This window comes from Agrobacterium salinitolerans (assembly GCF_002008225.1).
Classification (GTDB): Bacteria; Pseudomonadota; Alphaproteobacteria; order Rhizobiales; family Rhizobiaceae; genus Agrobacterium; species Agrobacterium salinitolerans.
The window spans coordinates 286438-342018 of sequence record NZ_MRDH01000037.1; the positions used below are offsets into that span (position 1 = coordinate 286438).

Sequence of the window (55581 nt, forward strand, 5' to 3'; positions counted from 1 at the left end):
GATTTTCATGTCCTCGACGCTGTCGATCGCCACCCCCGCCTTGCCGACATCGCCCTCCACGCGCGGATGATCGCTGTCATAACCGCGATGGGTGGCGAGATCGAAGGCGACGGAAACGCCCTGCTGACCAGCGGCCAGCGCCTTGCGGTAAAAGGCGTTCGAGGCTTCCGCCGTGGAGAAACCGGCATATTGGCGGATGGTCCAGGGCCGCCCGGCATACATGGTGGCGCGCGGGCCGCGCGTGAAGGGCGCAAAGCCGGGCAGGCTGTCGAGATGGGAAATCTTCTGCAGATCGTCAGCCGTATAGAGCGGCTTGACCTCAATGCCCTCCGGCGTGTGCCAGACGAGTGTGTCCGGTGAGCGCTTCAGCTCCTTTTCGGCAAGCTGCAGCCAATCCCGCACCGTTTTTTCACCCGACATGCATCTCTCCCCTTCTGCATTTCATTTTAGCACTGTGGCGGCTGATCGTGACGAAAATCGAACGGCCGCCCGCAGGCCCGCCCCCTTAAACCACTCCGATCCGCATCCGTTCCGCAAAAACGGCCAAAGGTCGTCACTCGAATTCGAGGATGACTTCATCCACCGCGAGGCTGTCGCCCGGTTTTGCCGCCACCCTGGCAACGCGACCGCGTTTTTCCGCACGCAGGATGTTTTCCATTTTCATGGCCTCCACGGTCGCCAGCGCCTGCCCGGCCTCCACCTCTTCGCCCTCACCCACGGAAATACCGGTAATGACGCCCGGCATGGGGCAGAGCAGCAGTTTGGATGTATCCGGCGGCAGTTTTTCCGGCATCAGCAGCGCCAGTTCCGCCACGCGCGGGCTGCGCACGCGGGCGAGAACATCCATGCCGCACCAGCGCAAGCGAACCGCTGCGCCTGCAAGATCGACCTTGGCGGCGATGACCTCGCCCGCCACTGTGAACAGCCCAAGGCTTTGGCCGGGACGCCAGCCGGTATCGATGGTCAGCGCCATCCCATCCTCAAAACGGACCGCCGTACCATCCGCACCGGTTTCGACGCTGACCCCGTGGCGGAGCGCGCCAAACGAAACCACCCAGTCACTACCGACAATGCGGCGGTGATTGCCAATGGTGCCGGAAATTTCAACCGCGCGGTTCTGCAGGCGCTGATTGATGATGGCCGCAATGGCGGAAAGCTTGCGCGCGGCGGCCTCATCCGGCTCGACGCCGGAAAAGCCTTCCGGAAACTCTTCCGCAATAAAGCCCGTCGTCAGGTGGCCGGCGCGGAAACGCTCATGCTGCATGACGGCCGACAGGAACGGTAGATTGTGGCCGATGCCTTCAACCTCGAAACGATCCAATGCCTCTCCCATGGCATCGATGGCAGTCGTCCGATCCTTGCCCCAGCTGCACAGCTTGGCGATCATCGGATCGTAATACATCGAGATTTCGCCGCCTTCGAAAACGCCGGTATCGTTACGGATGACCGTTCTGTTTTCCTGTTCGCCTTCCTGCGGCGGGCGATAACGCGTCAGCCGGCCAATAGAGGGCAGGAAGTTGCGGTAGGGGTCTTCAGCATAAAGCCGGCTTTCAATCGCCCAGCCGTTCAGCTTCACATCCGCCTGCCCGAAGGAGAGCTTTTCACCTGACGCCACGCGAATCATCTGTTCGACCAGATCGATGCCGGTAACCAGTTCCGTCACCGGATGCTCCACCTGCAGGCGGGTATTCATTTCAAGGAAATAGAAGTTGCGGTCACCATCGACGATGAATTCCACCGTGCCGGCCGAATGGTAACCGACCGCTCTCGCCAGCGCCACGGCCTGCTCGCCCATGGCCTTGCGGGTCGCTTCGTCCAGAAAGGGTGACGGCGCTTCCTCGATGACCTTCTGGTTCCGCCGCTGGATCGAGCATTCGCGTTCGCCGAGATAAAGGATATTGCCGTGCTTGTCGCCCAGCACCTGAATTTCGATATGGCGCGGCTGGGTGACGAATTTTTCGATGAAGATGCGGTCATCGCCAAAAGACGACTTCGCCTCGTTTTTGGAGGACTGAAAACCCTCGCGCGCTTCGGCATCGTTGAAGGCGATGCGCATGCCTTTGCCGCCACCGCCGGCCGACGCCTTGATCATGACTGGATAACCGATCTGCGAAGCGATCCTGACCGCCTCATCCGCATCCTCGATCAGCCCCATATGGCCGGGGACGGTGGAAACGCCCGCTTTCGCGGCCAGTTTCTTGGAGGTGATCTTGTCACCCATGGCCTCGATGGCGCCAACAGGCGGGCCGATGAAGACGACGCCCGCCTGTTTCAGCGCTTCTGCGAAGACAGCATTTTCCGACAGGAAGCCGTAGCCGGGATGGACCGCATCCGCCCCGGTCTTATTGATGGCCTCCAGAATTTTGTCGATGACGATATAGGACTGCGACGAGGGGGCCGGGCCGATATGAACGGCCTCATCCGCTTGTCTCACATGCAGCGCATTGGCATCCGCATCCGAATAGACCGCGACAGTGGCGATGCCCATCTTCCTGGCCGTCTTGATCACCCGGCAGGCGATCTCGCCGCGATTGGCGATGAGGATTTTCTTGATCATGCGGTTGTTGCCCCTCTTCCCTCAGCGCAAACCCGTGAGTAGTCGTCAAATTTCGAAGAAATTCTCGAAGGATTCCGGGAAATTCTGCCGTGCGACACGCTCATCGATAACAAGCATCGCCTGATAGGAAAGCGGATCGAAGTTCTTTTCCGCCGGCACCACCTCGCGGCCGAAGAGGAGGTTGAGGCGGGCGGCGTCGAGATTGCCACGCTCGAAGGGCTCAGGCCCGAAATGGTGCCAGAGCGAGTGCAGGAAGGCGGCATCGATGCGATGCTCCTTGGTGTCGTTGCGAGCCCTTCGGGGTATCATCTTGATAGGTGTTACCCCTTTGGGGTTGGCGCGGCGGATGGTGAACTGGACGCCCGTGCTCGGCATGCCGGAGGGAAATCCCTTGTGTTTGGTCATTTCGGGCAGGTTCGCCATCTTTTGTCCTTCCAGAACATTTCCAGTAAAAGCTGCCTTGCTTTTACGTCCGGAAATGCGTCAATTCAAATAGTTAGAGCGCTTTTGGCGCTCTAATCCTTCCTTACGCCTTGCCGATCTTGTCTTGCGTCTTCGTCTCGAAGTCGGAGGCGTCGTGGCGCTCATGCAACTGTTCGGACGGATCGCCCGAAGTCTTGTTGACGATCACGCCGCGTTTGACCGCCGGGCGTTCGCCGATTTCGAGCGTCCAGCGCATGACGTTCTTGTAACCGTCCGCCTCAAGGAACGCACCGGCATCGCCATAGGCCTGACCGAGCGCGATCTTGCCATACCACGGCCAGACGGCCATGTCGGCGATGGTATATTCCGAACCCGCCAGATAGCGGTTTTCAGCCAGGTGCCGGTCCAGCACGTCGAGCTGGCGTTTGACCTCCATCGCGTAACGGTCGATGGCGTATTTGATCTTGATCGGCGCATAGGCGTAGAAATGGCCGAAACCGCCGCCGAGGAAGGGTGCGGAGCCCATCTGCCAGAACAGCCAGTTCAGTGCCTGCGTGCGGGCATTGCCCTCTTTCGGCAGGAAAGCGCCGAATTTTTCCGCGAGATAAACGAGGATCGAGCCGCTTTCGAAAACGCGGGTCGGCTCAGCCGTCGAGTGATCCATCAGCGCCGGGATCTTGGAATTCGGATTGACGCCGACGAAACCGGAGCCGAACTGGTCGCCCTCGCCGATCTTGATCAGCCAGGCATCATAGTCTGCGTCCTTGTGGCCGGCGGCCAGCAATTCTTCCAGCATGATGGTGACCTTCTGGCCGTTCGGCGTCGCCAGCGAATAAAGCTGCAGCGGGTGCTTGCCGACAGGCAGTTCCTTTTCATGGGTGGGACCGGCGATAGGGCGGTTGATATTGGCGAACTGGCCGCCATTGCCCTTTTCCCAGGTCCAGACCTTGGGCACTTCATATCCTGCGGGTAAATTATCTGCGGAGGAATTTTCGGCCATGAAAATGTGTCCTTTTGCTTTTCGGGAGGACATCCGGACATCCGGGCGCCTGAACATCCATATAGTAAGGTGGCCGAAGCATTTTTCCAGCCCTGCGGCGGATCAGAGCGGAATAGTGTCGTGTTTCTTCCAGCGGGTTTCCACGCTCTTGTTGCGCAGCGACGCAAACGCGCGAGCGATGCGGCGGCGTGAGGAATGCGGCATGATGACCTCATCGATGAAACCGCGCTCCGCAGCGACGAAGGGATTGGCGAAACGCTCCTCATATTCCTTCGTGCGCGCAGCGATCTTTTCCGGATCGGAGAGCTCGGAACGATAGAGAATTTCCGCCGCCCCCTTTGCGCCCATCACGGCGATTTCCGCCGTCGGCCAGGCATAATTCACATCCGCGCCGATATGTTTGGAGGCCATCACGTCATAAGCGCCGCCATAGGCCTTGCGGGTGATCAGCGTCACCATCGGCACCGTCGCCTCGGAATAGGCGAACAGAAGTTTCGCGCCGTGCTTGATGACGCCGCCATATTCCTGCGCCGTTCCGGGCAGGAAACCCGGCACATCCACCAGCGTCAGAAGCGGAATGTTGAAGGCGTCGCAGAAGCGCACGAAACGCGCCGCCTTGCGCGAGGCATCAATATCGAGGCAGCCGGCCAGCACCATCGGCTGGTTGGCGACGACGCCCACCGTCTGGCCTTCGAGACGGATAAAGCCGGTGATGATGTTGCGGGCGAAAGCTTCCTGCAACTCGAAGAAATCGCCTTCGTCGGCCAGCGCGTGGATCAGTTCCTTCATGTCATAGGGCTTGCTGGAACTATCAGGGATCAGCGTATCGAGACGTGCTTCCAGCCGCGCCGGATCGTCGTGGAACGGGCGCGCCGGCGGCTTTTCGCGGTTGTTGAGCGGCAGAAAATCGAACAGCAGCCGCACATGCTCCAGCGTCTCGATGTCGTTTTCATAAGCGCCGTCGGCGACGGAGGATTTTTTCGTGTGGGTGGAGGCTCCGCCCAATTCTTCCGCCGTAACGATCTCGTTGGTCACGGTTTTGACCACATCCGGCCCGGTCACGAACATGTAGGAGGTATCGCGCACCATGAAGATGAAATCGGTCATGGCCGGCGAATAGACGGCGCCGCCCGCACAGGGGCCCATGATGACCGATATCTGCGGCACGACGCCAGAGGCGACGACATTGCGCTTGAACACATCGGCATAACCGCCGAGCGAGGCCACGCCTTCCTGAATTCTGGCCCCGCCGGAATCGTTGAGGCCGATCACCGGCGCGCCGTTGCGCACCGCCATATCCATGATCTTGCAGATTTTCTGCGCATGGGTTTCCGACAGCGAACCGCCGAGCACGGTGAAATCCTGCGAAAACACATAGACCTGTCGGCCATTGATGGTGCCCCAGCCGGTGACGACGCCGTCGCCGGCCACCTTCTGCTCCGCCATGCCGAAATCCACCGCCCGGTGGGTCACGTACATGTCGTATTCTTCGAAGGAACCTTCATCCAGCAGCACATCGATGCGCTCGCGCGCCGTCAGCTTGCCTTTGGCGTGCTGCGCCTCGATGCGCTTGACGCCGCCGCCGAGCCGCGCCTCGGCGCGCCGCGTTTCCAATTGCTCCAGAATGCCGGGCATGTTTCCTCCATGCGTTTCCTCAAAATCAATAGCTTAGAAAACATTCGCCTAGAAGCCTTGATCGTGCGCGTATGCGTGCCATAAATATTTGCAATGTTTAATTTTGCAAAGTTGCAACATGGCGACGGAAAAACTCTTCATCGGCCGCAAGGTTCGCGGCCTTCGCGAAAACGCCCGCGCCACGCAGGCGCAATTTGCCGAGCGGCTTGGTATCTCCGCGAGTTATCTGAACCAGATCGAAAACAACCAGCGACCCGTTTCGGCCAGCGTTCTGGTGACGCTGGTGGAAAAATTCCAGCTCGACATGGCGGAGCTGGCGACCGGTGAAAGCGACCGGCTGGTTTCCGCCGTGCGCGAGGCGCTGAAAGACCCGCTATTCCTGAATTACGAGCCTGGGCTCCAGGAATTGAAGTTGATCGCCCAGAACGCGCCGGGTTTTGCCCATGCGCTGCTGCGCGCCCATCAAGCCTATCGCCAGAACAGCGAGCAGCTGGTGCAGCTGGATGACCGGCTGGGTCGCGGCACCGCGCAGGTGGAAAGAACCCCTTACGAGGAGGTGCGCGACTTCTTCCACTTCGTCGACAACTACGTCGCCGAGATCGATCTTCTGGCCGAGGAACTGGCGGAGGAACTGGAGATCGAAGGCGGCGAGACCTACGGCATTCTGGCGTCGCATCTGCGCAACCGTTATGGCATTCATATCACCCGAACCGAGGCGGCGGACGGCCTGATCCGGCATTTCGATCCCACAGGCAAGACGCTTGCCCTCAGCTCCTACATGGCCGCGCCGACACGCTGTTTTCAGCTGGCATTGCAGATCGCCCAGCTTCATGCCGGCGCGACGGTGGACAGGGTGCTTTCCGGTGCAGGTTTCCGCAATGCGGAAGCGGCGGAAATCTGTCGTATCGGACTACATAACTATTTCGCCGCCGCCCTCATCCTTCCCTATGGCCAATTTCATCGGGCGGCGCAGGAGCTGCGCCACGATCTCGAACTTCTCGCCGTGCGGTACGGTGCGAGCCTCGAACAGGTGGCGCATAGGCTGAGCACGCTGCAACGGCCGGGCATGAAGGGCGTGCCGATCTTTTTCGCCAAGATCGACCGCGCCGGCAACATCACCAAACGCCACAGCGCCACGCGGCTGCAATTTGCCCGTTTCGGCGCGGCCTGTCCGCTGTGGAATATCCATCAGGCCTTCGAAAGCTCCGACAGGATCGTGCGGCAGCTGGCGGAAACGCCTGACGGCGTACGCTATCTTTCCATTGCCACGCAGATCGAGAAAGCCGGCGCGGGTTTCAACACGGATAGACCGCGCTATGCCATCGCGCTCGGCTGCGAAATTTCCCACGCGCAGAATTTCGTTTATGCCGATACGCTCGATCTCGGCAATGCGGCCTCCTTCAAACCGATCGGCATATCCTGCCGGGTCTGCGAGAGGGTGGATTGCGTACAGCGCGCGGTGCCGCCGCTGAAACGCAAGCTGCATTTCGATCATCTGTCGCGCGGGGCCCTACCCTACAGTATCGCCGATTTTTGACCACACTCAGGGCAGCGGCGCCATGGCGCGCCGCATGATGTTGGCATAATAACCCCAGAAAAGCCGGGCGGCCACGGAGCGCCACGGCGACCAGAGCGCCGCCCGCTCCGCCAGCCATTTCGCTTCCGGCCTCACTTCCATATCGAGTGCATGCGCCACCGCCGATCTCAGCGCCACATCACCGACCGGAAAAATATCCGGATGCCCGCCGCAGAACATCAGATAAACCTCCGCCGTCCACGGGCCTATACCGCGAAGCGCCACCAGTTCGGAAAGGGCCGCAAGTCCCTCCTTGCGCACCACGCCGTCAAGGTCGATCTGCCCTTGCGTGACGGCGCGCGCCAGTCCCTCCAGTGTCGTCGCCTTGGCCCGGGAAAGGCCGAAGGTGGCGCGCAATTCCTCCGGCACACCCAGATAATTCTCCGCCGTGACCGCGCCGCCGGTGCCGGCAAGGATACGCGCCCATATGGCATTGGCGCTGGCGCGCGACACCATCTGCGAGACGACGATATGGGCAAGGCCGGCAAAGCCGGGCTCGTGGATGCGCAGTTCCAGCGGACCGGCTATTTCAATGACGGGGCCAAGCGCAGGATCGAGAAGAGTGAGATGTTCCAGCCCTTCGCTGATGTCATCCATCCCGGTAATGATTTTCATATCCGTCATTCCATATGCCGCCAGCCGGCTGGTTTGGCTCTTTAAAACATGGCAGAAGAAACCATGCCTTCGCAGTTCCGTCAAAAACCGGTTTACCGTTTTGCACCAAGCCCCAATGGCCTGCTGCATCTCGGCCATGCGCTTTCCGCCTTCCTGAACCAAGATATGGCGCGAGACAATGGCGGCCGCTTCCTGTTGCGCATCGAGGATATCGACCAGACGCGCTGCACCCCGGAGCTGGAACAGGCAATCTATGACGATCTTGGCTGGCTGGGTCTCGACTGGGAGAAACCTGCGCGGCGGCAATCGGAGCATTTCGATGAGTACCGCATGGCGCTGGACAGGCTTATCGAGGCAGGCCTTGCCTATCCTGCCTTTCTTAGCCGCGGAGAAACCAAGGCGATCGTCAGAGCCTTCGAAACGGTGGGAGGGTTGTGGCCGCGCGATCCCGATGGCGCGCCGCTTTACCCGACCATAGACCGGGAGAGGCCAAAGGCGGAACGGACAGCGCTGTTCGCTTCCGGCCGGCCGCACGCCTGGCGGCTCGACATGGAAAAGGCGATCCGCGCCGCCGGCATCCCCCTGTTCTGGCAGGAGAGCGGCGATGGCGAGACGGGGAAAATCGAGGCCCAGCCCGCCCTTTGGGGCGATGTGGTGCTGTCGCGCTCAGACGCGCCTTCGAGCTATCATCTTTCCGTCGTGGTGGATGATGCGCTGCAGGGTATCACCCATGTGGTGCGCGGCATGGATCTCTATCACGCAACCGCCATCCACCGGCTTTTGCAACACCTGCTGGACCTGTCGCAACCGGCCTATCACCATCACCGGCTGATCTTGGGCGCAGACGGGCGCAAGCTTTCGAAAAGCGAAGGCAGTACCGGGCTCTCCGCCCTTCGTGCAGAAGGAGCGACGCCCTCAGATATCCGCCGGCTTGTCGGTCTCCTCTAGCGCCCGCTCCCGGCGCGCGCCGCTGCCGCCGATATTGCGGCGGATGATCTGCCGCACCTTGTATTTCATCAGCGCCGCATTCACCTCCGCACCGAGCATGAAGATGACGCCGACCATATAAAGAAACACCAAAACCACCATAACCGAGGCGAGACCGGCATAGGTGGCTGCATAATTGGCGAAGGTGGAGAGGTAATAGGCGAAGATCGCCGCACCGATGACCCAGAATATCATCGTCAGGAGAATGCCGGGCCAGACATCCCAGATGCGGCGTTTGCCGGCCGGAAGCCACAGATGCGCCGCCACCAGCCCCGCCGTCAGCACAACGATGGTACCGTAAAGACCAAGACTGGAGACCGTATTCAGCACGTCTGTCAACCAGGGGAACCGTTGCTCGGCAAAAGAGGTGGCGACCGGCACGGCGACGAGGACGATGCTGATGCCGGCAAAGACCACAACCGCAATCAGCACGTAAAGCAGGCTGAGCAGACGGGTGATATACCACCAGCGCGTCTCCGTGACACGATAGGCGCGGTTGAGCGAAATTCTCAGCGCCTCGACGCCGTTGGAGGCAAAATAGGCAGCTGCCAGCACCGAAATCGTCAGCAGCCCGCCGCGCGGAATGGTCAGCACCTGCTGCACCTGCGCCGCCAGCGGCCCGGCAATCGCTTCCGGCCATGTATCGAAAATCAGATGCACCGCCGTTTCGGAAAACTGGTCGGCCCCGAGAAAACCGGCCAGCGCCGTGCCGAAGATCAGGAAGGGGAACAGCGCCAGCAGGATGGACAGCGCCATATGGCTCGCCATCGCCCAGCCGTCATCCTCGGCGAAATGGGAATAGGCATCAAAGGCAACCTTGCCTGCCAGGCGCACTGCGGCAACCATGTCACCTCCATTCATCGGCATTTCATTTGTAACTTCGCCCCGAATATGGGAAATCAGCTTCGCTTTGTACAGCGCGCAAACCCGGCTTTCGGTTCCATTTCCGAAAAGGATTTTGCGCAATTTAATTTTGGGAATCTGAGCGCCCCTTGGCGCAAAGTCCATTGGCGGGGCAGAACATGTCTGAAAAACCGGTCATCATCATCACCGGCTGTTCCTCTGGCATCGGCGCTCATTGCGCCGGCGCGCTGCACAGGGATGGCTGGCGGGTTTTTGCCACCGTGCGGCGTATCGTTGACATGGCAGCGCTCGAAAATCAGGGCATCGAAACCCTGATCATGGATTACACCAAGCCCGAAACCATCGCAGCACTGGTGGATACGGTTGCCGCCCGCACCGGCGGCCGCATTGACGCGCTTTTCAACAATGGCGCTTATGGCCAGCCGGGCGCGGTGGAAGACCTGCCTGTCGAAGCGCTGCGGGCACAGTTCGAAACCAATGTCTTCGGCTGGCACGATCTGACGCGGCGGGTCATTCCCTTCATGCGCAAGCGTGGTTCGGGCCGCATCGTGCATTGCTCCTCCATTCTCGGTCTCGTTCCCTATCGCTATCGCGGCGCTTACACCGCTTCGAAATTTGCGCTTGAGGGGCTGGGCGTCACGCTGCGCATGGAGCTTCAGGGCAGCGGCATCCATGTGAGCCTGATCGAACCGGGTCCGATCACCTCCAAATTCACCGCCACCGCGCTTGCCCATATCAACGAGCACATCGATCTCGAAAATTCAGCCCATGCGGCGGAATATAAACGCCAGTTGGCGCGCATGGATGGTTCCGGCCCCGTCAACCGCCACAAGCTTGGTCCGGACGCCGTTTATACCGTGTTGAAACACGCCCTGACGGCGGCAAAACCGAAGCCGCATTATCCCGTTACCGTGCCGGCCAAACAGGGGCTTATCCTGAAACGGCTCTTGCCTGCCGGACTTTTCTATCGTCTGCTGCGCAGATTCGATTGAGGAGGAGTAATACCGCATGTCCGGCTTCACCACCGTTCTGGCCCTTATCGTTATGGGCCTCGTCGTCATCGTGCTGATACGCGGCCTCTTTAACATGCTGAAGGGACAGGACGCCAACCGTTCCAACAAGCTGATGCAGCTTCGCCTGCTTTTGCAGGCCGTGGCGATTGTGCTGATCATGTTCACCCTCTGGCTCACCGGCGGTGGCCGCTGACATGGTGAAGCTGAACAAGATCTACACCCGTACCGGCGACAAGGGCACGACGGCGCTGGTTTCCGGCCCGCGTCGCCTCAAGCACGACCTTCGCGTTGAAGCCTACGGCACGGTGGACGAAACCAATTCGGCGATCGGTGTCGCGCGGCTTTATACGGGCGGGATTGAAAAGCTGGATGCCATGCTGTTCCGGATCCAGAACGATCTTTTCGACCTCGGCGCCGATCTCGCCACGCCTGATAATGGCGAGCCGCTTTCTTACGAGCCGCTGCGCATCGTCGAAAGCCAGGTCACGCGGCTGGAAAACGAAATCGACGATCTCAATGTCGCGCTTGAACCGCTGACCTCTTTCGTGCTGCCGGGCGGCAGCGCGGCAGCGGCCAATCTGCACATGGCGCGCACCGTCTGCCGGCGGGCGGAGAGACTGATGGTGGAACTGTCCGTCGCTGAGAACGAGATCGTCAGCCCGGCGGCGCTTAAATACGCCAACCGCCTGTCCGATTTCCTGTTCGTCGCCGCCCGCTTCGCCAATGAGGCCGGCAAGGCCGACATATTGTGGGTTCCCGGCAAGAACCGCTAAAGCGTTTCAACGACGCAACCAAAGGGCGTTCGATGTTCATACCGCTGCACGATGCGAATTCCCTCAAACATATCCGTCTGCAATATGTGACGATCGGTCTGATCGTGGTCAATGTGCTGGTCTGGCTGTTCACCTGCGTCCTTGCCAGCGACGTGCAGGCCAATGCAGCAGCGCTCGGCCTCGGTTTCATTCCGGCAGTGGTGTTCGACTACGCCTATCTGGAACCCGCCCTGCAGGTCGTTCCCGATGACCTGACCGTGGTCACCTATGCTTTCCTGCATCTCGATTTCTGGCATCTGGCCGGCAACATGCTGTTTCTCTGGGTCTTCGGCGACAATGTCGAGGATGCGCTCGGCCATTTCCGTTTCCTGATCTTCTATATCATCTGCGCGATTGCCGGCGCCCTGTTTCACGGTTTCGTCGCCCCCACCTCGGAAGGGCCGCTGATCGGCGCTTCGGGTGCGGTTTCGGGCGTCGTCGCGGCCTATTTCCTTCTGCATCCCAGGGTTCGCGTCTGGGTGCTGGTTCTCATGCGCATTCCGCTTCCCTTGCCCGCCTTCGTTCCGCTGGCGCTGTGGATCGGCCAGCAGTTCCTGATGCTGGCACTCGGGCTTGAGGAAAACGTCTCCTGGGGCGCACATGTCGGCGGCATCATGGCTGGCGCGATCATGGTGATTTTCATGCGCAGGCGGGGCGTTCCCCTTTTTGACCGCACGATTGTTCCGCCAAGGGCGGCGCAGTTCAAGAATCCGTCGCAAACGGCGGGGTTGTCGCAAATCGAACGGGGCTATGACGGGAGCAGATGAGCTCTTGCAAAAGAGATAGAGTATTTACGTGAACGTCAACGTAAGATATGCCTTACGCGCATGCGATAATGAAGATTGCTCCGTTGTAATTGCGGGAAAAATGCTTATCCATGTCGCCAACCTGTTTTTGGAGGTCCGCGCGGTCAACTGGCCAAAGCGGACAGGAGTTTGAGGAAAGCCGCCGATGAAGATCCTTGTCCCCGTCAAACGAGTCGTCGATTACAACGTGAAGATCCGCGTAAAATCGGATGGTTCAGGTGTTGAGCTTGCCAATGTGAAGATGTCGATGAATCCGTTCGACGAAATCTCGGTGGAAGAGGCCCTTCGTCTGAAGGAAGCCGGCAAGGCCGAAGAGGTCGTGGTCGTCTCCATCGGCCCGGCCAAGGCGGAAGAAACGCTGCGCACCGCGCTTGCGATGGGCGCTGACCGCGCCATCCTGATCGAAACCGACGAGACGGTCGAGCCGCTCGCCGTCGCCAAGCTTTTGAAGGCTGTGGCCGAGGCCGAGCAGCCCGGTCTCGTCATCGTCGGCAAGCAGGCGATCGATGACGATTCGAACCAGACCGGCCAGATGCTGGCAGCCCTTCTCGGCTGGGGCCAGGGCACCTTTGCCTCCAAGGTCGTACCGTCCGACGGCAAGGTCGCGGTTACCCGTGAAGTCGATGGCGGTTTGCAGACGGTTGAACTGAAACTTCCCGCCGTCGTCACCACCGATCTTCGCCTCAACGAACCGCGCTATGCATCGTTGCCGAACATCATGAAGGCGAAGAAGAAGCCGCTCGACAAAAAGTCGCCGGCCGATTTCGGCGTCGACGTTTCGCCGCGCCTGAAGGTGCTGAAGACCGAGGAGCCCGCGGGCCGCAAGGCTGGCATCAAGGTTGGCTCGGTTGCCGAACTGGTCGAAAAGCTCAAAGCCGACGGCGTCCTCTAAGGTTTCGGAAAAGGGAGATATTCTTATGGCCATTCTTCTTCTGGCAGAACACGACAACGCAACCCTTTCCGACCTGACGGCAAAGACGCTGACGGCGGCAACGCAGATCGGCGGCGACGTCCACGTGCTGGTCGCTGGCTCTGGCGCGAAAGCGGCGGCCGACGCGGCCGCGAAGCTGACGGGCGTTTCCAAGGTGCTGCTCGCCGACGACGCCTCCTATGCCAATGCGCTCGCCGAGCCGCTGGCGGCACTGATCGTTTCGCTCAGCCCCTCTTATGATGTCATCATCGCCCCAGCGACGGCATCCGCCAAGAACGTAGCGCCCCGCGTTGCGGCCCTTCTCGACGTGGCGCAGGTCTCGGAAATCATCGAGGTCGTCAGCCCTGATACCTTCAAGCGACCGATCTATGCCGGCAACGCCATCCAGACAGTGCAGGCGACCGACGCGAAGAAGGTCATCACCGTGCGTCCGACCGCCTTTGCGGCAGCGGCAGAAGGTGGTTCGGCGGCAGTCGAAACCATTGCAGCCGCTGAAAACCCCGGTGTCTCCAGCTTCGTTTCCGACGCGCTGGCCTCGTCAGATCGTCCGGAACTGACCTCCGCGAAGATCATCATCTCCGGCGGCCGTGCGCTTGGCTCTTCGGAAAAATTCAAGGAAGTCATCCTTCCCGTCGCTGACAAGCTGGGCGCCGCCGTTGGCGCGTCGCGCGCTGCCGTCGATGCCGGTTACGCGCCGAACGACTGGCAGGTGGGGCAGACAGGCAAGGTGGTCGCGCCGCAGCTTTACATCGCGGCCGGTATTTCCGGTGCCATCCAGCATCTGGCCGGCATGAAGGATTCGAAGGTCATCGTCGCCATCAACAAGGATGAAGAAGCGCCGATTTTCCAAGTTGCCGATTACGGTCTCGTCGCAGACTTGTTCGAGGCGCTGCCGGAACTGCAAAAAGCCCTTTGATTTTAAATACATGATGAAGGCGGCGCGTTTTTTGAACGCGCCGCCTTCTCTTTTTCGGCGATATGCGTAACATCGCCAGCGAATTACTATATGCAGCACATGGGAGAACAGCATATGACCGCCCCCTTTAAGAATATCGGTGTCATCGGAGCCGGTCAGATGGGGTGTGGCATAGCGCATGTTTCCGCCATTGCCGGATACAGGGTCCACATCTACGATCTTTCGAAGGAAGGCATTGAGGCCGGCCTTGCCACGATCAACGGCAATCTCGCCCGCCAGGTCACCAACGGCAAGCTTTCCGACGAGGCCCGCAAGCAGGCGCTGACGCTCATCAGCGGATCGACCGACGTCAATGATCTGGCGCCGATGGATCTTGTCATCGAGGCTGCTACGGAAAACGAAGAGATCAAGCGCAAGATCTACACGCAGGTCTGCCCGGTTCTGAAGCCGGAAGCGCTTCTCGCCACCAACACCTCGTCACTTTCCATCACTAGGCTTGCATCGGCCACCGACCGTCCCGAACAGTTCATGGGCATCCACTTCATGAACCCGGTCCCCGTCATGAAGCTGGTGGAACTGGTGCGCGGCATCGCCACCAATGAAAAGACCTTCGACGCGGCCAAGGATTATGTGCGGACGCTCGAAAAGGCGATCACCGTCGCCGAGGATTTCCCGGCCTTCATCGTCAATCGCATCCTGCTGCCGATGATCAACGAGGCGATCTATACGCTTTACGAGGGCGTCGGCTCCGTGGAAGCCATCGATACCGCCATGCGTCTCGGCGCAAACCACCCGATGGGTCCGCTGCAGCTTGCCGATTTCATCGGTCTCGATACCTGTTTGTCGATCATGCAGGTGCTGCATGACGGTCTCTCCGACAGCAAATACCGCCCCTGCCCGCTGCTCGTCAAATATGTCGAGGCTGGCTGGCTCGGCCGCAAATCCGGCCGCGGCTTCTACGATTATCGGGGTGAGACGCCGGTTCCGACGCGCTGAGCCCGGACCAATATCGTCTCTGCCTTCGGCTGAACCCTCAGGCAATCAGCAAATAGGTGACCGCTCCGACACCCGCGGCAAAGATGGATGCGGCCGTAAGCAATCCGCAATAAACGAGCGTTCCGGAAACGGCGGCGACGAATACGCGTCCTGCCGCGTTGGCGGCGAGAGCGGCGAGGATTGCGCTGGCCAAAATGTCCGGCGAAATGCTCTGCGCGCTGGTTCGCAACGCACTGAGAACCGCGACATCGGCATCGAATATGGCGGACAGAGCCGTGAGCGCGATGAAGCCGCCGGCGCCGATCCAGACAAGAAGAACGGCATTCAGCGTTCGCGTTGCGGCAAAAAGCGCGGCGAAGATGGCAAGGGGCGCCAAGTCGAACGGGTTTTTTGCATTGAGTTCTTGCCCGGTCTGCGTGTCCTGCAGCCTTATCAGGCCGGCGCCGCTCAATCCGAGAACCAGTGCCGCAGTCAGCGTCGCCGGTGCGATAAGCGAAAACGTTGTCAGCGAGAGGGCGAGAACGATAACGAGAATCCGGAGCAACGATACAGCCGCGGCCAGCACCGCCACACCGGCCAGAGGCCACGCGTTTTCACCGCTTTTCGCCTTCTGCCCAAAGCTGGCGGTTACAGCGGTCGATGAAACAAGGGCGCCCGCCAGCCCGGTCACCAGCAGCCCGCGAGTTGAGCCGAGGAGGCGCACGGCAATATAGCCGCAATAGGAGATCGCGGCGCTGAGCACGGTGAACAGCCATATTTCCCACGGGTTGAAGCCGCCCCACGGATCGATCGCCCGGTTCGGAAGGATCGACAGGCCAACGGCGGTCATCACGGCAAGCACCAGCGCGGAGCGGAGCTCGACCCAAGTCAGCCGTTTCAGCAGGCGGTGGAGAACTTCCCTGCCGGCAAGCAATGCCGCAAGGGCAGCAGCACCAGCCGCCGCCGCCTGATATTGCGCCGTTACCGCAAGCCCGCCGAGGGCAAAGACGCAGAGAGCCGCAACCACGCCGGTGACACTGAAATCATTGTCATGACGCGCTTCGCGCAGCTTGAACCATGAAAAACTGAATGCGAACCCCAGAAAACCCGCCGCAAAAGCGAAAACGCTATTCTGCTCTGCGGCCAACACGCCGAAGACGCCACCCAGCAGACCGGTAATGCCATAGGTCCGGATCCCGGCGGTACGGCTGCCCGCCGGCGCATCGCGCTCCCGCCAGCCGCGCTCAAGGCCGACGAGCAGGCCGATGGCGAGAGCAAGACCAAGCCGGGGAATTAGCAACTCCATATCGGCACCCATTCATGGCGGAAGCCAGTATCATTATACGAGGCGGGTACGGGCTTGTCTGCACCGGCCCGTCCGCTGGAAAGCCGGGCGTTGACGGCGGTTGCGGCTCATAGTGCCCATTATTCCGGCCACCGCATCATTTTCCAGTAGCCGCGGTCACCAGCGCCTCGGCGTCTTCACTGTCCCACGCCGCCGGGCCGTTCATGGCCGCGAGCAGACAACCGTTTTCATCCAGCAGCAGGGTTGCCGGCAGGCCGAAAGCAAGACCTTCCTTTTTCAGAACGTTGAAGACGCCCATGGAGCTGTCGCGGTAGTGCTTCAGAGCATCGATCTTGTATTCATCCATAAAAGCTTTCGGTTTTTCATCCGCGCCAGTATCGATGTTGACGGCAACGACCTCGAAATTCTCGCCGCCCTTTTCCTTCTCCAGCGCGTTCAGCGCCGGCATCTCTTCGCGGCAGGGCACACACCACGTGGCCCAGAGATTGAGAAGAACCGCCTTGCCCTTGAGATCGGCAAGCGTCATGTCTTGTGACTGCGGCCCCTTGAAGGACAGCGGAATGATGCGCGGCCTGTCCGCCGCCGACATGGCCGCGACCTGCCCTTTCAGAAACGGTTTCAGCGAGGCGATGCGGTTTGCCGCACCCTCACATAAACCGCCGTCTGCCACCGCTGCCCCTTGAACCGGGCTCTCAGACCCAATATGCCTGAACCAGACCGCGCCAGCACCGGCGAGCACACCGGCCACGGCAGCAATTGCAACCAATTTGGCGGAAGGAAGCCTGAACGGCGTTTTTTCTGTCATCGAATACTCCAGGGCACTTAACATGGCTGACGGCACAGATCAGAAATCCTCCAACCAGATGTGGGGCGGGCGTTTCGCTTCCGGGCCATCTGCCATCATGGAAGAGATAAATGCCTCCATCGGCTTCGACAAGAAGCTTTACGCCCAGGATATCCGCGGCTCTATGGCGCATGCCACCATGCTGGCATCTAAAGGCATTATTTCGCCTGAAGATAAAGACAAGATCATCGAGGGTCTGAACACGATCCTGTCAGAGATCGAAGCCGGCACCTTCGAATTTTCGCGCAAACTCGAAGATATTCACATGAATATCGAAGCGCGCCTTGCGACCCTCATCGGCACAGCGGCTGGTCGCCTGCACACCGCCCGCTCGCGCAACGACCAGGTGGCGCTCGATTTCCGCCTGTGGGTCAAGGAAGAACTGCAGAAGACGGAAGGGATGCTGACCGCCCTCATCGCCGCCTTCCTCGACCGCGCCGAAGAAAATGCCGATACCGTGATGCCGGGCTTCACACATCTGCAGACGGCGCAGCCGGTGACCTTCGGCCATCATTGCATGGCCTATGTGGAAATGTTCGGCCGTGACCGCGCCCGCGTGCGCCACGCCATCGAGCATCTGGACGAAAGCCCGATCGGCGCAGCCGCCCTTGCCGGCACCGGCTATCCCATCGACCGCCACATGACGGCAAGGGCTCTTGGTTTCCGCGAACCGACCCGCAACTCAATCGACACCGTCTCCGATCGCGATTTCGCGCTGGAATTCCTGTCCATCGCTTCTATCTGTGCCACGCACCTGTCGCGTCTCGCCGAAGAGATCGTCATCTGGTCGACGCCGCAATTCGGCTTCATCCGCCTGTCGGACGCCTTTTCCACCGGCTCGTCGATCATGCCGCAGAAGAAAAACCCCGACGCCGCCGAACTGGTGCGCGCCAAGACCGGCCGCATCAACGGCTCGCTGATCGCCCTTCTGACAGTGATGAAGGGCCTGCCGCTCGCCTATTCCAAGGACATGCAGGAAGACAAGGAACAGGTTTTCGATGCCGCCGAAAGCCTGGAACTGGCGATTGCCGCCATGACCGGCATGATCCGCGACCTTGAAGTGCGCAAGGATCGTATGCGTGCCGCCGCCGGTTCGGGTTATTCCACCGCCACCGATCTTGCCGACTGGCTGGTGCGCGAAGCGGGCCTGCCCTTCCGCGATGCCCACCATGTGACCGGCAATGCCGTGGCACTGGCGGAGAAAAAGGGCTGCGATCTCGCCGATCTTTCGCTGGAAGAATTGCAGGCCATCCACCCCGGCATCACCAAGGGTGTTTTCGACGTTCTGTCCGTAGAAGCATCGGTCGCCAGCCGCACGAGTTTCGGCGGCACGGCCCCTTCGGAGGTGCGCAAGCAGATCGCCTGGTGGCGTGAACGCAACTGATAAATTCGCGTTACAATGCGATCACAAGAAACAGGGTGCACAAGCGCCCTGTTTTTCGTTATCAGAGAGGCACATATTTCCTTTGGACAGGCCCATGCTTTCAAAAACCGCGCGCAAACTCATCGTTCCCATCGGCATGACGCTCGCCGTCAGCCTTGCTCTTTCCGCCTGCGGGCGTAAGGGCGATATCGATCCGCCGAGCACGCCGGTCGAAATGCGCAACAAACGCGCCGCCGATGGAAGCGAACCGAAGCCGGCGACGGCTGAGCGTCCGTTCATTCTCGACAAGCTTCTCTGACGGGTAAAAAGCCGTGAACCATTTTGGCTATATCGACGGCGTGCTGCACGCCGAAAACGTGCCCGTGTCCGAGATCGCCAAGGCGGTCGGCACGCCCTTCTACGTCTATTCCACGGCAACGCTGGAACGCCACTACAAGGTGTTCGCAGGCGCTTTCGCGGATGTGGACGCCATGGTTTGTTACGCCATGAAGGCCAATTCCAATCAGGCGGTGCTGAAAACGCTTGCAAAGCTCGGCGCCGGCATCGACGTCGTCTCCGGCGGCGAATTGCGCCGCGCACTTGCAGCCGGCGTGCCGGCAAGCCGCATCATGTTCTCCGGCGTCGGCAAGACGGTGGCGGAAATGGATTATGCGCTGGAAGCCGGCATCTATTGCTTCAACATCGAATCCGAGCCGGAACTGGAAGTCCTCAACCTGCGCGCCGTCAAGGCCGGCAAACGGGCGCATGTCTCCTTCCGTATCAATCCGGATGTGGATGCCCGCACCCACGCCAAGATTTCCACCGGCAAGAAGGAAAACAAGTTCGGCATTTCCTATGAACGCGCCCGCGCGGTTTATGCCCATGCCGCCACCCTGCCCGGCATCGAAGTGACCGGCATCGACATGCATATCGGCAGCCAGATCACCGAATTGCAGCCTTTCGAGGACGCCTTCCGGCTGCTGCGCGAACTCGTCGAGGCGCTGCGCGGCGATGGCCACACGATCAGCCATGTCGATATTGGCGGCGGTCTCGGCATTCCCTATCGCGATGACAACAACCCGCCGCCACTGCCGGATGCCTATGCGCATATCGTCAAGAATGAGCTGAAGAGCCTCAACTGCAAGATCGTGACCGAGCCGGGCCGCCTGATCGTCGGCAATGCCGGCATTCTGGTGACGGAAGTGATCTATGTGAAGGACGGCGGCGAAAAGACCTTCGTGATCGTTGACGGCGCCATGAACGACCTTATCCGCCCGACGCTCTACGAGGCATATCACGGCATCCGCCCGGTGGTGCAGCCGGCCGAAAACACACCGCGCATCAAGGCCGATATTGTCGGCCCGGTCTGCGAGACCGGCGATTATCTGGCGCTCGACCGCGAGATGGCGGCACCGCAGCCGGGTGATCTGATTGCCGTCAGCTCCGCCGGCGCTTATGGCGCGGTGCAGGCCGGCACCTATAATTCCCGCCTGCTGGTGCCGGAAGTGCTGGTGAAGGACGACAAATTCCACGTGATCCGTCCGCGCGGCACCTATGAAGAGTTGATCGCGCTCGATTCCGTACCCGCCTGGCTCGATTGAGCTCGCCCGTATCACCGGTTTGCCGATCACAATCAAGCGAAGCTGCCTAAAAAATGGGGGCGAGGGCTTGGGCGCCCTCGTCTTCGCCACAAAGAATGTTATCCTTGCCCCCGTGATACAAACAGCTCGCCGTTCCGGGAATGGCGTTCGACGTGGCCAGAACCGGGAGAACGGATTGATGACCACAGCCGGAGAGGACAAGACTGGCGGAAAGCGCGCGACTGGTGCGTTTGCGCAGCGGCCGGACCTTGCCCGCCGGGTCGTCGCCAAGCGCTTCTTCGCAAAAATCGTGCTGCTCTCGGAGAAAATTGCGCCGAAAACGCTGTGGCCACTTTCCATCGCCGCCGTGTTTCTAGCCCTTGCCTGGTTCGGCCTCTACCGGCATATGCCGGATTTCCTGCGGCTCGGCGTCGTTTTCGTGCTGGTTTTCAGTTTCATCGCCACGCTTTTACCGATCCTTCGGCTGAAATGGCCGACGGATCATGAAGCCTCGCGCCTGCTTGAAGACCGCAACGGTCTCGCGCACCAGCCGGTTGGCGTGCAGGAGGACGAGCCCGCCTTCGATACGCCCTTTTCCCGAACGCTGTGGAAAGAACACCAGATCCGCATGGCGGAGCGCATTGCCGCTCTGAATGCCGGCCTGCCGAAACCCGATATCGCCCGTTATGACCGTCTGGCGCTGCGCGCCATTCCCGCCCTTCTTCTGGCCGCCGCCTTCGGTTTTTCCTATTCCAACGGCGCGGGCACGATTGCGGATGCCTTCCGTAGCCGACCGGCCGTCGGTCCGCTCAATCCCGATATTCGTCTCGACGCGTGGGTCACGCCGCCATCCTATACCGGTCGCGCGCCGATTTTCCTGACAGGACGTGACGCAACCAACCGTGACGCGGTTTCCGTGCCGCAATCCTCCAAGCTGACGATCCGCATGACCGGCGGCGATGGCGGCGAGGAAGTGACTTTCGAGCCTGAAATGGCAGGCGCGCTGCAAAAGCTTGCGCCGGAAACGGCGCGTGTCGACAGCGCAAGCGGCGATATCGCCGTTCAGACGCCGGTTCGTTCGGCGGATCAGCCCGTCGCGCCGCGCACCTTCACCATGGATGTTACCGAAAGCGGCATGATCACCGCCAATGGCGAACAATGGGTGTTCAACGTCATCGCCGACCAGCCGCCCAGCATCGCCTTCGACAACATGCCGCGCCGGGCCGTTAACGGCGCGCTGGAAGTGGGCTTTACCGCCAAGGACGATTATGGGCTGAAGGAAGCCCACGCCATCATCGAACCTGTGGGCGTTGCGGAAGGTGCAAGCGCGCTTTACCCGCCGCCGGAATTCAAGCTCGATCTGCCGCGGCAGAACAATCGCGAGATCAAGGGCCTGACCAGCCGCAACCTGACCGAACATCCGATGGCGGGAAAGCGCGTGCGCATCACACTGGTGGCGACGGACGGTGCCGGCCAGACGGGTCGTAGCCCCGCGCATGAAATGGTGCTGCCGGGCCGCAATTTCTCCGAACCGCTGGCCGCTTCCATTGCCGAGCAGCGGCAGATATTCTCGCTCGATACGCGCCAGATGCCGAAAGCTATCGCCTATAACGAGGCGGTGGGCCTGCGCCCGGAAGAGACCATTCCCAACACCACCCATTATCTCCTGCTGCAATCGGCCCAGACCCGCATGCGGCTCGCCTATAATGAGGAGATGCTGAAGGACACGGCCGATTATCTCTGGGAAATCGCGCTCGGTATCGAGGACGGCGATCTTTCGCAAGCCGAAAGACGCCTGCGCGATGCGCAGAATGCGCTTTCCGAAGCGCTTCAGCGCAATGCTTCCGACGAGGAAATCGCCAGGTTGATGCAGGAACTGCGCGAGGCGATGCAGCAGTTCATGAGCGAGCTTGCCCAGCGCATGCAGAATGCGCCGCAGGCCAACATGAACAGCCAAGCGCAGAATGTGCTGCGCCAGCGCGATCTGGAAAACATGATGAACCAGATCGAGAACCTCGCCCGTTCCGGCAACCGCGACGCGGCGCAGGAAATGCTCTCGCAGCTGCAGCGCATGATGAACAATCTGCAGGCGGGCCGCCCGCAGCGTCAGGGCCAGCAGGGGCAGCAGCAGAGCAGCAAGATGCGCCAGCAGATCGACAAGCTGGGCGAAATCCTGCAGCAGCAGCAGAAATTGATGGACGAGACCTTCAAGCTGGATCAGGCGCTGCGCGACCGCATGCAGCGCGGCGACCCGCAACAGGGCGGCGAAGGCGAAAACGACCAGCAGATGGGCGAAAACGGCCAGCAGCCGCAGCAGGGTCAGCAAGGCGAACAGGGTCAAAATGGTCAGCAGGGCGGACAACAGCCGAGCGACCAGATGACCGCTGAACAGCTACGCGAGGCGCTGAAAAACCTGCGGGCGCAGCAGGATGCGCTCGGCAAGCAGCTCGGCGAATTGCAGCAGGGGCTGCGCGATCTCGGTATGGAACCGGGCGAGAACTTCGGCAAGGCGCAGCAGGAAATGCAAGGCGCCGGCGAGGCGCTGGGCAAGGGCCAGGGCGAACAAGCTGTCGAAGGTCAGGGCAATGCGCTGAATGCGCTGCGCCAGGGCGCACAGGACATGATGGGCCAGATCATGCAGGCCATGCGCCAGCAGGGCCAGCAGCCGGGGCAAGGTCAGGAGGGCATGGCAGGCCAGGGCGGTCAGAACGGCCGCGACCCGCTCGGCCGCCCGCGCAGCACCACCGGCCCGGATTTCGGCGACCAGGTGAAGGTGCCGGACGAAATCGACGTGCAGCGCGCCCGCGAAATCCTCGAGGCGATCCGCGAAAAACTCGGCAACAACCCGCCCGGTGAAATCGAGCGGCGGTATCTGGAGCGGTTGCTGGATATACGGTGAGGATCAGAAGCCATTCACGGCGATCCAGCCCGCCACTTTAATTTCGTGACTTTCCGGAAAAGCAGGCCGCGGCGAAAGCTACTAGGCGGGTCGCGAAACACTTTGACGTCATCCTCGGCCTTGTGCCGAGGATCTGTCAACCTCCCACGAAACCGATACGTAGCAGATGCTCGGGACAGGCCCGAGCATGACGAGGAGAGAGTTGACAACTCCGCAACAAAAAAGGCGACCCATGGGGCCGCCTTCCTCAAATCTGTATGATCTTATCACTCACGCCGCAAGCGCCCGCGCCACGGCCTTGCGAATATCCGGAAGCGCGAAGGGTTTGGAAACCACATCCACAATCTTCGTCGCCAGATCATCAGCCCGTTCACGCTGCTCGGCATAACCCGTCATCAGCAAAATGCGCATGGCCGGGAAGCTTTCGGCGGCGCGGTGCGCCAGCTCGATGCCATCCATGACCGGCATGCGGATATCCGAAAGAAGAAGATCGAAACTGGTTTCCTGGAGCTTCTCCAGCCCCTGCTCGCCATCCGCCGCCTCATAGGTCTCGTGACCGTCGAGACGCAGCGCGCGAGCGACGAAAGCCCGCAGTGCATCCTCGTCTTCGGTAATCAGAATCTTCGCCATTATTCATTGCTCCTGGGCATCATTTCCAGCCGTGAGCAACATCGCAGGCTCCTCTTTTCAAGAGGTAAACACCCAGCCCTTGGCTGGGTGAATGGTTAATGAGGCGTCTCCGTGCTGTGCCGTTCCGGCACGACGAAGTACTCAGGCGTCGCCGGTCACGACGCCGACGAAGGGCAATTCGCGGAAGGCATAAGCCACGTCCATGCCGTAACCCACGACGAAATAATCAGGACATTCGAAACCGACATAATCGGCCTCCAGATCTTCCTTGCGTTTCACTTTCTTGTCGAGAAGCACCGCGATGGTGACATTGCGCGCACCGCGCTCGTAAAGCAGTTCCTTGGCGAAACGCAGCGTGCGGCCGGATTCGAGAATATCGTCGATCAGGAGCACATCACGGTCCTTCACGTCGCTGTCGATATCCTTGACGATCCTGACCCCTTGCGACACCGTGCCGGCGCCATAGCTCGACAGCGTGATGAACTCGACCTCAGGAGCGAGGCCGCTGTCATGCAGTGCGCGGATAAGATCGGCCGCGAAAATGAATGATCCCTTGAGCACGGCAATGACCAGTAAATCCTTGGTCGGGCCGCTGGCGATGTGCTTGGCCATGTCGCGATTGCGCTCGGCGATCTGCTCGGCGCTATAAAGCGGCTCGATGTTTTTTCCACGGACGACGGGCATTCTTACTCCTGTGCTGCGCCTTGCCGATTTTACCTTTCAGTAAAAATAGAAGACACGCGTTAGCACAGTCAGCGTTCAGACGCACCCGCCTCGACGAAGGAAAGCTTGATCTCAGGCGTTTTTCCACCGGGATGGCGCAACTTTGCCGAAAAACCGTGGCTGAAACCGGGCTGCATTTCCTTGACCGGCGGCTCGATGACCATGCTGGCTACCAGCTGCCCCTTGGCGGCGAAGAGATCGGCGCGCAGGGCAGGCACCTCTTCCAGATTGCCGCCATTGTTTTCCACGATGCCGTTGATGAGCAGGATATCCATGCCACCCGCTTCCTGCGGGGTTACGGTGACATGGGAAATGGCGAGAGGATTGACCGAGGCCGCGACAGCCGTCTTTTCCGGTACCACGACCGAGAGGCCGCCCGAACATACGAAGACAAAAATGGCGAGGCCGGCCACCAGTGCCGAATAGGCATCCGCCGACAGGCGAGACAATCTGCGATCCACCCAGCCGATGAAAGCGAGGCAAAGAATGGCGAGGGTAACGGGCGTTTTTTTCACCTGCCGGCGCGCTGCGCCTCGATTGTCGTTTCCGGGTTGCCGCGAACGGTTTTCCTTGATGGTGACAAATTCCGCGTCTACCACATCGCGGTCGGGATTTGCCGCCCGCGCCGTGCGGCGTACCGGCGTTTCCGGCATCAGGAGGTCGAAATCGAATGCCGCTTGCCGGCGAGATGAACGGAACATAGCCATAGAATTCCTTGGGTGAGGTTTTCCGGCCCGCAAAACTGGGCATTGCAACGAATCCTGCCAAGTTTTAAATTTAATTGGTTAATGCTTCGCAAAAGCGGCTCGCACAGGCTGCCGGATCCGGGTTAAACCCCGACATCCGAACCCCACGAGCCAGCGGCTTGCGAACCACCACGAAACGAAGAGACTGGAAGTCCGTTGATCCATTTCGAAAATGTCGGGTTGCGTTACGGCATGGGACCCGAGATCCTGAGGGACATGACCTTCGATATCCCCAAGGGTTCGTTCCAGTTTCTGACCGGCCCTTCGGGTGCCGGCAAGACCACGCTGCTCCGCCTGCTTTTGATGTCGCTGCAGCCTACGCGCGGGCATATCCGCATGTTCAACCGTGACGTTTCGCGCATTCCACGTAGCGAGTTGCCGATGCTGCGCCGTCGCGTCGGTATAGTGTTTCAGGATTTTCGGCTGCTCGACCATCTGACGACCTATGAAAACGTCGCCCTGCCGCTGCGCGTGCGCGGTAAGGAAGAAAGCGCCTATCGCAACGACGTGATAGAGCTTCTGAAATGGGTCGGCCTTGGCGAGCGCATCAACGTGCTGCCGGCCATTCTTTCCGGCGGGGAAAAGCAGCGTGCCGCCATCGCCCGCGCACTCATGGACCAGCCGGAAATATTGCTGGCCGACGAGCCGACCGGCAACGTCGATCCACCGATGGCCAAGCGCCTTCTCAACCTTTTCCTGGAACTCAACCGGCTGGGCACGGCCGTTGTCATCGCCACCCATGATTTTGGCCTGATGGACCAGATCGATGCGCGCCGGATGATCCTCACTGAAGGGCGGCTCGATATCTATGAATGAGATCAACCGCAAGCCGTTGAAGCCGGAAGCGGCGCAGCCCAAGCGCCCGCCCATGCGCATCCGCCCGATGGCGCCGATCCTGCCGCCTTCCAACATTCAGGGCAATGCGCTGATGGTGGTGATCGCCATCATGGCCTTTCTCGCCTGCCTCACCCTTGGTGCCGTCTCCATGGTGCGCGCAACCGCCGCCACCTGGCAGAGCCAGATTTCCCGCGAGATCACCATCCAGATCAAGCCCGAGGACGGGCTGGACATGAATGCGGCGCTAAACAAGGCGCGCAATCTGGCGCTTACCTTCGTGGGCACGCGGGATGGCACCATCCTCGACGATGCGGCAACGTCGCGCCTTTTGGAGCCGTGGCTCGGCAGCGGTCTCGATCTTTCGGAACTGCCGGTGCCGCGTCTCGTCGTCATCACCATCGACGAAAACAATCCACCCGATTTCCAGGCGATGCGGGATATGCTGAAGGCCGAAATTCCGCAGGCATTTCTGGACGACCACCGCACCTGGGTCGACAGGCTGGTCTCCATGGCCAGAACCACTGTCATGATCGGCGTCGGTGTTCTTATCCTCGTGTTCACCGCCATGGTGCTGACGGTGGTGTTTGCGACGCGCGGCGCGCTTTCCGGCAACCGGCATATCGTCGAGGTTCTGCATTTTGTCGGCGCCGAAAGCAGCTTTGTGGCGCGTGAATTCCAGAAGCACTTCCTGAAGATCAGCCTCAAGGGGGCGGCGGCGGGCAGCGCACTGGCCGCCGGCGTATTCCTTGTCGCCGGTTTCTGGCAATCGAGCACTGTCGCCACGCCGCAGAGCGATCAGGCAAGCGCGCTTTTCGGCTCGTTTTCGGTGGGTCTCGGCGGGTATCTCGGCATCGCCATGACGATGATCGTCATTGCGCTTTTGACCACCCTCACGGCTCGCATAACCGTCATCCGCACCATCGACGATATCGACCGCGTCCGCTCCGATCCTTCGAAGAGCGATGGGCTTGCATCGTGAGGTTATCCCCGATAACTCCGCGGGAAAACTGAAACCGTCACAAGCCGGATGTAACCTGCAGACGGTGGACAAAAATGCCTGTTCCTTGCCTTAATCGGCGAGTATTCAGGAGGAATGTTTGTGAGTCGGATGGACCAGGATCAGACGACGGCGCGGCCGGCCAGAAAAGGCCTGTTGTCGCGGCGCGGTCCTTTGCGCCGTTTTATTCGCGTCCTCATCCTGCTTTGCGTCATTGCGCTCGGCGCATTTTCCGGCGGTTTCCTGTGGTTTGCCGATTCCGTCGCCTCCATGCGTCCGCCGGAGGGGGCGAGAGGCGATGCCATCATCGTTCTTACGGGCGGTTATCAGCGCATCGAACAGGCCGTTGGCCTGCTCAGAGACGGCGTGGGCAAGCGGCTTCTGATTTCCGGCGTCAACCCGGCCACCACTCGCTCGCAAATCCGCAAGATGACGCAAGGGTCATCCGACATGTTTTCCTGCTGCGTGGACATGGGCTACAAGGCGATCGATACGATCGGCAACGCCAGTGAGGCCGCAAGCTGGATACGCGACCACAATTATTCCTCCATCGTCGTCGTCACGAATAATTACCACATGCATCGCAGCCTGCATGAATTGCGCAGCGCCAGCCCGCAGACGCAATTCATCGCCTATCCCGTCATCAGCGCAGATCTTGTCCGCACCAACTGGTTCGTGGAGCCGGATGTGGTGAGAACCATGCTTTACGAATATCTGAAGTTCGTGGCGGCGGCGGGACGCGACCTCACCGGTTTCGGCAAGGGCGACGGTCTGCGCAAGGCCGCCGCCGATTATTCCCGGATAAAGACGACAAGCGCTTCGTCCTGACCGGCGAGAACGTGCTTGCTGCGGCCCCTTGTTTTCGTGTAGGCGTCTGGCATCGGCATCCGGTATCGAGGCATATGCACGGCTTCGGAACGGCTGCGCTCCGGGAAGGCTGTTGATGCTCAAGCTGCGCTCTTTTCTTTTCAATACGCTGTTTTATCTCAACCTGATTGTCCGCATGATCGTGCTGACGCCGATCTATTTCATCCTGCCGCGCAAGATCGCCTACGAAATTCCCAAGAATTGGGCGCGATCCAACCACTGGCTGATGAAAACCATCGTCGGCACCACCTTCGAGATCGAAGGGCTGGAAAACATTCCCGAAACCGGCTGCATCTTCGCGCCCAAGCACCAGTCCTTCTGGGATACCTACGCGCTGCTGCCCAATCTTCCCGATCCGGTCTATATTCTGAAACGCGAGCTTTTGTGGATTCCGCTGTTCGGCTGGTACGCCATGAAACAGCGCATGATCCCGGTAAACCGCGCCGCCCGCGGCAAAGTGATGCTGAAGGTGATGGAGCGGGCGAAAGAGGAAATGGCCGCCGGCCGCGAACTCATCATCTATCCCGAAGGCACACGCCGCCCGCCGGGTGCGGAGCCTGAATATCGTTATGGCATCGCAAGGCTTTACCGGGACCTTCAGGTGCCGGTCATTCCCGTCGCCATGCATCCCGGCCTGTTCTGGCCGCGCCGGTCCACCATGCGTTATCCCGGCCATTTCAAGGTGCGTATCCTGCCGGCCATCGAGCCGGGGCTGGACCCCGACGTGTTCTTCAAGCGCCTGATCGATGTGACGGAAAAGGCGAGCGACGAGCTGCTGCTGGAAACCGTGCGCAACAACCCGCATTTGCCGCTGCCGCCGACCGCCGTGAAGCGGATCGCCGAACTTCAGGGCAAGGAAACCGCCGCCGGCTGAGCAACGAGCGCGCCGACATTTTTGGCGATGCTCTCCAGCAGGGAATCGCGAATGCCCATCTCCTGCAGATGCTGCACGGTGTTGAAGACATAATCCGTATTCGGCCCGGAGCGGCCCGATGCGGCTGCAACGATGGTCGCCGACTCGGCAACGCCGAGACCGCCGATATATTGCTTATGCGCGGGATCGGCCACATAGGTTACGGCGCTGCTGCGCCTGCCATCGGAAAGCGCGATGGAAACCAGCCGCTCCTTATAGACATTCGTCACCAGTTCGCGCTCGCGCAAATAGACCATGACCGGCTCCCGGTCCTCTCCACGCACGCGGAAAGCGACGCCAAGGCAGGAACCGCCGCGCTCCAGACCGAGAACGAGACCGGGCTTTTCTTCGGTGCCCCTATAAAAATTGGAACTGATGCAGAGTGAGCGCCGATACCCGTAAAGCCGCGCCTGCTGCCGCTCTTCAAAGGCGAAGCCGGGGTTCCACATCAACGAACCGTAGCCAAAGACCCAAAAATCGTCCATATCGCAAGCCAAATCGAAATTGTCTGAAGTCTGTTCATCGGAGATCAATATGGCAGCGTCAAGCCAATCCGGCACCGCCAAAAAATTCCTCTGGCTCGCCATCGCCATCCTCGTGGTCATCGGACTTTATACCGCCGGGTGGTTTTATGCCGCCGATAGGCTGAAACAGACGGTTCTGAACGTCATCGCCCCCTCGCAGGCCCGCAACGTCAGCGGTGAATGCGGCGATATCGCCTTCAAGGGTTATCCCTTCCGCATCGGCCTCTTCTGCTCCAGGGTGACGGTGGATGACAAGGAGAACGGCGTTTCCGCTTCCTTCGGCGAACTTCGCTCGGCGGCGCAGGTCTATAATCCCGGCCACATCGTCTGGGAACTCGATTCGCCGGCGGAAATCCGTTCCGCCCATGGCCTGACGATCTCAGCCGCCTGGCAGAACATGCAGTCCAGCATCGTCACCAAGCTGAAGGGCATCGACCGCAGCTCGCTCGTCATCGACGGGCTGAAGGCGCAGGCGATTTCTTCCGTCACCGGGCAGACCATCGACTTCGACGCGGTCAAAACGGAAATGCATCTGCGCCAGAACGGCGCCGATCTCGATGGCGCGATCACGCTCACCGATTCGGCAACCGTCATCAAGGATTGGCCGCAGGTTCTTCCGCGCCTCGACGCCATCTTGGACGTGACGCTGGCGGGCAAGGCAGGCATGGTGGATGGCAGCGACAAATCCGGCCTTTATGGCGCGAGCGGCGAGCTTCGCCGGCTGGTGGCCGATATTGGCGAGGGCCGCACCATGCGCATCAGCGGCCCCTTCTCATTTGACAATGAGGGTTATCTCTCCGGAAAGTTCAAGCTGGAAATCGAAAAGCTGGGGTCGTGGTCCGACAATGCCAAACAGGCGTTTCCGCAGCTGCAATCAACCATCGATACTGCCCGCAAACTGCTCGGCGCGCTCGCCGGCGGCGGTGACCGGGCATCCGTCGATCTCGTGGTAGATCGTGGCCGCGCCACGGTCAGCGGCTTTATTCCGCTTGGGAAAATCCCGCCGATTTGAGCAGTTGATTTATACCCTCTGTCATCCTCGGGCTTGACCCGAGGATGACAGAGGGAGACTAAATGCGCCCTACTTCTTCTGATCCAGCGCGTGACGCCCAAAGTCCGGCGCGTCAACATCCTGACCGGCCTGGACGATCGAGCGTCGGATAGCGCGGGTGCGGGAAAACAGTTCGAACAGCTTGTCGCCTTCTCCCCAGCGGATCGCCCTTTGCAGCGAAGCGAGGTCTTCGGAAAACCGCGCCAGCATCTCAAGGATCGCATCCTTGTTATGCAGGCAGACATCCCGCCACATGGTGGGATCGGAGGCGGCAAGACGGGTGAAATCGCGGAAACCGGAGGCGGAATATTTGATGACTTCCGATTCGGTCACCGTCTCCAGATCGTCCGCCGTGCCGACGATATTGTAAGCGATGATGTGCGGCAGATGCGACACAATCGCCAGAACCTTGTCGTGGTGTTCGGCATCCATTTCATCCACGCGCGACCCGAGCGCTCGCCAGAAATCCTTCAGCCTTTCCAGCGCCGCGGCATCCGTGCCCGGCAGCGGCGTGAAGATGCACCAGCGCTCGCGGAAGAGACCGGCAAAACCGGCATCCGGGCCGGATTTTTCCGTACCCGCCAGCGGATGGCCGGGAATGAAATGCACGTTGTCAGGAATATGCGGTGCCATCTGCGCGATAACAGAAGCCTTGGTGGAGCCGACATCGGTGACGATGGCGCCCGGCTTCAGATGCGGCGCGATCTGCTGCGCCACACTTTCCGAAGCACCGACCGGCACCGAGACGATGACGAGATCGGCATCCTTGACCGCTTCAGCCGCCGAAACGGTGTAATCCGTACCAAGCGCCAGTTCCTCCGCCCGTGTCAGCGTCTCTTCACTGCGGGTGGAAATGGTCACATGGCGGGCAAGCCCCAATTCCCTGACATCGCGGGCAATCGACGAGCCGATCAGGCCGATGCCGATCAGCGCGATGCGTTCGAACATGATCTCAGCCATCACGCCTGCCCCATGAACGCGGTGAGGGCCGCGATGACGCCGAGATTGGCCTCTTCAGAACCGACGGTCATTCTCAGCGCGTTCGGGAAACCATACCCCCGCACCGCACGCAGAATATAACCGCGGCGGCTCAGGAACTCGTCCGCATCCGCCGCCCGCTTGCCGTCCCGATCCGGGAAATGGATGAGGATGAAGTTGGTGACCGAAGGCGTGACGGTAAGGCCAAGGCCGGCAAAAGCATTCACCAGCTTTTCCATCCACAGGGCGTTATGCGCCACCGCCTTTTGAACGAATGCCTGATCGCGGATGGCCGCAGCGCCCGCCGCGATAGCCGGCGCGCTCATATTGAACGGCCCGCGCACGCGGTTCAGCGCGTCGATAATATCGACAGGGGCATACATCCAGCCGACGCGCAGCGCGGCCAGACCGTAAACCTTGGAGAAGGTGCGGGTCATCACCACGTTGCGGTTGCCAGAGACCAGTTCGAGACCCGCCTCGTAATCGTTCTTGCGCACGTATTCCGCATAGGCGGCATCCAGCACCAGCACGACATGTTTCGGCAGGCCTGCCTGCAGGCGGCGGATTTCCGCGACGGGAACATAGGTGCCGGTGGGATTGCCGGGGTTGGCCACGAAAACCATCTTGGTCTTCGGCGTCACGGCGGCGAGGATCGCATCCACATCAACAGCGCAATCCTTTTCCTTCACCGTCACCGGGGTTGCCCCCGCGCCCATGATCTGGATCTTGTAGACGAGGAAACCATGTTCGGTGATGATCGCTTCATCGCCGGCACCCAGATAGACGTGGCAAAGCAGGCCGAGAAGCTCGTCCGAACCATTGCCGCACAGGATGTTTGCAATGTTGAGGCCATGCACGTCGGCAATCGCCTGACGCAACGCGATCGCCTGACCGTCCGGATAGATTTCCAGATGGCTGGCGGCAGCGCTGAAAGCCTCGATCGCCTTCGGGCTCGGCCCAAGCGGCGTTTCATTGGAGGAGAGCTTATAAACCTTCGCGACGCCGTCCACATGTTCCTTGCCCGGAACATAAGCGGCGATATCCAGAATACCCGGACGCGGAACAGGTTGGCTAAGCTCTGCACTCATTTGATCGACCTTTGGAAAAACGCCGGAGAACCCGGCAAAAGCAATGCCGGAGGCATTAGACCGGAATGGGCACTTTGTCGAGGGTCAGCGCGGCTTTCTCTGGCTTGCCGCGGTGCGGGTGGTGGGCACGCCCTGTGGGGCCAGCACGGGCACGAAAACCCGGCGCGAGGCGCGCTGGGTGACTGGCAGCCCTTGATAGAGACGCTTTTGCGCTTCCACCACGATGACACCGGAAAACAGCGGCCACAGCCTGCGGCCCGTATGTTCCAGATAACGGCGGAATTTCAGTATTGGCCGGCTTGTGGTGGGCGGAAAGAACAGCGCCTCGGCGGAGGCGCCCGGTGTGAAATTGGTTTCGCGCAAAAGCGCCGTCAGCTGTCCACGTGAATAGGGTCTTCCGGAACCGAAAGGTGTATGTTCCATGCGCGCCCAGACGCCGCGCCGGTTCGGCACCACGATGACGAGGCGGCCGCCGGGCGCCAGCACCCGCCACAGTTCCTTGAGGCTTTCGCGCGGATTTTCGGCAAATTCCAGCGCATGCACCATCAAGACCCGGTCTATCGACGAATCAGGCAGCGGCAGTTCCTCGTCGAAGACCAGCGCCGTGGAAGACAGCTCGCCCGCCGGCCAGTTCACAGCCCCCTGCCCCGCCGGCATGAAGGCGAAGGTGCGCTCCGTATCGCGACGGAACCGCTCCAGAAACGGCACGGCGTAACCAAGGCCGACCAGCCGCTCTTCCGGCAAAGGCGGCCACAGCGTCGAAAGCGCCATGGTGATCGCCTGCTCGGCCGCGCGGCCAAGCGGAGAATGATAGAATTCGCGCAGATCGACGATATCGGTATTCATGGGCGAGAATGTAGCATCAGGCGGTTGGACTTCAAGGCGTCTGCCCTTACATAGGAAAGCAGGCGGGCGAATGCGCCGGTTTTGGCCGGCAAATGGAGAGGATAAGATGAAACCTTTGGAAATAGACGTCTTTCTTTGCCGCAGCGACAATTTCGGGGTGCTCCTGCACGATCCTGAAAGCGGCGCGACGGCCACCATAGACGCCCCGGAAGAAGGGCCTATCCTGCGGGCGCTCGACGGCCACGGTTGGAAACTTACCCATATCTTGACCACTCATCACCATCAGGACCATGTGGAAGCCAATCTGGCTCTGAAAGACAGGTTCCGCTGCGAAATTCACGGCCCCTATGACGAAGCGGTTGCGATTCCGGGCCTCGACCGTTCACAGGCCGATGGCGACGAATTCGAATTCGCCGGCCGCCGCGTTCAGGTTATCGCCACGCCCGGACATACGGCAGGCCATATCTGTTATTATCTGCCCGATGACGGGCTGCTGTTTGCCGCCGATACGCTGTTTGCCATGGGTTGCGGCCGCCTGTTCGAACGTCCGGCGGCGGATATGTGGCATTCCTTCCAGAAGCTCATGGCACTGCCGGATGAGACCAAGGTTTATTTCGGCCATGAATATACACTGACGAACGCCCGTTTCGCCCTCACCGTCGACCCGGAAAATGCTGTACTGAGCGAGCGCGCGGCCCACATCGAAAAGGTGCGGCAGGCGAATGAATTCACCATTCCCACCACCATCGGGCTCGAAAAACAGACCAACCCCTATATGCGGGTGGCTGATGCCGGCATTCGCAAATATCTCGGCCTTGAAAGCGCCACCGATGCCGATGTTTTCGCGGAAATCCGCACACGCAAGGACAATTTCTGATGGGAACGGAGATATCGGCGCAGGCGATCATTCGCGAACTGGGGCTGGAGCCGCATCCCGAGGGCGGTTTTTACCACCAGACGTTCCGCGACAAGGCAGGCGGTGAGCGCGGTCATTCGACGGCAATCTATTATCTCCTGGAAAAGGGCGACCGCTCGCACTGGCACCGGGTCACCGATGCGGTTGAGGTCTGGCACTATTATGCCGGCGCGCCGATTGCGCTGCATCTTTCGCAGGACGGTCAGGAAGTGCGGACCTTCACGCTCGGCCCCGCCATTCTTGAAGGCGAGCGCCCGCAGGTCATCGTTCCCGCCAATTGCTGGCAATCGGCCGAAAGCCGCGGTGACTTCACGCTCGTCGGCTGCACCGTCTCGCCGGGCTTTGCCTTTTCGAGCTTCGTTATGGCCGAGCCGGGCTGGTCGCCAGGTGATGCGGCATAACCCTGAGAGCAATTAGAGGCCCGGTCGTGCTCCGCTTGTTTCTTCTCCCCGCCGGGGAGAGGAAATACGCGGCGACGCCTACTTTCAATTGCCGTGCCATCAATCTTGGTCAGCCGCCGTATTTCGTAGCGGTGATATAGACCTGCCCCACCCGGGTCGGAATGATGGCGTAGACAGGCGCATAGACATCCATGTTGTTCGACTTGGCGAACCAGATCTCCATGGAGATGGATTTCAGATATTCGATATCCTTGCGCCCCTGCCTGTAACCCGACTTCGGCACATACCGCGCCTTGCAAACGATGGCGTCGCCGTTAAAACCGTTGGTCTTGAACGGCCTGGTGCCGCTGGAGCTCAAAACCAGATCGAGCCGCGATTCGCCGTCATAGATCGGCAGGCGAGTCGGGCAGATGCGGCCGCCGGCTGGAATGATGAGGCCGGAAATCGGATCGAGAACCGAGCGCAGGTCGCGGTCCTTCACATCCACCCAGTTGTCCGGCCGGGCTTTCGGCTCGGGTTTCACCGTCGTCGATGTGACGTTGCCGTTGCGATAGACAACGTCATAGGTGCGTACGCGCTTGCCGTCCTTGTAGACCAGCGAATATTCGTTGGCCTGCAGCCGGTGGCCGCGCTTGGCGCCGGAAACGGTCGTCTTGCCGGAAATATCCTTGAGGATACTGGCGAGGCCGGCGGCGCTGAAGGAACCGGAGATCGAATAATTCGGCCCATCCATGCGAGTCGAGAAACTCGCCCTGGCAATCGGCAAAATGCCCAGATTGATGCTGTATTCGCTTGTGTGGCGCGCTTCGGCGGCGAGCGAGGGGGAGACGCCCGTTAACGCTATTGTCGCGGCCACGAAAATGCTTTTTCCTCTGGCAATCATTTCGATATCACCTTAAAAGAGGCGCGGAAGCGGCCTTATCGGGCGATCATATACGCTGACTTGTGGCAATAAAAAAGCGGATGCCGGTTGAAAACGCCGGAATTTCCTTTCATTTGATCGCGAGCGGCTTGACTGTTAGGTCCCGTCTGACTATAGAACCGCAACTTTCCAATCATGGCCAGTTGGATTGCCACCCCGGTTTTGCCGGTGGCGAGCCAGTGGTGAAACAGACGAAACGAAATAGGTGTACCCATGTCCCGTGTATGCGAATTGACCGGCAAGGGCGTCCAGACGGGCAACAACGTCAGCCACGCCAACAACAAGACCAAGCGCCGGTTCCTTCCGAATCTCTGCCAGGTCACGTTGATCTCCGATGCTCTCGGCCAGCGTTTCCGCCTGCGTGTTTCCGCAGCCGCTCTGCGCTCCGTTGAACACCGTGGTGGCCTCGATGCCTTCCTTCTGAAGTCCGGCGAAAACGAACTGAGCATGCGCGCTCGTCTACTGCGCCGCCAGATCGCCAAGAAGACGGCTGAAGCTGCTTAATAGCGGCTTCGACATCATTTGATATTCAGAAGGCTTGGATGGCTTTTGCCGCTCAAGCCTTTTGTTTGTTCCAGATTTTCGTTGCATCGGGTTTTGCGAAAACCGTTTGAGACGTTCTCTTCCGATGCTTGGCTCCAACTGGTGGCATCACCCAGGATAAAAAAATGCCCTATCTGCGTTTTACGCTTATCTATGTTCTGCTGATGACTTTGGTGGTCGTCGCGTCCAATATTCTGGTGCAATACCCGCTTTCCGGCTCGTTGTTCGGCGTCAATCTCGGCGACCTTTTGACCTGGGGTGCCTTCACCTATCCGATCGCCTTCCTCGTCACGGACCTCACCAACCGCCAGTTCGGCCCGTCCATAGCGCGTCGCGTCGTGCTTGCCGGCTTCGTCGTTGGTGTCACGCTGTCCTTCTGGACATCCATTCCGCGCATCGCTGTTGCGTCCGGCACCGCCTATCTGATCGGCCAGTTGCTGGATATTTCCGTGTTCAACCGCCTGCGCCGCCAGCGCTGGTGGCATGCGCCACTCGCGGGCTCGATGCTGGGATCGGTGCTGGACACGGCCCTGTTCTTCTCCATCGCCTTTGCCGCGAGCTTCTCCTTTGTCGGCCCCAACGACGCCTTCGCCACCGAAAGCGCGCCGCTGCTCGGCGTTTTCGCTCTGGAGGCCCCTCGGTGGATTTCTTGGGCGCTGGGCGATCTGTCGGTCAAGGTTCTCGTCGGCCTCGTCATGCTCCTGCCCTACGGCGCGCTGATGAACACGCTGAAGCCGATGCCGGACACCGTCAAAACGGGCCGCGTTTGAGGCCGGGCAAGCGCGGATCAAATCGCGCTTGCAAGCCAGCCGTCAGCATTGCAGTCTGTCGTCCGTGGCACAGCGCAGAGGCAGGTCGACATGCAGATCAAGGACGTTATAGACATCGTGGAGGCTGCCAGCGCCACGCTTTCAGGGTCAACCTTCAACGACGTCAATCTATCCGGCACGGTCTTCGACAATGTCAATCTTTCCGGGGCGAGCTTCAACAATATCAATTTGTCAGGTGCGTCGTTCACGGATAACAACATGTCCGGCTGGTCGATCGATGACGTCAATTTTTCCGGTCTGAAACTGAGCAACTCAAACCTGTCGGGTGCGCAGATAACGTCATGCCGAATGACCGGCATGAAGATCGACGGCATTCCCGTCGAGGACCTGATGGCAGCCTACAAGGCGGCACAGCAGCAGGCCTGATTTTACTCCACCAGCTTGAATTCCAGCATCAAGTTGCGCTGGAGGAACGAGTGATTGTCATCGGAAACGATGATGAGGCGCGTCGAGCCGTCCGGCCCCTTCACCACATCCATGCCTTCCATATTGTCGATCTGGTAGGCCATGCCGGCTTCCATGAGGATTTCGCCATCCACCACAGCACCCGGCCGGATATCAGCACCACGGATGCGACGGATGCGCATGCCCACGCCTTCAGCGAAATTGAAGCGGCGCTCGAGAAGCAGCAGGTCGCCATTGGGCAAGAACGCACCGTCCGTCACGTCGAATGACGGATGATGCGTGACGGCGAATGTGCCCTTCAGCGGGCCTTCCAATATGGCGGCGAGAAGATTGCCGTCCGTATCGATACTTTTTTCAGCCACGACGACCAGAGCGCCGGCGAGCGACGAATCGCCCGGCGATACCGCGAGAGCCTCCAGGCCGCCATTATGGCGCAACTCGTTGCTGGGGATGAGATATGGCAGACGTTCGAGCGGCTTTGAGGTGGTGAAGCCCGGATCTGGATAGATATCGATCCTGTGGCGCTGTTCGTAACTGACGAACACCTTGCCATCGCGCAGCGCCAGCCCTTCCGCATCCATTTCCATCTTGCGCGGCGGTTCGCGCCCGCCCATGTCCAGCATGGGGGTGATGCGCGCATCGGCAATTCCGGACAAAGCACCGCGAGCGTCACGCAAGACCCTGCCCGTCAGCCAATGGCCGGTATCCAGCACCGCAACAAAGTCCTCCCCATTGGGGCGGAAACGGATGGACGATATCGCCCCGAACAGCTTTTCCGGCCCGCTCATCACCATGCCGCCGACAAATTCCAGCTTGCCGAAACGTTTTTCGCTGGTGCCGACCTCGAAAGAGGAGAGGAGACGCGCGCTCACCGGCACATCGATGGTGGAAGCGCCGATGGAAACCGGGAACAGCCAGGCGGCCGCGAGAATGGCGGCCATCGCAAGCGTCTTGCAGAGGGAAGAAGCCTTACCCCGCTTATCCCGCACGGCGAACCCTGCGGGACGAACCGGAAGCGCCGCTCGTATCCTCAAAGAGCGCCGCAAGCTGCTCGGTCATCGCGCCGGCCAGTTCGTCCGCATCCACGATGGTCACGGCGCGGCGATAATAGCGCGTCACATCGTGGCCGATACCGATTGCCAGCAGTTCCACCGGCGACCGTGTCTCGATCTGCTCGATGACCGCGCGCAGGTGCCGTTCCAGATAGTTGCCGGGATTGACCGACAGGGTCGAATCGTCCACCGGCGCTCCGTCCGAGATCATCATCATGATCTTGCGCTGCTCGGGGCGGCCGATCAGGCGGTTATGCGCCCACATCAGCGCTTCACCGTCGATGTTTTCTTTGAGCAGTCCCTCGCGCATCATCAGGCCGAGATTGCGCCGCGCGCGCCGCCAAGGCGCATCCGCCGATTTGTAGATGATATGGCGCAGATCGTTGAGACGGCCCGGCGAAGCGGGCTTGCCATTGGCGAGCCACTGTTCGCGCGACTGCCCGCCCTTCCACGCCTTGGTGGTGAAGCCGAGAATCTCCACCTTCACGCCGGACCGCTCCAGCGTGCGCGCCAGAATATCGGCGCAGGTGGCTGCAACGGTGATCGGACGGCCGCGCATCGAACCGGAATTGTCGATGACGAGCGAGACGACGGTATCGCGGAACTTGGTGTCGCGTTCTTTCTTGAAGGAAAGCGGCTGCATCGGATCGATGATGAGCCTGACGAGGCGGGCCGGATCGAGGTAGCCCTCTTCCAGATCGAAGTCCCAGGAACGGTTCTGCTGCGCCATCAGGCGGCGCTGCAACCGGTTTGCCAGCCGTCCGACGGCGCCCTGAAGATGAGCGAGTTGCTTGTCGAGGAAGGCGCGCAGACGGTCGAGTTCCGCCTCGTCGCACAGTTCCTCGGCGTGAATTTCCTCGTCGAATTCCTGGGTGAAGATGCGGTAATCGACCTTTTCATTAAAGTCGTCGAAGGGGCTGTTGGGGCGGCGGGTCTCGCCGGGCGTTTCGGAATCCTCGTCGAGATCGTCGGACATTTCCTCGTCCGACATCTCAGCGCCGTCCATCTCGCCTTCTTCCATTTCCTCCTGCGAGGCCTCGTTTTCATCGGCGGGCGTCGCGTCGGAGCCGGCCTCTTCCTCGACCTGTTCCTCTTCGGTCTCGTTGGTGCGCGGCTGGTCCTCGTTGGATTCCGCTTCCTGGCTCTCGGGCTCGTTATCCTCGTCGCCGAAATCCTCCGCCATCTGCATTGAGGTCAGCATCTTGCGCACCAGACGCGAAAACGCCTTCTGGTCGGTGATGACGCTGGAGAGATCCTTGAGGTCGCCGGCGGCCTTGTCCTCGATGAAATCGCGCCACAGATCGACAACCTTGCCGGCGCTTTCCGGCGGCTTCTCACCCGTCAGCTTCTCGCGCACCAGAAGCGCCACAGCTTCGGCAAGCGGCGCATCGTCCTTGTTGTTGATGCCGGCAAAGTTGGCTTTGGCGTATTTTTCGGTGTTCATGGCCTGGATGTTGGAGGCCATGCCGGGCATGCGCAGCGCGCCGATCGATTCCACGCGCGCCTGTTCGACAGCATCGAAGATCAGCCGCGCTTCGGCACCCTGCGGCGACATGACTGCGTGGGTATCGGCATCATGGCAGGCAAGGCGCAACGCCATGGAATCGCCGAGTCCGCGGGTGATGGCGATTTCCTGCGCTGTCGGTTTCTTGGAGATTTCCGGCAGGCGCATGCGCTCGCCGGCAAGGCCCGGCCGTTCATTGGCGAAGACGACTTCGACTTCGGCATCGCCAGCGACGGATCGCACGCATCCGGCAATCGCCTGACGCAACGGCTCCGTATCGACCGCCGTACCCGGTTTTGCTCTGGAATTGTCGCCGCGCCCTGCCATTGTCTTTCCTGTCATTTGCCGACGCGTGGAGACCGCCCATCGATATGCGCGCAGTCTGCCAGCGTCTTCAAGTCATCGAAATCGTCTCCGGACAAGCCGGGGACGATCAGGCGCTGAGAACGATGTTCGCAGCGCTTTCCTTCAGCTCGACGCCAAAGGCCCGCTGATACTGTTCGGCAACCAGCGTGCGCTCCAGCTCGTCGCACTTGTTGAGGAAGGTTACGCGGAAAGCAAAAGCAAGATCGCCGAAGATTTCCGCATTTTCCGCCCAGGTGATGACGGTACGCGGGCTCATGACCGTGGAAAGGTCGCCATTGATGAAAGCCGAACGGGTAAGATCGGCCACGCGCACCATCTTGGAGACGGTTTCACGGCCCTTCGGATTGTCGAAGCTCTTCACCTTGGCGGCGATGATGTTCACTTCCTGCTCGTGCGGCAGGTAGTTCAGCGTGGTGACGATGGACCAGCGGTCCATCTGCGCCTGGTTGATCTGCTGCGTGCCGTGGTAGAGCCCGGTCGTATCGCCAAGGCCGACGGTGTTGGCGGTCGCAAAAATGCGGAACGCCGGGTGAGGACGGATGACGCGACTCTGGTCGAGCAGCGTCAGGCGGCCGGAAGATTCCAGCACACGCTGGATGACGAACATCACGTCAGGACGACCGGCATCGTATTCGTCGAAAACGAGCGCGACATTGTGCTGGTAGGCCCAGGGCAGAATGCCGTCCTTGAATTCAGTGACCTGCTTGCCGTCTTTGAGGACGATTGCGTCTTTGCCGACGAGGTCGATACGGCTGACATGGCTGTCAAGATTGACGCGCACGCAGGGCCAGTTCAGGCGGGCGGCGACCTGCTCGATATGGGTGGATTTACCCGTGCCGTGGAAACCGGAGACCATGACACGTCGGTTGTGAGCAAAACCGGCAAGGATCGCGAGTGTCGTATCGCGGTCGAAAAGATAGTCGGGATCGAGGTCCGGCACATAGGCGTCGCCCTGGGAATAGGCGGGAACCCGCAGATCCGTATCAATGCCGAAAACCTCCCGCACAGACACCGTCGTGTCGGGCAGGTTGGAAATATCAAGGTCGATTTTGCTCATCACGTCTCCAAGGCGGGCGGCAGCCACCCGGCCACATCATCAATCAGGCGGTAAACACGTAAGTTGGCTTAGCAGAAACCTGACTGCTTTAACAATTGATATGCTTGAACAACAGCCCGAAAACGTTCTTCCGAACCACGATCGCCACCATTAGCATCAGGATGGTGCTTTTTGACAAGCTCCTTATAACGCCTTTTTATGTCTTCCTGCTTTGCGCTGGACGGAAGACCGAGCGTATCGAAGGCTTTTGCCTCCAGCGTCTTCAGCTTGCGGTCCTGTTGCATGCGCGTGCCGCCGGCCCTTCCTCCGCCGGCAAAACCGCCGGTAAAGCCGAAAGGATCGCGAATACGCGCGTTGCCGCTGGCTGAGCCGGAGCGCAAAGTGGAATGCAGCGGGCTGTCGCGCGCAGTCTTGTTCACGCCCACCGTCCAGGTGGGGCGATGGCCGGTGATCGCTTCCTTCTGGTAACGGGCGATTTCGCTGTCGGAGAGGCCGGAAAAGTAATTATAGCCCTTGTTGTATTCCTTCACATGCTCAAAACAGAACAGGAAGAATTGCCCCTCGGCATTGCGGCCGACGGGTGCCCGGTGAACGCCCGGCTTGTCGCATCCGTCCCACTGGCAGGTTGGGGCCTGAACCTCAGGTTCCCGCTCCCTTTTCCGGCGCGTGCGGATGCGGTCGAAATATTTCGAATCCAGTTTCATGATGCCCTGATTATGGGGTGCGAAAAGCCGCACAACAAGAATTGACAAAGTGGAATGTTACAGGCTTTTAGGGAGCCCCCTTCAAAGACCTGCAAACAGAATTGGAGCCCTCTGCATGTCCCTGCGAGAACGCATAGAAACGAAGCTTCGGCAGAGCTTTTCGCCGGAACGCCTGAGGGTTGTCGATGAAAGCCAGATGCATGCCGGCCACCAGCCGGATATAACCGGTACGGGCGAGACACATATGCGTGTTCAGATAGTGTCGGAAAGCTTTTCCGGCAAGTCTCGCGTCGAACGCCACCGGGCGATCAACGCTGTTTTGAAGCCGGAACTCGACGCCGGGCTGCATGCGCTGGCGATAGAGGCGGCGGCACCGGGGGAAGCGGTGCGGTTCTAGGTGGTCATTTGAGCCGAGAGCAAGCCCCCTCATCCTGCCCTTCGGGCCACCTTCTCCCCGGCGGGGAGAAGAAACCGGGCGGCAACGCCTTGCTCAAAGCGCCAGCGCCGTTCCCCCGTATAGCATTGCCAAAGCGGCTTGTTCTTCTCCCCGCCGGGGAGAAGTGCCGGAGCGGAGCGAGGCGATGAGGGGGCGCCCTCACCGTACTGCCCGGCGCCAGTTCACCCCGGATGCTTCTCCGACAGGAAAGACTGCACCTCGGACGCCGCCACATCGTCAGCCACGAAGGACTGGCCGATGCCGTGGGTAAGGATGAAGGTGAGCTTGCCGCCCTTGACCTTCTTGTCCTGCGCGATTGCCGCCATCAGCGTCTCGACCGGCGGCAATTCGCCGGGAATATCCTTCATCGTGGTCGGCAGACCGACGGCCTTCAGATGTGCCTCGACGCGGGCGGCATCGTCGGGGCTTGCCAGATTGAGGCGGGCGGAGAACTGGTGGGCCAGCACCATGCCGATGGCGACGCCTTCGCCGTGCACCAGCCGCTTGCTGTCGTAATTGGTTGCCGCTTCCAGTGCGTGACCGAAAGTGTGACCGAGGTTCAGAAGGGCGCGCACGCCGTTTTCTTTTTCATCGGCCACCACCACGTCTGCCTTGGCCTGGCAGCTGGTCGCAATCGCCTGAATGCGGGCCGGGCCGCCGGTGCGGATGTCGTCCCAGTTTTTTTCCAGCCAGAAGAAGAAATCCGGTTTGTCGATCAAACCGTATTTGACCACTTCGGCATAACCAGCGCGGAATTCCCGCGGGCTTAGCGTATCCAGCACCGCCGTATCCGCCAGCACCAGATCGGGCTGGTGGAAAACACCGATCAGATTCTTGCCGTGGCGGGTGTTGATACCGGTCTTGCCGCCGACGGAGGAATCCACCTGCGACAGAAGCGAGGTCGGTATCTGCACGAAGCGCACACCACGGCGCACGATGCCGGCGGCAAAACCGGCGAGATCGCCGATCACGCCGCCGCCGAGCGCGATCACCGCATCGTTACGCTCCACCCTTGCGGAGAGAACCGCATCGCAGACGGTGACCAGATGCTCGAAGCTCTTGGTCTTTTCGCCAGCCGGCAACGTCAGCGAGACGGCCTCAATGCCATCTGTCTGCAGCCCATCCATCAGGCCTTCGAGATAAAGCGGCGCAACATGTTCGTCGGTAATGATCGCCGCGCGTTTGCCCTTCAGCCGCGCCGAAATCTCGCCGCCCGCCCGGCCGATGACGCCCGGCCCGATCAGAATGTCATAGGCGCGCTCGCCAAGCGGCACATGGACGAGACGTTCATCGGCGTGAATTTCGGAAGGCGTCATGGGATCAGTCTTTCTGTTCGATGCCGGCTATGGCGGCCAGCACTTCGGTCACGATGATTTCCTTGCGGACATCACGGGATTCGATGGTCAGATTCGCTTCTGCATAGATCGGATAGCGTTTCTCCATCAGGGCCGCCAGCGTGGCCTTGGGGTTTTCGGTCTTGAGAAGCGGGCGATGATCGCGCTTGTTGACCCTCTCCCACAACACCTCGAGATCGGCCTTCAGCCACAATGAAATGCCGCCGCGCGCGATGTGCCGACGGGTATTGTCGTTGATGAAAGCACCGCCACCGGTGGAAATGACCTTGGGGCCGCCGCGCAGCAGCCGCTTGATGACCCGCGTTTCCAGCGCCCGGAATTCTTCCTCGCCATAGGTAGCAAAAAGTTCCGATATCGTCATGCGCGACACGCGCTCGATCTCGGCATCCGTATCAATGAAAGGAACCCTGAGCTGCTGGGCGACCATGCGGCCCACCGCCGACTTTCCAGCCCCCATCAGCCCGACGAAGACGATGTTGCGCCGTCCGAGCTTTGCCCGCGCTTGCTCCCCGAGTGTGGCCGGGACGGATAAATTCGTTTCATTCATAGATTTGAAAGCCCGTTTGGCATGGATATCTGCAAATGTTTACGAAGCGTCAAGCCAAATTGCTGACTGAATTGCGGTGAATCACAATCATCGCCGCATGCGGCATGGGGCAGAGCGGGCATTTTGATCTTGTCGCCGCTTTCACCGCACCGCATATAAATTTCGACCGCCACTTTCACGGAGCCGCCATGCCCACCCTCTTCCGCTTCACGATGATACTGGCGACCATCGCGGGGCTGATCTATGGCGGCATGGTTCTGCTCGTCATGGTCGTCAAACCGCGCGACCGCGAAGTGACGGTACGCATCCCTTCCGAGCGGCTGAACCCGCCGTCGACCGAACCGGCAGGGCGCGCCCCATGAGCGGACAACCGATGGCAGGGCGCGACGGTGCGCGGCTGGAAAGTTTTCTGGAAATGATGAGCGCCGAACGCGGGGCTGCCGCCAACACGCTCTCTTCCTATGAGCGCGATCTTTCCGATCTGCGCGAATTTCTCGGTCAGCGCGGCCAGTCCCTGACACAGGCGCAGACGCCTGACCTTTCCGCCTATCTGAGCCATCTTTCCGCGCAGGGTTTTGCCGCCACCTCGCAGGCGCGGCGCCTCTCATCCATGCGGCAGTTTTATCGCTTTCTCTATTCGGAAGGGCTGCGCGGCGACGACCCGACCGGCATCATCGACGCGCCGAGGAAAGGTCTCGCTTTACCGAAAACGATGAGCGTCGCCGATGTGAACCGGCTTCTTGGTCTCGCGGCGCAGGAAGCGGCAACCGAAGGCCCGGGCCAGCTTGCCCGCATCCGCATGCATCTTCTGCTCGAACTGCTTTACGCCACCGGCATGCGTGTCAGCGAACTCGTCTCGCTGCCGGTCAAGGTGCTGCGTCAGGAGGGCCGCTTCCTGATGATACGCGGCAAGGGCAACAAGGACCGCATGGTCCTTCTTTCCCGCGCCGCCATCGAGGCGATGGAAAAATACGAGGCTGCCAGAAAGGCGCTCGCATCCGAGAAAAGCAAGGTGGCCGCTTCGCAGAAAAAACCGGAGACACCGGAAAGCCCGTGGCTATTTCCTTCCAGCAGCAAGGAAGGCCACTTGCCCCGCCAGGTCTTCGCCCGCGACCTGAAGGACATCGCCGTCCGTGCGGGCTTAACCCCGTCCGCCATATCGCCGCACGTCCTGCGTCACGCCTTTGCCAGCCACCTGCTGCAGAACGGTGCGGATTTGCGCGCGGTACAGGAACTGCTCGGCCATTCCGACATTTCCACGACACAAATCTATACACATGTGCTGGAAGAACGCTTGCAAGAGCTGGTACAAACGCATCACCCCCTTGCCAAACAGGGCAAAAACCTTGATTAGAGCGACCGGAACCGCCGGATAATCCGGCTCAAACCTTGCGCAAAACGATCGGAAACGGATCTCATGCACAATTATCTCGACTTCGAAAAACCTATCTCGGACCTTGAGGGCAAGATTATCGAGCTGAAGAAGCTTGCCGATGAAGACGAGAGCATAGACACCTCGGAGGAGATCAACCGCCTGGAATCGCGCGTCAACGACGCGATGCAGGACATCTATTCCAAGCTGAACGCCTGGCAAAAAACGCAGGTCGCGCGTCACCCGCAGCGTCCGCATTTCGTCGATTATGCCAAGACGCTGTTCACCGATTTCACGCCGCTCGCCGGCGACCGCAAATTTTCCGAAGACGCCGCCATTCAGGCCGGCCTTGCCCGTTTTAACGGTCAGCCCGTCGCCATCATCGGCCAGGAAAAGGGCAACGACACCAAAAGCCGCCTGAAGCATAATTTCGGCAGCCCGCGCCCGGAAGGTTACCGCAAGGCGATCCGGGTGCTCGAACTGGCCGACCGTTTCTCGCTGCCGGTGATCACCCTCATCGATACGGCAGGCGCCTATCCCGGCGTCGGCGCGGAAGAGCGCGGCCAGGCCGAAGCCATCGCCCGCTCGACGGAAATGTGCCTCAACGTGAAGGTGCCGATCGTCTCCGTCGTCATCGGCGAAGGTGGCTCGGGCGGCGCAATCGCCATCGCCACCGGCAACCGCGTCTATATGCTCGAACATGCGATTTATTCGGTGATCTCGCCGGAAGGCGCCGCCTCCATTCTCTGGCGCGATTCGACCCGCGCCAAGGAAGCTGCGACCAACATGAAGATCACCTCGGAGGATCTGAAGGCGCTCGGCGTTATCGACGGAATCATTCCCGAGCCGATCGGCGGCGCGCATCGCGCTCCCGAAACCGTCATCAACGCGACGGGTGACGTTATCGCCACGGCTCTGGCCGATCTTTCCCAGCGCTCAGGCACGCAGCTGCGCGCCGAACGCCGCCAGAAATTCCTGGATATCGGGCGGAACCTCTAAGTCCGGCCTTATTTTCCTTTGATATCGCCCCAACTCGGCCATAGTCCGGTCACATCAAAAGATGTATCGGCGGCCGCGGGGCGAATCCGATTTGAGTTAAGAAGATGTAAACGGTTAATACCGTATTTAAAATACACACGGGACGGTGTAGAACTGCCGCCGTTTCGTGCCATCGTCTTTCGGATCAGATCATGCGTTTGACACATTTTGCACTTCTTGCCTGCACTGCGCTCATTCTTGCCGGTTGCAACGACACGCTCGAAACCGTCGAACGCGATGTGTCCCACATCAAGAACAAGGTCGATTACCCGCTGTCTCCGTCCATCCTGGCCGAGATCGACAAAAAGGGCATGGATCGCACCTCGCCGATCATGATCCGCATCTTCAAGGAAGAAGGCGCGCTGGAAATTTGGAAGGCCAAGCGCGACAACCGCTTCGACAAAATCGCCGAATACCAGATATGCGCCTGGTCCGGAAAGCTCGGCCCCAAGGTGAAAGAGGGTGACCGGCAGGCGCCTGAAGGTTTCTATAACCTGACGCCTGCGCATCTCAATCCGAACTCGAAATATTACCTCGCCATCAATACCGGCTTTCCGAACCGCTATGATGCCGCCAATGGCCGCAACGGCACCAATCTGATGATCCACGGTGCCTGCTCCTCCTCCGGCTGTTATTCGATGACGGATGCGCAGATTCTTGAAATCTACGGTTTTGCGCGCGACGCCTTCAAGGGCGGCCAGAAGACAGTGCAGCTGCAGGCCTTCCCCTTCCGCATGACGGCGGAAAACATGGCCCGTCATCGCAAGAGCGAACATCTCGAATTCTGGAAGATGCTGAAGGTCGGTTACGACAATTTCGAAGTGACCAAGCGCCCGCCGGAAGTGAATGTCTGCGAAAAGAAATATGTCTTCAACCAGCAGACGGAAGGCGGCAGCTTCAATGCGTCTGCCCAATGCCCGGCCATGAGCACACCGCCGGCGCTCGTCAGCGCACTCTCCAGCTACGAGAAGACCTACGATCTCGCCTATGAAAAGGCGATGAAGAAATATGACGGCATGGCCTGGTACGACCCGAGCGAAGCCGAGCGCAAGGCGCTGGTGGCCGAAAAGCGCAAAGGCCGCGAGCCCGCCTATGCCCCGACCGGCTCGGCGCTGAAGGCCGGCAAGCTGATGAAAGAAACCGAATATGCCGCGTTGATGGAGAAAAAGGCGCAGCAGGTGACGTCGTCCTCACCGGCGACGACCGCAACGGCCTCTTCCCTGCGCGGCCCGCGTCCTTCGGCAGTACAGCCCGCAGCACCGCAATCGAACCCGGCCCCCGCAGCACCGACGATGGTTGCCTCGGCTACCCCCGCAGCAGCCGGGCCAAGCGTCCCGGTTCCGGCCATGAACCCGCTTGCCTATTCCGCAGCACCTGCTGCTCCGGAAGCGCCGGAAAAGAAGCCGTTCTGGAAGTTCTGGGCCAAGGAATGAGCGACACGGCCGAGATCGTCTATGATTTGAGGGGGCTTAAATGCCCCCTTCCGGTTTTGAGAAGCCGCAAGAAACTCGCAACCCTGAAGGCGGGAGATGTTCTGACCGTCGAGACGACCGATCCGCTGGCGGTGATCGATATTGCGCATATGTGCAATGAGGATGGGCATAGCCTGGTGGAAACCACTGCGCTGGATAAGGGACACCGGTTTCGGATTGTGAAGGGCGGGTAACCGGCGTTCAATGCTGACGCTCCGGGCTTACCCCCTCTGCCCTGCCCGGCATCACCCCCTCAAGGTGGGAGATCAGTTGCGGCGACTGCTCGTTTTCTCACCAGCTCTGCACTTCGGGTTGCTGTCCCCATAAAGATGTTCGGAGCAAGCCGCTTGTCGATCCCCCCTTGAGAGGGAGATGTCCGATAGGACAGAGGGGGGTGAACCACTCCCACCGACCTAGACCATCACGACACGCCCTAAAACCGCAACCCGGAGACCGCCAGCGGATTATCCGTCATCGCCTGCCTGTCCGGCCGGTCGACACCCGGTGTGCTTGTGAAGGCCGCGAACAGGTCCTGGACGAAAGCCTCAGGCAAATCCTTCGTAATCAGCACCATACGCGTACGCTGATCGACCGGATCCGGCCAGGCCGCCAGGCGCTCGGGCGTGTGGAAAATATTCTGCACCCCATGCAGCACCAGAGGCCGGCCCGGATTATCCGACAGCTTGACAATGGCCTTCATGCGCAGAAGCTTTTCCCCATGCGCCGAGCGCAGCAGATCCACGAACATGTCGATCGCCATCGGGCTGACCGGTTCTTCGTGAACGATCGAGAAAGAACGGATAGACGCATCGTGCCGGTTCACGTCGTGGTGATGGTGGTCGTGTTCGCCATGATAGTGGTGGTGATGACCATGTTCGTGATCATGTTCATGGTGATCGTGCTCCGCCTCCTCGCCCAGCCAGCGACCGACATCGGCATTCTTGCTGCCGGCGTCGTAAAGGCCGTTGTCCAGAAGCCCCGCAGCGCTCCAATCGGTTTTGTCGCCATCCTCGATGATCGCACGCGGATTGAGCGCTTGTAGACGGGCTGTCAGCGTGGAAATCGTCGCGGCATCGGCAATCGCGCGCTTGGTCATCACCAGACGGTCGGCCACAGCGGCCTGTTTCACCGCCTCCTGGTGATTGTCGAGCGTGGAAAGGCCGTTCACGGCGTCCACCACCGTAATCACACCGTTCAGAACGAAATTCTGCGCTATGACCGGGTTGCCCATCACAGACTGCATGACGGGGGCAGGATCGGCAAGGCCCGTCGTCTCGATCACCACCCGTTTTACCGGCTTCAGCTTGCCTGTCTGGATGCCGTCCATCAGTTCCGCCAGCGTATCCACCAGCTCGCCGCGCACCGTGCAGCACAGGCAGCCTTCCGCCAGTTCGATAATGCCCTCACCAGCGCTTTCGACCAGCATATGATCGATACTGACATCGCCGAATTCATTGATGATGATCGCCGCATCGCTCATCGCCGGATCCTTGAGGAGCCGGTTGAGCAGCGTCGATTTTCCGGCGCCGAGAAATCCGGTGATGATGGAAACCGGGATGCGATCGCGAGACATGACCTGCCTGTGTGTTGATGGCCGCTCCGGCAGGTCACTGGACGACACGAAACCCGGAGCCGCTTGGAGCTAAAAGAAATCGCCCGCGCCTGCAAGCCGCGAGCGACACTGTAATATCATAACATCATCGACCTGCGAATACACAAACCGCATTGCAACCGCGAGGCTCTCCCTTAAGGCAGTCACCGATCGTCAGAATGTCGGGCGCGGGATCGGAATCGGCACGTTCGCGAGTTCGCCCTTACCGGCTCCCTTGGTGGCATTCACCGCCACCGTCTCGCTGCCGGGAATGAGGCCGGCGAAGGAATATTCGGGCGGGCGGGTCATTTCCTGAACATAGGGGGAATGGATGACCATGCGGCCGGCCTCGTCGCGGCTTTCGCTGCGCACCTTGGCGGCCTTCGGGTTGCAGATCTCGGCGCTGATATCGTTCACATCACCGGTATCGCCATAGGGCGCCAGCGCGGCCAGCGAAACGCCTTGGCCGGAAGGGGCCGTCAGACCCATCTGCAACAGATCGGCCGACTGGTCGGTGCGCCCGGCGAGGCTGTCCGCACCCAACACGACCGTGATGACAGAGCGGCCATTGCGCACGGCCGACGACACCTGATTGAAGCCGGAGGCACAGATAAAGCCGGTCTTCATACCGTCCGCGCCATCGAAACGGCCGACCAGCATGTTGAAATTGGCATAGTTCTTCTTGCCGGTGCTGACGCCTTCCAGCGAGAAATAATGGGCATATTCCGGAAACTCGCGCTTGATGATCAGCGCCAGCAGCGCCAGATCCCGGGCTGTCGTATATTGTCCCTTGCCGGGCAGGCCATTGGCATTGATGTAACGGGTGGAACTCATGCCCAGCCGCTGGGCCTGCGCATTCATCTGCGCCACGAAATTATCGCTGGTGCCGCCGATGGTCTCTGCAATCGCCACGGCGATGTCATTGGCGGATTTGATGAGCAGCAGTTTCAAAGCGCTATCCATCGTCAGCTTCTGGCCGGGCTTGAAATACATTTTCGAGGCCGGCTGGTCCGCGGCCTTCTTGCTCATCACCACTTCCGTCTGCGGGCTGATCTTGCCGGCCTTCATCTGCGAAAAGGCGATATAGGCGGTCATCAGCTTGGTGAGCGAAGCGGGATACCATTTGCGGAAGGCTTCCTGATGGGAAATCACCTTGCCGGTTTTAACATCGACAACCATTTTCGGATTGGCATTGGCCACGGGCGCCGCGGCGACGAGGCCTGCGGTCGCGATGGCAATAGCTGCGGAGAGCCGTCGGGCGGCGTTTGACGATTTAAAAATCTGTGGCAAGGCTTGTCCTCGAATTCCCGTCTTCGGTCGGGGAATGGCAATATTCACCATATATGTCCTAGCAATGGCAAAGTACATTGATTACGTCAATTATGCGGCGCACTATCCGGCACGGAGGATAGGATTTTACCGCACGCCGTACCGATGAACCCAGGAATGAACGAATGCCAATTTTGAACAGAGCCGCCGAACTCCAGCAGGAAGTCAGCGAATGGCGGCGTCACCTGCATGAAAATCCCGAGATTTTGTATGATGTCGACAACACCGCAGCCTTCGTTGCGCAGAAGCTGAAATCTTTCGGCGTTGACGAAATCGTGACCGGTCTCGGACGCACGGGTGTCGTCGGCATCATCAGGGGCAATCTTCCGGGCAATCGCACCATCGGCTTTCGCGCGGATATGGACGCGTTGCCCATCCTCGAGGAAACCGGCAAGCCCTGGGCCTCCAAAACCGCGGGCGCCATGCATGCTTGCGGCCATGACGGCCACACGGCGATGCTGCTCGGCGCGGCCAAATATCTCACCGAGACCCGTAACTTCGCCGGCTCCATCGCCGTCATCTTCCAGCCGGCGGAAGAAGGCGGCGCCGGCGCGCTTGCCATGGTCGAGGACGGCCTGATGGAGCGTTTCGGCATCAACGAGGTCTATGGCATGCACAACATGCCGGGCATTCCGCTCGGCGCCTTCGCCATCCGCAAGGGCGGCATCATGGCGGCACCCGACAAATTCTCGATCACCGTCAAGGGCCGTGGCGGCCATGCGGCGCAGCCGCACCGCACCATCGACCCCATTACCATCGGCGCGCAGATCGTCGGTAACCTGCAGATGATCGCCTCGCGCAACGCCGACCCCATCCGTTCGGTTGTCGTCTCCGTCACCCGCTTTCAGGCCGGCTCAAGCCACAACATCATTCCCAACGAGGCGCTGATCGCCGGCACGGTGCGCAGCCTGGATGAAACAGTGCGCGATCTGGCGCAGGATCGCATCAAGCAGATGGCTGAAGGTGTCGCCCTTGCCAACGGCGCGGAAGCGGAAGTCGTTTATGAGCGTTATTGTCCGGTCACCTTCAACCACGCCGCCGAGACCGACCACGCCATTCGTGTGGCCCGCGATGTGGCGGGCGAACCGAATGTCGACCCCGATGTCGATCCCTCCATGGCGGGAGAGGATTTCTCCTTCATGCTGAAGGAAAGGCCGGGCTGCTTCATCTTCATCGGCAACGGCGATTCGGCTGGGCTTCACAATCCCGGTTATGATTTCAATGATGACGCCATCGCTTATGGCATTTCCTACTGGGTGAAACTGGCCGAACAGCGCCTGACGAGCTGATTGCCGGTCAACGCGAAGAAAGCCGGGGAAGAGATCGACCGCGATGAAGAACGCGGTTGATCCAATAGCTGCCTCGGGTTAAAGAGCAATTCAGTGTCCACGTAGCTCAGCAGGATAGAGCACAGGATTCCTAAGACAAATTGGGGGTTGCGCCCGGAAACGACGCAATCGATCTGCTCAAAGTCGGGGAAAGCTTCGCTGGTCTTCCAGCATGCCAATCCCGAGCCAAGCTCCGGAGAAATCCGGTGAAGGTGTAGAGACTGGATGGGCAGCACCTAAAGGCCTGACGGCCCATGGTGAAGGGACAGTCCAGACCACGAACGTCTTGCCGGCAAACGGCGGGACGGCGGCGAAAGCCGAAGCGGTATGAATCCTGGGGTCGGAGGTTCGAATCCTCTCGTGGACACCAAATTTTCCTGCGAATTACTCGACGAAAACCCGCACGCTCGAGGCACGTCCGTCGGCGTCGATCACCGTGAGTGTGGAAAATCCCTGACCTTCGGGCCGCCATTCGCTGTTGCGGCGATGGGACGCATTCGGCAAAGGCAAACCGTTGGCGAGCCAGCGAAAAGGTGCCCGCCCGCCCTGCAGCTTCAGCACCAGCGGCGAGATGCCTGACTGACTGGAAAGCTCCACGCGCGCGCCCTCGGGCGGGTAAACGATGCGCGGGGCGCTTTCACGTCTTGAAGCAGAAAGCAGGCCGCTGGCCGTCGTGGTGAAACGGCGCTGGTTGGCGGGGAGGTCATTGACCGCGACCCGCGCGACACCGGAAGGTGCGGCCGGCATCGGCGTGATCGCCACGCCGGATTTTTCGAAAGCCTCGAACAGGATCGGGGCGGCCGTCGCATAACCGGCAATGCCCGGCACCGCGCCATTGTCGGCCCGGCCGACCCAGACACCAACTACATGCCGCCCGTCATAACCCACCGACCAGGCATCGCGATAGCCATAGCTGGTGCCGGTCTTGTAGGCGATGCCGCGCTGTTTCATGCCGAGCGGCGGCAGCACGCCGGACAGGATGTCGGAGATGTTCCAGATCGCCGCATCGGAGAATAAACGGTCGCTCTCCAGCCGTTCCGGGGCGGAGCGGACACCGTCTCCAAGCCGCACGGGATCGCCGCCGCCGGCAAGCCCCGCATAAAGCTGCACCAGATCGACCAGCGAAATACCCGCGCCGCCAAGGGCGATGGCAAGCCCGGGCGCTTCATTGGCGGGAAGTGCGAGTTTGACGCCCACCCGCCGGAACCGCACCATCAGCGCCGAGGGGCTGACCGCATCGAGCAGCTTGACGGCAGGAACGTTAAGCGACAGTTGCAGCGCCTGCCGGATGCTGACATCGCCCTGATAATGCATGTCGAAATTGCGCGGCCTGTAGCCGGAAAAGTCGGCCGGGCGGTCTTCGATGATGGTTTCCTGTCCGACAAGACCGTCTTCGAAGGCAAGGCCGTAGATGAATGGCTTGAGGGTGGAGCCCGGCGAGCGAATGGCCCGGCTCATCTCCACGAAACCGCGTCTTGCCGTATCGAGATAGTCCGCCGACCCCACTTCCGCCAGAATATCGCCGTTCTGCGCATCCGCCATGACGATGGCGACGGAGACCCTGTCGCCGAGCTTTTTCGCAGCATGGCGGGCGACACCCTCCAGCTCCCGCTGGATCGGCAGTTTCAGCGTGGAGCGCACCGCGGCAGTATTTGGGAATTTCACCCGCGCGGCGACGGCCATATGCGGCGCATAGGCCGGAAGATCGCGCCGGCTGGAAGGCGTATTCGCAAGAGCCGCACGTTCCGCCTCCCCCTCACCCACGACGCGCTCGACGGCAAGCCGTTGCAATACGCGCTCGCGCGCCTGTTTCGCCGCCTCTGGAAAACGATCCGGGCGTCGCTTTTCCGGCAATTGCGGCAGCGCCACCAATAGGGCCGCCTCCGCCGTATCGAGCCGGCCCGGTTCCTTGCCGAACCAGGCGAGGCTTGCGGCGCGAACGCCTTCGAGATTGCCGCCATAGGGCGCGATATTCAGATAGAGATCGAGGATTTCCGCCTTGGTGAGTCGCCTCTCAATCTGGAGCGCGCGCGCGGCCTGCAGGAATTTCGCCGAAAACGACCGATCGGCGCGCGGCTCGATCAGCCGCGCCACCTGCATGGAAAGCGTCGATGCGCCGGAAACGATCCGGCCGTTGCTGACCAATTGCCAGGCGGAGCGCAAAAGCGCGAAGGGATCGACGCCGTGATGCTCATAGAAACGCTGGTCTTCATAGGCCACCAGCATGCGTAGGAACAGTGGGTCGACTTCGGCCGCCGTGGTTTTCAGTCGCCAGCGGCCATCGGGTGTCGCAAAAGCACGCAAAAGCTTGCCGTCGCGGTCCAGAACCTCGAAGGAGCGTTGCTGCGCAGCGTCCAGCGGCGGCGGATAGGCCTTGTCCAGCGCATCGAGACCGAAGGCCGCGCCGCCCATAAGCAGAGCGACCGTCATGATGCCGACAATGATCGCCTTGCGTCGCCTCATGGGTTTGCCGAGCGCACCTCCATGCGGCCGGTTGCCGTGCGGGCGGCAAATTGCGGCCGGTACATATCCTCAACCGAAGCTGCCGGGTGGTCATAGGTGCCTGGAGTGACGGCGCGGACCACATAGGCCAGCGCAATTTCCGAACTGTCGCCGGCCGAGCGGTCGAAGGCCGCCACGAAACGGTCGTAGCGGAATTCGGTATGTGCCGCTTCCGTTTCCGGCAACCAGTCGAAATTCGAAAGCGCTGCCGAATTGACGAGGCTCGGATTGTCGATTTCGAAACCGGAGGGCAACAGATCCGTCACCAGAATGCGCGACTGCCAGTTATTCTGCGGTACCACATTCAGCACCACGACGTAACGCTCGTTCTGGATCACCTCGCTCGGGTTCACCTCCTCGCCATCCATGGAATAATAGGTGCGGGTGATGGTGAAGCCTTCGCCGCCTGCGGCAAGCGGCTGCGCCGGCGGCGCCACCGTGGTGACGACAGCCGTGACCGGATCGGCCGAGGCATTGGCGATCTTCAAGGGGGCGGCCAGCAATTCATCGCCGCTCATCCGCTTGCCGAAGCCGCCGGTCTGCAAGTCACCGTTCACATCCAGGCGAATATCCTTGTCCTCGCCTTTCACGGCGCGGGCGGCCAGCAGC

General features: G+C 60.4%; 57 protein-coding genes and 1 tRNA gene (2 of these 58 cut by a window edge). 31 read left to right on the forward strand and 27 right to left on the reverse strand.

Annotation, left to right across the window (positions count from 1 at the left end):
• The 5 genes from scpA to BS627_RS21680 all read right to left on the reverse strand — a co-directional run.
• On the reverse strand, positions 1-420 hold the 5' end (the start) of the coding sequence (gene scpA, locus BS627_RS21660) for a methylmalonyl-CoA mutase (RefSeq protein WP_077985200.1). Its footprint begins 1722 nt before the window's first position; 420 of the gene's 2142 nt are visible here — the first part of the coding sequence; its start codon is at positions 418-420; its stop codon lies off the left edge, out of view.
• 133 nt (positions 421-553) lie between these two features.
• On the reverse strand, positions 554-2557 hold the full coding sequence (locus tag BS627_RS21665) for an acetyl-CoA carboxylase biotin carboxylase subunit (protein ID WP_077985201.1): 2004 nt from the start codon (positions 2555-2557) through the stop codon (positions 554-556).
• A 45-nt stretch (positions 2558-2602) separates the two neighbouring features.
• Entirely contained in the window at positions 2603-2980 is a 378-nt protein-coding gene (locus tag BS627_RS21670) for a hypothetical protein (RefSeq protein ID WP_077985202.1), read from the reverse strand.
• Between the two features lie 103 nt (positions 2981-3083).
• Positions 3084-3980: a glutathione-dependent disulfide-bond oxidoreductase gene (gene yghU / locus BS627_RS21675; protein ID WP_077985203.1), complete on the reverse strand. Its 897-nt coding sequence runs from the start codon at positions 3978-3980 to the stop codon at positions 3084-3086.
• Between the two features lie 102 nt (positions 3981-4082).
• On the reverse strand, positions 4083-5615 hold the full coding sequence (locus BS627_RS21680; RefSeq protein WP_077985204.1) for an acyl-CoA carboxylase subunit beta: 1533 nt from the start codon (positions 5613-5615) through the stop codon (positions 4083-4085).
• A 118-nt stretch (positions 5616-5733) separates the two neighbouring features.
• Here BS627_RS21680 and BS627_RS21685 point away from each other — a divergent pair, with 118 nt between their 5' ends.
• Positions 5734-7152 carry a helix-turn-helix domain-containing protein gene (locus BS627_RS21685; RefSeq protein WP_077985205.1) on the forward strand — a complete coding sequence of 473 codons (1419 nt, stop codon included), beginning with the start codon at positions 5734-5736 and terminating at the stop codon, positions 7150-7152.
• 6 nt (positions 7153-7158) lie between these two features.
• Here the strand turns inward: BS627_RS21685 and BS627_RS21690 are convergent, their stop codons facing one another.
• A complete protein-coding gene (locus tag BS627_RS21690; protein ID WP_162520350.1) occupies positions 7159-7815 on the reverse strand; it encodes a DNA-3-methyladenine glycosylase family protein in 657 nt (218 codons plus the stop codon).
• A 39-nt stretch (positions 7816-7854) separates the two neighbouring features.
• Between BS627_RS21690 and gluQRS the strand changes: the two genes are divergently transcribed.
• A complete protein-coding gene (gene gluQRS / locus BS627_RS21695) occupies positions 7855-8754 on the forward strand; it encodes a tRNA glutamyl-Q(34) synthetase GluQRS (protein WP_077985206.1) in 900 nt (299 codons plus the stop codon).
• Here the strand turns inward: gluQRS and BS627_RS21700 are convergent.
• Positions 8722-9639, reverse strand: a complete 918-nt coding sequence (locus BS627_RS21700; protein WP_077985332.1) for a YihY/virulence factor BrkB family protein — start codon at positions 9637-9639, stop codon at positions 8722-8724. The genes gluQRS and BS627_RS21700 overlap by 33 nt on opposite strands.
• A 176-nt stretch (positions 9640-9815) precedes the next feature.
• On the opposite strand from BS627_RS21700, the gene BS627_RS21705 reads away from it, so the two are divergent.
• From BS627_RS21705 to BS627_RS21735, 7 genes are all read left to right on the forward strand, one after another.
• Positions 9816-10649: an SDR family oxidoreductase gene (locus tag BS627_RS21705; protein ID WP_077985334.1), complete on the forward strand. Its 834-nt coding sequence runs from the start codon at positions 9816-9818 to the stop codon at positions 10647-10649.
• Positions 10650-10665: 16 nt separating this feature from the next.
• Entirely contained in the window at positions 10666-10863 is a 198-nt protein-coding gene (locus tag BS627_RS21710) for a twin transmembrane helix small protein (RefSeq protein ID WP_003520830.1), read from the forward strand.
• 1 nt (position 10864) lies between these two features.
• Positions 10865-11443, forward strand: a complete 579-nt coding sequence (locus BS627_RS21715) for a cob(I)yrinic acid a,c-diamide adenosyltransferase (protein WP_077985207.1) — start codon at positions 10865-10867, stop codon at positions 11441-11443.
• Positions 11444-11475: 32 nt separating this feature from the next.
• Complete coding sequence (locus BS627_RS21720; RefSeq protein WP_077985208.1) at positions 11476-12249, forward strand: rhomboid family intramembrane serine protease; 774 nt, start codon at positions 11476-11478, stop codon at positions 12247-12249.
• A 184-nt stretch (positions 12250-12433) separates the two neighbouring features.
• Positions 12434-13180, forward strand: a complete 747-nt coding sequence (locus BS627_RS21725) for an electron transfer flavoprotein subunit beta/FixA family protein (RefSeq protein WP_077985209.1) — start codon at positions 12434-12436, stop codon at positions 13178-13180.
• Positions 13181-13205: 25 nt separating this feature from the next.
• Entirely contained in the window at positions 13206-14135 is a 930-nt protein-coding gene (locus BS627_RS21730; RefSeq protein ID WP_077985210.1) for an electron transfer flavoprotein subunit alpha/FixB family protein, read from the forward strand.
• Between the two features lie 114 nt (positions 14136-14249).
• Entirely contained in the window at positions 14250-15131 is an 882-nt protein-coding gene (locus BS627_RS21735; RefSeq protein ID WP_077985335.1) for a 3-hydroxybutyryl-CoA dehydrogenase, read from the forward strand.
• 37 nt (positions 15132-15168) lie between these two features.
• Here the strand turns inward: BS627_RS21735 and BS627_RS21740 are convergent, their stop codons facing one another.
• Together BS627_RS21740 and tlpA are read right to left on the reverse strand one after the other, a co-directional pair.
• Positions 15169-16416, reverse strand: coding sequence for an MgtC/SapB family protein (locus BS627_RS21740; protein ID WP_077985336.1), 1248 nt, complete (start codon positions 16414-16416; stop codon positions 15169-15171).
• A gap of 136 nt (positions 16417-16552) precedes the next feature.
• Complete coding sequence (tlpA, locus tag BS627_RS21745; protein ID WP_077985211.1) at positions 16553-17221, reverse strand: thiol:disulfide interchange protein TlpA; 669 nt, start codon at positions 17219-17221, stop codon at positions 16553-16555.
• 22 nt (positions 17222-17243) lie between these two features.
• Here tlpA and argH point away from each other — a divergent pair, with 22 nt between their 5' ends.
• The 4 genes from argH (at position 17244) to BS627_RS21765 (ending at position 23102) form a co-directional block, all read left to right on the forward strand.
• Complete coding sequence (argH, locus tag BS627_RS21750; RefSeq protein WP_077985212.1) at positions 17244-18644, forward strand: argininosuccinate lyase; 1401 nt, start codon at positions 17244-17246, stop codon at positions 18642-18644.
• Between the two features lie 94 nt (positions 18645-18738).
• Positions 18739-18942 carry an LPS translocon maturation chaperone LptM gene (lptM, locus tag BS627_RS21755; protein ID WP_003509930.1) on the forward strand — a complete coding sequence of 68 codons (204 nt, stop codon included), beginning with the start codon at positions 18739-18741 and terminating at the stop codon, positions 18940-18942.
• 13 nt (positions 18943-18955) lie between these two features.
• Positions 18956-20224, forward strand: coding sequence for a diaminopimelate decarboxylase (gene lysA / locus BS627_RS21760; RefSeq protein WP_077985214.1), 1269 nt, complete (start codon positions 18956-18958; stop codon positions 20222-20224).
• A 178-nt stretch (positions 20225-20402) separates the two neighbouring features.
• The gene (locus BS627_RS21765; RefSeq protein WP_077985215.1) at positions 20403-23102 is read left to right on the forward strand and encodes a TIGR02302 family protein; all 2700 of its coding nucleotides are present in this window, start codon (positions 20403-20405) and stop codon (positions 23100-23102) included.
• A gap of 270 nt (positions 23103-23372) precedes the next feature.
• Here BS627_RS21765 and BS627_RS21770 read toward each other — a convergent pair whose 3' ends face one another.
• The 3 genes from BS627_RS21770 to BS627_RS21780 all read right to left on the reverse strand — a co-directional run bounded on the left by BS627_RS21770 (position 23373) and on the right by BS627_RS21780 (position 25156).
• Positions 23373-23732 (reverse strand): response regulator, encoded by a 360-nt coding sequence (locus BS627_RS21770; RefSeq protein WP_077985216.1) that lies wholly within the window; start codon positions 23730-23732, stop codon positions 23373-23375.
• Between the two features lie 141 nt (positions 23733-23873).
• Entirely contained in the window at positions 23874-24416 is a 543-nt protein-coding gene (gene hpt, locus BS627_RS21775) for a hypoxanthine phosphoribosyltransferase (RefSeq protein WP_077985217.1), read from the reverse strand.
• Between the two features lie 68 nt (positions 24417-24484).
• Entirely contained in the window at positions 24485-25156 is a 672-nt protein-coding gene (locus BS627_RS21780) for a DUF3426 domain-containing protein (RefSeq protein WP_077985218.1), read from the reverse strand.
• A gap of 201 nt (positions 25157-25357) precedes the next feature.
• On the opposite strand from BS627_RS21780, the gene ftsE reads away from it, so the two are divergent.
• The 4 genes from ftsE (at position 25358) to BS627_RS21800 (ending at position 28776) form a co-directional block, all read left to right on the forward strand.
• Positions 25358-26017, forward strand: a complete 660-nt coding sequence (gene ftsE, locus BS627_RS21785) for a cell division ATP-binding protein FtsE (protein ID WP_077985219.1) — start codon at positions 25358-25360, stop codon at positions 26015-26017.
• The gene (locus tag BS627_RS21790; protein ID WP_077985220.1) at positions 26010-27017 is read left to right on the forward strand and encodes a cell division protein FtsX; all 1008 of its coding nucleotides are present in this window, start codon (positions 26010-26012) and stop codon (positions 27015-27017) included. Before ftsE ends, BS627_RS21790 begins: the two co-directional genes overlap by 8 nt.
• Positions 27018-27146: 129 nt before the next feature.
• Complete coding sequence (locus tag BS627_RS21795) at positions 27147-27863, forward strand: YdcF family protein (protein WP_162520358.1); 717 nt, start codon at positions 27147-27149, stop codon at positions 27861-27863.
• 115 nt (positions 27864-27978) lie between these two features.
• Entirely contained in the window at positions 27979-28776 is a 798-nt protein-coding gene (locus BS627_RS21800; protein WP_077985222.1) for a lysophospholipid acyltransferase family protein, read from the forward strand.
• Here the strand turns inward: BS627_RS21800 and BS627_RS21805 are convergent.
• Positions 28749-29300 (reverse strand): gamma-glutamylcyclotransferase, encoded by a 552-nt coding sequence (locus tag BS627_RS21805; protein ID WP_077985337.1) that lies wholly within the window; start codon positions 29298-29300, stop codon positions 28749-28751. The genes BS627_RS21800 and BS627_RS21805 overlap by 28 nt on opposite strands.
• 49 nt (positions 29301-29349) lie before the next feature.
• Between BS627_RS21805 and BS627_RS21810 the strand changes: the two genes are divergently transcribed.
• Positions 29350-30351, forward strand: coding sequence for a DUF2125 domain-containing protein (locus BS627_RS21810; protein ID WP_077985223.1), 1002 nt, complete (start codon positions 29350-29352; stop codon positions 30349-30351).
• 69 nt (positions 30352-30420) lie between these two features.
• Here the strand turns inward: BS627_RS21810 and BS627_RS21815 are convergent, their stop codons facing one another.
• The 3 genes from BS627_RS21815 to BS627_RS21825 form a co-directional block, all read right to left on the reverse strand.
• Entirely contained in the window at positions 30421-31350 is a 930-nt protein-coding gene (locus BS627_RS21815; RefSeq protein ID WP_077985224.1) for a prephenate/arogenate dehydrogenase family protein, read from the reverse strand.
• On the reverse strand, positions 31350-32456 hold the full coding sequence (hisC, locus tag BS627_RS21820; RefSeq protein WP_077985225.1) for a histidinol-phosphate transaminase: 1107 nt from the start codon (positions 32454-32456) through the stop codon (positions 31350-31352). The genes BS627_RS21815 and hisC overlap by 1 nt, the downstream gene beginning before the upstream one ends.
• 84 nt (positions 32457-32540) lie before the next feature.
• Positions 32541-33302, reverse strand: coding sequence for a class I SAM-dependent methyltransferase (locus BS627_RS21825; RefSeq protein WP_077985226.1), 762 nt, complete (start codon positions 33300-33302; stop codon positions 32541-32543).
• A 106-nt stretch (positions 33303-33408) separates the two neighbouring features.
• On the opposite strand from BS627_RS21825, the gene gloB reads away from it, so the two are divergent.
• Entirely contained in the window at positions 33409-34179 is a 771-nt protein-coding gene (gloB, locus tag BS627_RS21830; protein ID WP_077985227.1) for a hydroxyacylglutathione hydrolase, read from the forward strand.
• Positions 34179-34619 carry a cupin domain-containing protein gene (locus tag BS627_RS21835; RefSeq protein WP_165691351.1) on the forward strand — a complete coding sequence of 147 codons (441 nt, stop codon included), beginning with the start codon at positions 34179-34181 and terminating at the stop codon, positions 34617-34619. Before gloB ends, BS627_RS21835 begins: the two co-directional genes overlap by 1 nt.
• Positions 34620-34728: 109 nt before the next feature.
• Here BS627_RS21835 and BS627_RS21840 read toward each other — a convergent pair whose 3' ends face one another.
• Positions 34729-35502 (reverse strand): DUF3108 domain-containing protein, encoded by a 774-nt coding sequence (locus BS627_RS21840; protein WP_077985228.1) that lies wholly within the window; start codon positions 35500-35502, stop codon positions 34729-34731.
• A gap of 252 nt (positions 35503-35754) precedes the next feature.
• Here BS627_RS21840 and rpmB point away from each other — a divergent pair, with 252 nt between their 5' ends.
• From rpmB to BS627_RS21860, 3 genes are all read left to right on the forward strand, one after another.
• The gene (rpmB, locus tag BS627_RS21850; protein ID WP_003509888.1) at positions 35755-36045 is read left to right on the forward strand and encodes a 50S ribosomal protein L28; all 291 of its coding nucleotides are present in this window, start codon (positions 35755-35757) and stop codon (positions 36043-36045) included.
• Between the two features lie 164 nt (positions 36046-36209).
• Positions 36210-36854: a queuosine precursor transporter gene (locus BS627_RS21855; RefSeq protein WP_077985230.1), complete on the forward strand. Its 645-nt coding sequence runs from the start codon at positions 36210-36212 to the stop codon at positions 36852-36854.
• A gap of 90 nt (positions 36855-36944) precedes the next feature.
• Entirely contained in the window at positions 36945-37280 is a 336-nt protein-coding gene (locus BS627_RS21860; RefSeq protein WP_077985339.1) for a pentapeptide repeat-containing protein, read from the forward strand.
• A 2-nt stretch (positions 37281-37282) separates the two neighbouring features.
• Here BS627_RS21860 and BS627_RS21865 read toward each other — a convergent pair whose 3' ends face one another.
• From BS627_RS21865 to BS627_RS21880, 4 genes are all read right to left on the reverse strand, one after another.
• The gene (locus BS627_RS21865; RefSeq protein WP_165691352.1) at positions 37283-38260 is read right to left on the reverse strand and encodes an esterase-like activity of phytase family protein; all 978 of its coding nucleotides are present in this window, start codon (positions 38258-38260) and stop codon (positions 37283-37285) included.
• A 37-nt stretch (positions 38261-38297) separates the two neighbouring features.
• On the reverse strand, positions 38298-40202 hold the full coding sequence (cobT, locus tag BS627_RS21870) for a cobaltochelatase subunit CobT (protein ID WP_077985340.1): 1905 nt from the start codon (positions 40200-40202) through the stop codon (positions 38298-38300).
• 106 nt (positions 40203-40308) lie between these two features.
• Positions 40309-41298, reverse strand: coding sequence for a cobaltochelatase subunit CobS (gene cobS / locus BS627_RS21875; protein ID WP_003523293.1), 990 nt, complete (start codon positions 41296-41298; stop codon positions 40309-40311).
• 68 nt (positions 41299-41366) lie between these two features.
• Positions 41367-42002, reverse strand: a complete 636-nt coding sequence (locus tag BS627_RS21880) for a J domain-containing protein (RefSeq protein ID WP_077985232.1) — start codon at positions 42000-42002, stop codon at positions 41367-41369.
• Between the two features lie 115 nt (positions 42003-42117).
• Here BS627_RS21880 and BS627_RS21885 point away from each other — a divergent pair, with 115 nt between their 5' ends.
• On the forward strand, positions 42118-42399 hold the full coding sequence (locus BS627_RS21885) for a BolA family protein (protein WP_077985233.1): 282 nt from the start codon (positions 42118-42120) through the stop codon (positions 42397-42399).
• A gap of 221 nt (positions 42400-42620) precedes the next feature.
• On the opposite strand, the gene aroB is transcribed toward BS627_RS21885, so the two are convergent.
• Complete coding sequence (gene aroB / locus BS627_RS21895) at positions 42621-43754, reverse strand: 3-dehydroquinate synthase (protein WP_077985234.1); 1134 nt, start codon at positions 43752-43754, stop codon at positions 42621-42623.
• Between the two features lie 4 nt (positions 43755-43758).
• The gene (locus tag BS627_RS21900; RefSeq protein ID WP_077985235.1) at positions 43759-44340 is read right to left on the reverse strand and encodes a shikimate kinase; all 582 of its coding nucleotides are present in this window, start codon (positions 44338-44340) and stop codon (positions 43759-43761) included.
• A 188-nt stretch (positions 44341-44528) separates the two neighbouring features.
• On the opposite strand from BS627_RS21900, the gene BS627_RS21910 reads away from it, so the two are divergent.
• The 5 genes from BS627_RS21910 (at position 44529) to BS627_RS21930 (ending at position 48416) form a co-directional block, all read left to right on the forward strand.
• Positions 44529-44702 (forward strand): histidine kinase, encoded by a 174-nt coding sequence (locus BS627_RS21910; RefSeq protein ID WP_077985237.1) that lies wholly within the window; start codon positions 44529-44531, stop codon positions 44700-44702.
• Complete coding sequence (gene xerD, locus BS627_RS21915) at positions 44699-45694, forward strand: site-specific tyrosine recombinase XerD (RefSeq protein WP_077985238.1); 996 nt, start codon at positions 44699-44701, stop codon at positions 45692-45694. The genes BS627_RS21910 and xerD overlap by 4 nt, the downstream gene beginning before the upstream one ends.
• Positions 45695-45757: 63 nt before the next feature.
• Positions 45758-46711: an acetyl-CoA carboxylase carboxyltransferase subunit alpha gene (locus BS627_RS21920; protein ID WP_077985239.1), complete on the forward strand. Its 954-nt coding sequence runs from the start codon at positions 45758-45760 to the stop codon at positions 46709-46711.
• Between the two features lie 191 nt (positions 46712-46902).
• Positions 46903-48183 carry a L,D-transpeptidase family protein gene (locus tag BS627_RS21925; protein ID WP_089153280.1) on the forward strand — a complete coding sequence of 427 codons (1281 nt, stop codon included), beginning with the start codon at positions 46903-46905 and terminating at the stop codon, positions 48181-48183.
• The gene (locus tag BS627_RS21930) at positions 48180-48416 is read left to right on the forward strand and encodes a sulfurtransferase TusA family protein (RefSeq protein ID WP_077985240.1); all 237 of its coding nucleotides are present in this window, start codon (positions 48180-48182) and stop codon (positions 48414-48416) included. The genes BS627_RS21925 and BS627_RS21930 overlap by 4 nt, the downstream gene beginning before the upstream one ends.
• Before the next feature lie 239 nt (positions 48417-48655).
• Here BS627_RS21930 and BS627_RS21935 read toward each other — a convergent pair whose 3' ends face one another.
• Positions 48656-49795 carry a CobW family GTP-binding protein gene (locus BS627_RS21935; protein ID WP_077985241.1) on the reverse strand — a complete coding sequence of 380 codons (1140 nt, stop codon included), beginning with the start codon at positions 49793-49795 and terminating at the stop codon, positions 48656-48658.
• Between the two features lie 192 nt (positions 49796-49987).
• Entirely contained in the window at positions 49988-51103 is a 1116-nt protein-coding gene (locus BS627_RS21940) for a D-alanyl-D-alanine carboxypeptidase family protein (RefSeq protein ID WP_162520353.1), read from the reverse strand.
• 164 nt (positions 51104-51267) lie between these two features.
• Here BS627_RS21940 and BS627_RS21945 point away from each other — a divergent pair, with 164 nt between their 5' ends.
• A complete protein-coding gene (locus tag BS627_RS21945; RefSeq protein ID WP_077985243.1) occupies positions 51268-52431 on the forward strand; it encodes a M20 aminoacylase family protein in 1164 nt (387 codons plus the stop codon).
• A 312-nt stretch (positions 52432-52743) separates the two neighbouring features.
• A tRNA-OTHER gene (locus BS627_RS24665) sits at positions 52744-52840 on the forward strand.
• A 14-nt stretch (positions 52841-52854) separates the two neighbouring features.
• Here the strand turns inward: BS627_RS24665 and pbpC are convergent.
• Together pbpC and BS627_RS21955 are read right to left on the reverse strand one after the other, a co-directional pair.
• Positions 52855-54933, reverse strand: a complete 2079-nt coding sequence (pbpC, locus tag BS627_RS21950) for a penicillin-binding protein 1C (RefSeq protein ID WP_165691353.1) — start codon at positions 54931-54933, stop codon at positions 52855-52857.
• Positions 54930-55581: the 3' portion of an alpha-2-macroglobulin family protein gene (locus BS627_RS21955; protein ID WP_077985244.1), read on the reverse strand. Its footprint extends 4805 nt past the window's final position; the window shows 652 of its 5457 coding nt (coding positions 4806-5457); its start codon lies off the right edge, out of view; the stop codon is at positions 54930-54932. The genes pbpC and BS627_RS21955 overlap by 4 nt, the downstream gene beginning before the upstream one ends.

What these genes read in the sequence shown, in the direction of transcription:
- BS627_RS21665 (WP_077985201.1), bottom strand. Translation starts at nt 2,557, where the DNA reads ATGATCAAGAAAATCCTCATCGCCAATCGCGGCGAGATCGCCTGCCGG.
- BS627_RS21670 (WP_077985202.1), bottom strand. Translation starts at nt 2,980, where the DNA reads ATGGCGAACCTGCCCGAAATGACCAAACACAAGGGATTTCCCTCCGGC.
- yghU (WP_077985203.1), bottom strand. Translation starts at nt 3,980, where the DNA reads ATGGCCGAAAATTCCTCCGCAGATAATTTACCCGCAGGATATGAAGTG.
- BS627_RS21680 (WP_077985204.1), bottom strand. Translation starts at nt 5,615, where the DNA reads ATGCCCGGCATTCTGGAGCAATTGGAAACGCGGCGCGCCGAGGCGCGG.
- BS627_RS21685 (WP_077985205.1), top strand. Translation starts at nt 5,734, where the DNA reads ATGGCGACGGAAAAACTCTTCATCGGCCGCAAGGTTCGCGGCCTTCGC.
- BS627_RS21690 (WP_162520350.1), bottom strand. Translation starts at nt 7,815, where the DNA reads ATGACGGATATGAAAATCATTACCGGGATGGATGACATCAGCGAAGGG.
- gluQRS (WP_077985206.1), top strand. Translation starts at nt 7,855, where the DNA reads ATGGCAGAAGAAACCATGCCTTCGCAGTTCCGTCAAAAACCGGTTTAC.
- BS627_RS21700 (WP_077985332.1), bottom strand. Translation starts at nt 9,639, where the DNA reads ATGGTTGCCGCAGTGCGCCTGGCAGGCAAGGTTGCCTTTGATGCCTAT.
- BS627_RS21705 (WP_077985334.1), top strand. Translation starts at nt 9,816, where the DNA reads ATGTCTGAAAAACCGGTCATCATCATCACCGGCTGTTCCTCTGGCATC.
- BS627_RS21710 (WP_003520830.1), top strand. Translation starts at nt 10,666, where the DNA reads ATGTCCGGCTTCACCACCGTTCTGGCCCTTATCGTTATGGGCCTCGTC.
- BS627_RS21715 (WP_077985207.1), top strand. Translation starts at nt 10,865, where the DNA reads ATGGTGAAGCTGAACAAGATCTACACCCGTACCGGCGACAAGGGCACG.
- BS627_RS21720 (WP_077985208.1), top strand. Translation starts at nt 11,476, where the DNA reads ATGTTCATACCGCTGCACGATGCGAATTCCCTCAAACATATCCGTCTG.
- BS627_RS21725 (WP_077985209.1), top strand. Translation starts at nt 12,434, where the DNA reads ATGAAGATCCTTGTCCCCGTCAAACGAGTCGTCGATTACAACGTGAAG.
- BS627_RS21730 (WP_077985210.1), top strand. Translation starts at nt 13,206, where the DNA reads ATGGCCATTCTTCTTCTGGCAGAACACGACAACGCAACCCTTTCCGAC.
- BS627_RS21735 (WP_077985335.1), top strand. Translation starts at nt 14,250, where the DNA reads ATGACCGCCCCCTTTAAGAATATCGGTGTCATCGGAGCCGGTCAGATG.
- BS627_RS21740 (WP_077985336.1), bottom strand. Translation starts at nt 16,416, where the DNA reads ATGGAGTTGCTAATTCCCCGGCTTGGTCTTGCTCTCGCCATCGGCCTG.
- tlpA (WP_077985211.1), bottom strand. Translation starts at nt 17,221, where the DNA reads ATGACAGAAAAAACGCCGTTCAGGCTTCCTTCCGCCAAATTGGTTGCA.
- argH (WP_077985212.1), top strand. Translation starts at nt 17,244, where the DNA reads ATGGCTGACGGCACAGATCAGAAATCCTCCAACCAGATGTGGGGCGGG.
- lptM (WP_003509930.1), top strand. Translation starts at nt 18,739, where the DNA reads ATGCTTTCAAAAACCGCGCGCAAACTCATCGTTCCCATCGGCATGACG.
- BS627_RS21765 (WP_077985215.1), top strand. Translation starts at nt 20,403, where the DNA reads ATGACCACAGCCGGAGAGGACAAGACTGGCGGAAAGCGCGCGACTGGT.
- BS627_RS21770 (WP_077985216.1), bottom strand. Translation starts at nt 23,732, where the DNA reads ATGGCGAAGATTCTGATTACCGAAGACGAGGATGCACTGCGGGCTTTC.
- hpt (WP_077985217.1), bottom strand. Translation starts at nt 24,416, where the DNA reads ATGCCCGTCGTCCGTGGAAAAAACATCGAGCCGCTTTATAGCGCCGAG.
- BS627_RS21780 (WP_077985218.1), bottom strand. Translation starts at nt 25,156, where the DNA reads ATGTTCCGTTCATCTCGCCGGCAAGCGGCATTCGATTTCGACCTCCTG.
- BS627_RS21790 (WP_077985220.1), top strand. Translation starts at nt 26,010, where the DNA reads ATGAATGAGATCAACCGCAAGCCGTTGAAGCCGGAAGCGGCGCAGCCC.
- BS627_RS21795 (WP_162520358.1), top strand. Translation starts at nt 27,147, where the DNA reads ATGGACCAGGATCAGACGACGGCGCGGCCGGCCAGAAAAGGCCTGTTG.
- BS627_RS21800 (WP_077985222.1), top strand. Translation starts at nt 27,979, where the DNA reads ATGCTCAAGCTGCGCTCTTTTCTTTTCAATACGCTGTTTTATCTCAAC.
- BS627_RS21805 (WP_077985337.1), bottom strand. Translation starts at nt 29,300, where the DNA reads ATGGACGATTTTTGGGTCTTTGGCTACGGTTCGTTGATGTGGAACCCC.
- BS627_RS21810 (WP_077985223.1), top strand. Translation starts at nt 29,350, where the DNA reads ATGGCAGCGTCAAGCCAATCCGGCACCGCCAAAAAATTCCTCTGGCTC.
- BS627_RS21815 (WP_077985224.1), bottom strand. Translation starts at nt 31,350, where the DNA reads ATGGCTGAGATCATGTTCGAACGCATCGCGCTGATCGGCATCGGCCTG.
- hisC (WP_077985225.1), bottom strand. Translation starts at nt 32,456, where the DNA reads ATGAGTGCAGAGCTTAGCCAACCTGTTCCGCGTCCGGGTATTCTGGAT.
- BS627_RS21825 (WP_077985226.1), bottom strand. Translation starts at nt 33,302, where the DNA reads ATGAATACCGATATCGTCGATCTGCGCGAATTCTATCATTCTCCGCTT.
- gloB (WP_077985227.1), top strand. Translation starts at nt 33,409, where the DNA reads ATGAAACCTTTGGAAATAGACGTCTTTCTTTGCCGCAGCGACAATTTC.
- BS627_RS21835 (WP_165691351.1), top strand. Translation starts at nt 34,179, where the DNA reads ATGGGAACGGAGATATCGGCGCAGGCGATCATTCGCGAACTGGGGCTG.
- BS627_RS21840 (WP_077985228.1), bottom strand. Translation starts at nt 35,502, where the DNA reads ATGATTGCCAGAGGAAAAAGCATTTTCGTGGCCGCGACAATAGCGTTA.
- rpmB (WP_003509888.1), top strand. Translation starts at nt 35,755, where the DNA reads ATGTCCCGTGTATGCGAATTGACCGGCAAGGGCGTCCAGACGGGCAAC.
- BS627_RS21855 (WP_077985230.1), top strand. Translation starts at nt 36,210, where the DNA reads ATGCCCTATCTGCGTTTTACGCTTATCTATGTTCTGCTGATGACTTTG.
- BS627_RS21860 (WP_077985339.1), top strand. Translation starts at nt 36,945, where the DNA reads ATGCAGATCAAGGACGTTATAGACATCGTGGAGGCTGCCAGCGCCACG.
- BS627_RS21865 (WP_165691352.1), bottom strand. Translation starts at nt 38,260, where the DNA reads ATGGCCGCCATTCTCGCGGCCGCCTGGCTGTTCCCGGTTTCCATCGGC.
- cobT (WP_077985340.1), bottom strand. Translation starts at nt 40,202, where the DNA reads ATGGCAGGGCGCGGCGACAATTCCAGAGCAAAACCGGGTACGGCGGTC.
- cobS (WP_003523293.1), bottom strand. Translation starts at nt 41,298, where the DNA reads ATGAGCAAAATCGACCTTGATATTTCCAACCTGCCCGACACGACGGTG.
- BS627_RS21880 (WP_077985232.1), bottom strand. Translation starts at nt 42,002, where the DNA reads ATGAAACTGGATTCGAAATATTTCGACCGCATCCGCACGCGCCGGAAA.
- BS627_RS21885 (WP_077985233.1), top strand. Translation starts at nt 42,118, where the DNA reads ATGTCCCTGCGAGAACGCATAGAAACGAAGCTTCGGCAGAGCTTTTCG.
- aroB (WP_077985234.1), bottom strand. Translation starts at nt 43,754, where the DNA reads ATGACGCCTTCCGAAATTCACGCCGATGAACGTCTCGTCCATGTGCCG.
- BS627_RS21900 (WP_077985235.1), bottom strand. Translation starts at nt 44,340, where the DNA reads ATGAATGAAACGAATTTATCCGTCCCGGCCACACTCGGGGAGCAAGCG.
- BS627_RS21910 (WP_077985237.1), top strand. Translation starts at nt 44,529, where the DNA reads ATGCCCACCCTCTTCCGCTTCACGATGATACTGGCGACCATCGCGGGG.
- xerD (WP_077985238.1), top strand. Translation starts at nt 44,699, where the DNA reads ATGAGCGGACAACCGATGGCAGGGCGCGACGGTGCGCGGCTGGAAAGT.
- BS627_RS21920 (WP_077985239.1), top strand. Translation starts at nt 45,758, where the DNA reads ATGCACAATTATCTCGACTTCGAAAAACCTATCTCGGACCTTGAGGGC.
- BS627_RS21925 (WP_089153280.1), top strand. Translation starts at nt 46,903, where the DNA reads ATGCGTTTGACACATTTTGCACTTCTTGCCTGCACTGCGCTCATTCTT.
- BS627_RS21930 (WP_077985240.1), top strand. Translation starts at nt 48,180, where the DNA reads ATGAGCGACACGGCCGAGATCGTCTATGATTTGAGGGGGCTTAAATGC.
- BS627_RS21935 (WP_077985241.1), bottom strand. Translation starts at nt 49,795, where the DNA reads ATGTCTCGCGATCGCATCCCGGTTTCCATCATCACCGGATTTCTCGGC.
- BS627_RS21945 (WP_077985243.1), top strand. Translation starts at nt 51,268, where the DNA reads ATGCCAATTTTGAACAGAGCCGCCGAACTCCAGCAGGAAGTCAGCGAA.
- pbpC (WP_165691353.1), bottom strand. Translation starts at nt 54,933, where the DNA reads ATGAGGCGACGCAAGGCGATCATTGTCGGCATCATGACGGTCGCTCTG.